Below are 55611 nucleotides of genomic sequence, written 5' to 3' on the forward strand. Positions count from 1 at the left end.
GGAGCAGTACCGTGCGACGGTAGGAGAGGCGCGCCGCCCTCGAACGACGAGGTCGGTGAATCGGAGACTCACAGCACCAGGATCGAGACTCCCGCGAACGATGTGGGAACGGCGGAACCCTCGCGGACCCCAGAGAAGGTGAGGATGGCGAGGGTTCCGCCCGCTCCCGACCCTGGGAGGGGAACGGGAGCGAAGGACAGCGTCCTGTTGGGGAGGCAGGCGCGCTGTCCTCATCGCCGGGCCGGACGGCCCCCCTCCGGTTGCCGGCGACGAGCAGACCAACACTAGTTCGGACTGTGCGTCCGAGTACGGCACGGAGACTTCGACCCCGCATCGGAGACTTTGCCGTGGCGCCCCCTGTCACACTTCGCCCGCGCCATCCGACACCTTCAGTGAGAGCCGCAACGAACGGCTCCGGAAGGAACGACGATGACCAGGATCGACATGTCCAGGACCAACAAGCTCGGCTACGCGGCCGTGATCGGGATGGAGGCGTACTCGCGCAAGGCGGTCGAACCGCGGCTGTACGAGCTGATCAAGCTGCGCGCCTCGCTGCTGAACGGATGCGGGTTCTGCGTCGACATGCACGCGACCGACGGCGCCAAGCGCGGCATCCCGCAGCGCACGCTGCACGCGGTCGGCGCCTGGCAGCACGCCAAAGGCTTCTTCTCGGAGGCCGAGCTGGCCGCGCTCGCGCTGACCGACGCGATCACGAAGCTCGGGCCCGACACGGTCACCGATGAGATCTGGGGTGCCGCTGCGGAGCACTTCGACGAGGGCGAACTGGGCGGCATCGTCATGGCCATCAGCACCATCAACGTCTGGAACCGCATCGCGATCGCGACCGAGATGGCGCCGCCGATCGACGACAAGCACCCGGTCGTCTAGGGCTACGTTGGAGGTCATGACCCTCACCGCAACCCCCGCGACCCGCGCCTGGGAAGCGGAGCGGGGGCGGCTGATCGGCATCGCCTATCGGATGCTGGGCGACTTCGGCCTCGCCGAGGATGTCGTCTCCGATGTGGCCATCGAGGCGCTGAACGAGGAGCGCACCGGCTCCGGCCGGGTGCGCTCCTGGCCGGCCTGGCTGACCACGGTGTGCGTCCGCCGCACGATCGATCGCGTGCGTTCGCTCGCCGCATCCCGCGAGGAGTACACCGGGCACTGGCTTCCGGAGCCCGTCGCGACCGCGCGTCTGCCCGAGGACGCGGTCGCCGACCGCGAGCTGCTGTCGCTCGCGCTGCTGCACCTGGCCGAACAGCTGTCGCCCGACGCCCGCGCGGCCGTCGTGCTGCACAGGGCGTTCGGGATGTCCGCGGTCGAGATCGGCGAGATCCTCGAGACCTCGCCCGCCGCCGTGCGGCAGCTGATCTCCCGCGGGGAGCGCCGGCTGCGGATCTCGGCGGATGCCGCGAAGGCGCCGCCGGCCGATCCCGCCGCGCTCGCATCGCTGGTGAGCGCGATCGAAGGAGGGGACATCACCGCAGTGCTCGACCTGCTCGCGGATGATGCGATCCTGTGGAGCGACGGCGGCGGCCGCGTGCGCGCCGCCCTGAACCCGATCTTCGGAGCGGAGAAGGTGCGGCGCTTCTTCGTCGGCGTCGCCGAGAAGGCAGCGGCGCACGATCCCGCGCATCCGTTCACGGTGGGGCTGCTCGACGCCAACGGCGAGCCGGCGATCGCACTCACCCACTCGGGCCGCACCGACCTGCTGACGCTCGAATTCGATGCCGGCGGCCGCATCTGCGGCATCCGCCAGGTGTCCAACCCCGACAAGCTGCGCTTCGTGCTCTGAAGCGCAGCGCCGCTCACTGCAGGAACGCCACCGCGGCGTGGTGCGGCAGCCCATCACCCAGGTCGAGGGTGAGCAGCCCGCACGCGCCCGCCCAGGCCCGCGGGCTCGACCACACCACCAGGTACCGGCCGCCGCCGAGGTCGCGGAGCCCGCTCGACACGAGCGCTCCCGTGGGCACCGCACCGGAATCGGCCGCGAAGGCACACGGCATCGGGGCGACGCGGACCGTGACGCGCGCCGCATCGAGGTGCTCGGCCGGCGTGCCCGCGCTGTCTGTCGTCGCGCGGAATGTGAACGCCGTGGAGGAACCGGCCCGCACGGGATGCCGCACCCCGCGCCGGGATGGGTCGTCGGCCTGGCGGAACCAGGCCCCTGCGAAGCCGTATCCCACCGAGTAGGTCGTCGCGGCCGAGGCCGAGTTGCCTGCGACATCCACCGCCGAGCAGACGACCGTGTGCTGCCCGGTCGAAGAGGTGTCGAGCGGCGCTCCCCCGTTGCAGACCGCCGCCGCGACGCCCGATGTCTCGTCGGAGGCACCGGGGTGCGCGCCCGCCGGGGCGCCGAGCTCGGCGGTGCCGGAGACGGTCGGCTGCAGAGTCGGCGGCGTCGTGTCGAGTCTGTACGTGTAGGTGAAGGTCTCGGAGGCGTTGCCCGAACGGTCGCGGCAGAGTCCCACCACGGTCGATCTCACTGTGTCGGCGCCCGCCATCGGCGCCGTCGTGCACGACTCGATCCCCGAGTCCCTGTCGCGCCCCGACCACACGACGGTGCCCGCGGCGCGGAACCATCCCTCCGCATTGGACGGCGAGCCGACCACGTGCGCACCGGTCACCCGCGGTGTCGTCGAATCGACGTGCAGCGGTTCCCCCTCGGCCCGCAGCTCGACCGCGCGCACGCCGTCGCAGGTGCGTCGCCAGAGCTCCCAGGAGCAGTACCGCACCGTCGCACGCACCGTGCAGGACAGCATGTCGGTGTCGGCTGCGTCGACGGTCACCGTCACGCCTTCGCCGTCCCAGGCACCAGACACCGGGTCGGGTGTGAAGCACACCGCTCGGGTGTAGTCCACGCCGTCGACGTCGCCCTCGGCGATTCCCTCCGTCGCGGGTGCCGTGTCGAAGAGCACGCGCGCTGTGACAGGACCCGGCCGCCAGTCGATCTGCTCCGCCGAGGCCGGCGCGCACAGCAGTCCCGCGGTGACGGCAACCGCGACCAGCGCCGCGCCGATCCCTCCCCAGCCCCGTGCCATGCTCCGCCCCCGAGAAGTCCCTCCGACAGCCCCTACTGCCGCCCCTCTGCGAACGCTAATCTCGTAGCCAGATGTGGCGCATCGGGCAGATGACCCATCTCCGGTGGGGAGCCGGATTCGTCGGCAGCGCGTTGCGCTGCCGCCACACCTTCGAGGGCGAGGACGCCATGGGGCTCGTGGGACGGGAACGCAAGGTCGCGCTGCTGCGCGCACTCCTGGTGTCGTCGCGGCGCCTCGTCGCCGTGACCGGGCCCGCCGGCGTGGGCAAGAGCGCACTGCTGCGCGCGATCGTCACGGCACCCCCGGACGACTCCGAGATCTGGACCGTCGACCTCGGCGGGGTGCCCGCCTCTGCCGAGGTGTGGGTGGAGGTCGCCGCACGACTCGGGCTGGGCGCCCGCGCCGGTGAGTCCCGAGCGCGGATCGCGGAGCGGATCGGCGCATCCGCCGTGACGCTCCTCCTGGACCACCTCGACTCGCTGACCGTGGCACCCGCCGAGTTGCGGGCGCTGCTGGACGCCTGCCCGCGGCTGCGCATCGTGATCACCGTTCGTGGGACCTTCGAGAGCGCGGATGCGGAAGTGCCGGTGCGCCCGCTCGGGATCCCCGAGGAGCGGATGCCGATCGACCGGGCCCTCGGGTGCGCGAGCATCGCGCTCTTCGTGGACGCTGCGGCACGCAGCGACGCGGGCTTCGCCCTCGATGGGGAGAACCTCGACAGCGTCATCCGGATCTGCCGGCTGGTGGGCGGTCTTCCGCTGGCGCTGCAGCTGGCCGCGGCCCGCATCCGCGTGTTCTCCTCGGAGCGGGTGGCGAACGACCTCGCCGACGGCGGCCCGGCTCTCGAACTGCTCCGCACCACGAGGGACGGGCGGGAAGTCGGGGTCGGACATGCCCTCGCCGCGACGGTCGGCGCGCTCTCCGAAGACGACCGGAGGATGCTGCGCAGCCTCGCGCACTTCGAGCGCGCGTTCTCGTTCGCCGGCGTCGTGGACGTGAGCGGGCAGGCTCCCGGGGACGCGGCCGACGCGCTGGAGCGGCTGCTCGACCTGCGGCTGCTCGACAGCGCACCCCCGCTCTTCGGCGAGCCGGTGTTCATGATGCTGCCGATCCTGCGCAGTGTGCTGCGCGAACTGCCCGGTGACCCGCCTACGGAGGACGCCTACCGCCGTCGCCTGGCACGGGTCGTCCGCGAGGCGGCCGATGCCCATGCGCAGGCGGAGCCGCCGTCACACAGGGCGTTCGCGCACGTGCTGCACCAGGACCTGCTGCACGAGGGTGACCTGCTGCTCGAGCGGCACGATCCGCGCGCTCACAGCTGGGTGCTGGACTGTGCGGCCGCGCTGGAGGGCACCGCTGAGGTGACGCGGATCTCCGGCCAGCTCGAGCATCTGATCGCCACCGCCGACCTCGACTCGCTCCCCCTCACCCAGCAGGCGCAGACGTGGATCTGGTCGGCGTACGGCCTCGCGATGTCCGCGGACGGTGCGGCGCTGGCCGACCTCGTGGACGAGCGATGGCGGCGCGGGTTCCGGCTGATCGATGCCGAGCGGACCCCGCTGCTGGCGCTGCAAGCGCTGATGGTCGCCGTGATCATGGGCATCACCACCGGCGACATGCCCGCCACCGTGCGGGCCGCCCGAACCGGCAGCCGCCTCGCCAGAGAGCACGCCTGCGCCACCTGGGGGGCACGGTTCGACGTGTGGGTGGCCGCGGGCATCCACGCCGACGGGGATGCGCCGGGCGCGGTGCGCCTGGCCATGGACGCGCTCCGGCACGCGCAGCGAGTCGGCGATCCGTATTCGATCCTCACCGCGACCATCCTGCTGCGCACCGTCCCGCCGGACACCGTTCCGGCGGATGCCGCTGTGCCGACGCTCGCCGACGCGCTGCGCCTGGCCCGCGACGAACGCGACGCGGTCATGGAGTGGTTCATCCTCGCGGTCATGACCAGAGCGGAGCTCGCGGCGGAGCTTCCGGCGCGGGCCGCCCGCCGATGCGCCGAACGGTTGTCCATCGGAAGGGCCTGGTGGGGGTCCTACCTGTCTGCGATCTCGCTCGTGCACACGGTGTTCATCGCGGTCGCGATGGAGGACTGGGCGTTCGCGGCGCGGATGCTCGGCGCGATCGAGGCCGACCGCGAGCGAGTGCTGCGGTCGATGGCCCCGGCATCCGCACTCGAACTCGCACAGGTGCGAGCGCTTCTCACCGCGCGGCTGGGCGAGTCCGGGTTCGCGGCCGTCGCCGCGGAGGGCGGCATCCTCTCAGCCGTGGACGCCACAGCCCAGGCGCTGCGGTGGCTCCGGGAGCACTCCGAGGAGTCGCCGACGGCTCCCGGGTCGGGCGACGGGCTCACGGCGAGGGAGCGCGAGGTGCTCGTCCTGCTCGCCGAGGGGCTGAGCAACAAGCAGATCGCGGAGCGGCTGTTCATCACGCCGAAGACGACGATGCACCACTCCAGCGCGATCTACCGGAAGCTCGATGTGCGCAGCCGTGCGGAAGCGACCGCCTTCGCGCACCGGCACGGGCTGGTCGAGACGCGGGCGGAGTGACCCTTGATCAGGATTCGAGAAGCCGCCGCCGCACTGTTCCCGAAACGTGCTTCCCAGAGAACGGAGGACTCCATGGCCGGGAAGACGACGAGTGACGGGCTGTCCGCGCAGGAGCGTGCGGCGGTCAAGCAGCGCGCGCAGGAGCTGAAGCTGCAGGCGAAGCGCGAGAAGGAGGCCGGCAAGGCCGCGGCCGAGAAGGCCGATCTGGAGGCGAAGATCGCCGAGATGCCGGACGGCGACCGCGAGATGGCGCAGCGACTGTACGAGATCGTCACCGACACCGCCCCGGAGCTCGCACCGCGGCTCTACTACGGCCAGCCCGGCTGGGCGAAGGACGGCAAGGTCGTGGTGTTCTTCCGCAGCGGCCAGATGGACAAGGACCGCTACTCGACGCTGGGCTTCAGCTCGCTGGCTGAGCTCGACGACGAGGACGGGCTGTGGCCTTCTGCGTTCGCCCTGCAGGATCCGACCGAGAAGGCGTGGGCCGAGGTGACGGTGCTGGTGCGGAAGGCCGCCGGCGCCTGACCGCGGCGCTCAGAACAGAGAGCGCGGCAGCACGCCCTCGTGCTCGAGCAGCCAGCGCTTGGTGGCGAGACCTTCGCCGGGCGCTCCGCCGGAGTAGCCGCCCAGTCCGTCGCCGGCGACGACGCGGTGGCACGGGACGATCAGCGGGATCGGGTTCGCGCCCATGATGGAGCCGATCGCGCGTGCCGGCACCTCGGTGCCGCTGCGTGCGGCGAGCTCCCCGTAGGTGATGGACTCGCCGTGCCCGACGGTCTCGTACAGCGTCTCGAGCACCGCCCTGGTCACCGGCGTCTGCCGACCGAGGTCGATCGGCACGTCGAACGTGGTCAGGTCGCCGGAGAAGTAGGCGCCGAGCTGCTCGAGGGCGGCGCTGAGCACCGTGTCGGCACCGGATGCCGGGATGCTCGTCGTCCAGGTGACGCGCGTGATCGCGGTGCCGTCGCTCTCTATGCCGATCACGCCGACGGGGCTCTCGAGCAGGCCGAACGAGGTCATGTGCCGAGAGTAGCCGGGGTGTCCGACATCCGCTCAGCCCAACAGGTGCCGCAGATAGCGCCCCGGTTCGTCGAGGTACGAGCGCCAGTGACGCACCAGTTCGAGGTCGCCCCACTCGGCATCTCGCAGGCCCCACTCCCCGACCTCGAGTATGCGCGCGCCGGGGAGCGCGGCGAGCACCGGCGAGTGCGTGGCGCAGAGAACCTGCCCGTCGTCGTCGACGATGCGCTGCAGCACGGAGATGAGGCTCAGCGTCGACCCGAACGACAGCGCCGCCTCGGGCTCGTCGAGGCAGTAGAAACCCGGCCGCGTGAATCGGTCGTCCAGCAGAGCCAGGAACGACTCGCCGTGACTCATCTCGTGGAACGGGACGTCGGGTCCGCTCATCGACGGATTCGCCTCGAGGTACGTGTAGAACGAGTGCATCGTCTCGGCCCTCAAGAAAAAGCCCCAGCGGTCGGCGCCGACGCCGCGCTGGATGCGCAACCAGTCCGACAGCGGCGACTCGGTGGGCCGGGTGCTGTGCTGGGCCTGCCGGGATCCGCCCTCCGGCGACAGCCCGTAGGCGATCGCGATGCCCTCGACGATGGTCGACTTGCCGCTGCCGTTCTCGCCGACGAGGAACGTCACGCCCGGGTCGAGTTCGATCCCCTCGCGCAGCACCTGAGCGACTGCCGGGATGCTGGTGGGCCACTGCCCGTCGGGCTGCGGGGCGTCGTCGGTCGGGTGAACCGCGACCACCGGCTGCTGCCGTCGTCGCCCGCCGGGCTCCCAGAATGTGCTCACGCGCCCTCCCTCCCTGTCAGCGCGCCGGCAGGTCCATCGTCGCCAGTCGCACCGGGTCGATGATCGAGACGATGTCGACCAGCCTGCCGTCGGCGACCGTGCAGGACATCAGAGACATCGGCTTGCCGTTCGGACCCCAGACCAGGATGCCAGGCTCGCCGTTCACGCTCACGCGTCGCGCCTCGAGCCGCTCGGGGTCGCCGCGGCGCACGGCCGCGAGCACCTCGTTGGCGCCGATCCGCACGGTGTGCCCCTTCGGTGTGTGCCGATGCCAGGTGACATCCGGATCAAGGAGCGCGAGCAGAGCGTCGAAGTCCCCGCTGCGCGCCGCGGCCAGGAACGCGTCCACGACCTCACGGCGCTCACGGAGCGAGCCGGTCGGATGCGGCGTGCCCTGCACCTTGCGCCGCGCGCGGCTGGCGAGCATCTTCGAGGCATCCGTCGTCGTCCCGACGATCGTCGCGACCTCGGCGAACGGCACCGCGAACAGGTCGTGCAGCACGAACGCGAGCCGCTCCTCGGGACGCAGCGACTGCAGCACCACGAGCAGCGCCAGCCCGACCGAGTCGGCCAGCTCGGCGGCATCCTCCGGCCGTTCCTCGTCTTCGGTGACGACCGGTTCGACCCGCGACCAGTCGTCGAGCGTCTCCTCGCCGCGTGAGGTGCGCCGGCGCAGCATGTCGATGCAGATCCTGCCAGTCACCCGGGTCAGCCAGCCGCCGAGGTTCTCGATCTCGTCGCCGCTGTGGCCGGCCAGGCGCAGCCAGGTCTCCTGCACGGCGTCCTCGGCGTCGGCCCGAGAGCCGAGAACTCTCGTCGCCACCGCCACCAGCCGTGCACGGTGCTCCTCGAAGTCCGCGGCGAGTTCGTTCTCATCCATCTCGGTTACCTCCGGTCGGTGTCATCCGTCATCACTGTGACGCGCCCCGAGGGGCCGACGTAACGAGAAAGGCAAGCAGATGAACATCGCACTGTGGATTCTCACCGGAGCACTCGCCCTCGCCTATGGCGTCGGCGGCGCCAGCCAGATCCTGCTCACCAAGGCACGCTACCGCGCCTTCGGCGCCAGCCAGCACTGGGTCGACGACTTCAGCGCCGGGAAGATCAAGGCCATCGGCACGATCAAACTGATCGGCGTGGCCGGTCTCGTCCTGCCGCCGCTGGTCGGCATCATGCCCGAGCTCTCGCCCGTCGCCGCCTGCGGTCTCGCGCTGCTGATGTCGGGCGCGGCGACCACCCGATTCCGCCGCAGCGAATGGGCCTACATGGCAGGCGACACCGCCTACATGCTCGCCTTCATCTTCGTGGCCTGGGGCCGCTTCGTGCTCGCTCCCTACGGAAGCTGAGTCAGGGCCGCGGCGTGCGCACCCCGACCACGAAGTCGTCGAGGTGCGGCAGGTGCGCGCGCACGCTGCGCTCGGCATCCGCTGCGACGTCCGGATGCCCGGCAGCGGCGACCACGATCGCGTCGCCCTGCAGACGATGACCGACCCAGCGCAACCGGATCCTTTCAATGCTCAGCACGCCGTCGACATTCCCGATGGCGTGCTCGGCCCGGTCGACCAGCTCTGGCTCCACCCCGTCGAGCAGCCGCCGGCCGACGCTGCGCACCGTGCCGATGAGCAGCACGAAGATCGCAGCCGAGATGATCAGGCCGACGATCGGGTCGGCGAGCGGAAAGCCGAGCAGCACCCCGATCCCGCCGATCACCACCGCCAGCGAGGTGAAGCCGTCGGTACGGGCGTGCACGCCGTCGGCGACGAGCGCGGCCGAGCCGATGCGACGGCCGACGCGGATGCGGTAGATCGCGACAGCCTCGTTGCCGAGGAAGCCGATGACACCGGCGGCGATCACCCAGCCGAGGCCTGCCAGCGGCTGCGGGTGCAGGATGCGGTCGATCGACTGCCAGGCCGCGACGACGGCCGAGAGAGCGACGACGAAGACGATGAACAGCCCGGCGAGGTCTTCGGCCCGCCCGAATCCGTAGGTGTAGCGGCGGGATGCCGCCCGGCGGCCGAGCACGAACGCGATCCAGAGCGGCACTGCCGTGAGGGCGTCCGAGAAGTTGTGGATGGTGTCGGCGAGCAGCGCCACCGAGCCGCTGAATGCGACGACACAGCCCTGCAGCAGCGTGGTGATCAGCAGCAGGACGAGGCTGACCTTGAGCGCCCGGATCCCGGCGCTGCTGGCCTCCATCGCGTCGTCGATCGAGTCGGCCGCGTCGTGTGTGTGCGGCACGAACAGGCCGTAGAGGAAGCCTTTGAACCCGGTCGGATGTTCGTGTCCGTGCTCGCCGTGGGAATGACCGTGGGAATGATCGTGGGGATGATCGTGATCCGCGTGCGAGTGGGTGTGCGTGCCGGTCATGCCCCTGCCCGATCCTGGTGGTGGTGCCGCGGCACGCCGCCGAGGGAGTGCTCGGCCTGGAAGATCGCCGACGCCACGAGTTCGGAGGCGTGCTCGTTCTCGAGCCGGTAGTACACGCGCTGTCCGTCCTGACGGGTGGCGACGATCCGCGCCAGGCGCAGCTTGGCGAGGTGCTGCGAGACGGCGGCCGGCGACTTGTCGACGATCTCGGCCAGATTGTTCACCGACAGCTCACCGGCGTCCTGCAGGGCGAGGATGATGCGCACACGCGTCGCATCAGCCAGCATCCCGAACACCTCGACGGCCAGCTCGACGAAGGAGCTGTCCGGGCTGTATCCGCATCCCTGCTTATCTGCACTCATACGCAGATACTAAGGCGCGCCGGGGTCCGAGCGCGAGCCGATCCGCGACAACCTCAGCGCGCGTGGCTGAGTTCCGCGCGAGACCCCGAGACCGGCGCGAAACCCATGCTCGGCACGCGGGTCTCGTGCAGAACCCGGGAGGTCACCGGGATCTCAGTGGCCCCCACGACCTCGAGCACCGCGTCGAGCGCGGCATCCGACTCCAGCACTCTGCTGTGCCCTGACCCCTCCGTCTCGATCAGCGTGACCTGGTCGGGACGGCGCTGCGCGAGCCTGCGGCTCTCGTCGATGTCGGACATCCGATCGCCACGGTCGTGCACGATCGTGATCGAGAGATCGGCAGGCAGTTCACGTGCGAGCAGCTCATAGCTCTCGTCGAGGACGTAGCCGCGGCGGCGCAGCCCGGCGGCGAACCACGCCTCCTGCAGCCCTGTCGCCCGACCGCTGAGGCCCGTCATCCTCGCGAACTGCTCGGTGAGGTATCCGACCCGCACGATCGGCGCGATCGAGACGATGCGGTCGGTGATCCCGTCGTCCGCCGCAGCGGCCGCCGCGGCGAGGGTACCCGCCGAGTGCGTGACGATCGCGTGGAAGCCGCCCTCGCGGCGGGCGAGCGCGTCCACGATCGCGCGGAACTCGCCGAGGTGCGTACGGCGGCCCGGCGAGTCGCCGCTGGCCGGCGCGTCGAAGCCGATCACCCGATAGCCCTCGGCACGCAGCTCCCGCACGATCGCCGCGAACTGCGCTGCCCGCCCTCGCCAGCCGTGCACCACGAGCACCGTGCGCTCGCCTGCGCCCCACTCGTAGACGACGACGCGCCGCCCGGCGACGACGATGCTCTCGCGGCGAGCGGCCTCGTGGGTCGCCCGCTCGCGTTCGTGCACCGGGCGTCGGCGTCCGAGCCCGAGGTAGGCGGGATAGGTGAGACCTGCCGCGAGCGCAGGGGCGAGCTTGTCGATCGAGCGGATCATGGCGTTCATTTCCCAACCCTTCAAACAATACGGACGATCGTGCACTTACTTATGCGGACGATCGTACTGATACATTGAGGGCATGACAACCCCCGTCGACGGTCGCCGGGCCAGAGGCGATCGCTCCCGCCAGGCCGTACTCGCGGTCGCGACCAGGAGCGCTTCGACCGACGGCCTCAACGGCGTCTCGATCGCCCGGCTCGCCGCCGAGGCCGGGGCCAGTAAGAGCGGCGTCGCCGCACTGTTCGGTTCGAAGGAACAGCTGCAGCTCGCGATCGTCGCCGACGCCAAGCGGGTCTTCACCGAGGTCGTCGTCGATCCCGCCCGCATCCATCCCCGCGGCCTGGTGCGGCTGCGAGCGCTGGTGCGGGCCTGGATCGACTACTCCTCCGACCGCACGTTCCCCGGCGGCTGCTTCTTCCTCGCGGTCTCGGCCGAGTTCGCCTCGCACCCCGGCCCCGTGCACGACGCGATCTCGGATGCGATGGATCTGTGGCGTTCGTACCTCGAGATCTCGATCGCGCAGGCGATGGACGACGGCGACCTGCCGATGCTGGAGGACGCCGCCCAGTTGAGCTTCGAACTCGAGGCGCTGCTCTCACAGGCCAACCGCACCTCGCTCATGCACGGCGGCGACCTGCCCTATCGCCGTGCCGAGCGCGCGATCGTCGAACGCCTGCGAGACCTCGGCGCGGTGCAGGCGTCGCTGGAGATCGAGCTGGGCCCGCGCCCGGCGGTAGTCTGAAAGACGCTGTCTGCGCGACCCGAGAAGGACGGATGCCGGGATGCCTGCCGATGTGAACCCCCGAGTCGAATCGACGCGCCGCGCGAGCCGTGCGCGCGTGGTCACGCTCGCACGGATCCTGCTGCCCACCTGGGACGGGTCATTGGCCGCGCTGACCACTGAGCTGCGCACGGAGGCGGGGCTCTCGGACGGCGCCTTCCGGACCCTCTTCCCCACCGACAGCGCCCTGCTGCATGCGGTGGATCTCGAGCTGATCGAGGAATGCGCGCAGCGTGTGCGCTCTGCCGCGGAGACGTTCGACCCCCGCGAGCACGACGGTGAGGACCTCGTGCTCGCCCTGTCGATCGCGCTCGCGGAGGCGCGGCCGCTGGACTGGAGCTCGCTCACGATCCGCCTGCGGGAGCGCCAGCTTGCGGCATCCACCGGCGCGCGCAGCGAGGACGTCATCGAGTCGGAGCGCGCGTTCCTGCCGGCCCTGCTGGATGCCTTCGAGCTGCTGCTCTCGCAGATCGGGCGCGAGTTCGAGTGGCAGCCCGCCCTCGGCGTGCGCGTGGTCATCCTGACCTACGAGCGCTCCTTCGAGTCGTGGATCATGTCGGGCGGCGACGAGAAGTCGTTCGCCGGGTCGCCGTTCGTGCGGCAGACCCTTCCGGCGCTGCTGATCGGGGTGAGCAGGCCCGTCGCGGAGGCGTGAGGCTCAGGCCTCCGCCGAGGCCCTGATCGCCAGCGCGACCGCCTCGATGCGGGAGTGCACGCCGAGCTTCACCAGCAGGCTCTGCATGTGCGCGCCGACGGTCTTGATGCTGATGCCGAGCGCGGCGGCGACCTGCTTCTGCGACAGACCCTCGGTCGTGAGCGTGAGCACCTCGCGCTCGCGCTGCGTCAGGAGCGAGAGCGGACGCAGATCCGTGGTGGCGCTGGGCGTGCGTCTGGTGCGCTCGATCAGCCTGCGTACGCGGGCGAGGAACTCCTCCGCATCCATCGCTTCGGCGGCGTAGTCGTCGGCGCCGATCAGCAGGCCCGCGACGACATCTGCGGGGGTGGTGCGCTCGGCGGAGACGAGCACGGCCGGCATGGCCGGACCGTAACGGTCGCGCAGCTCGCGCAGCAGTCCGAAGCCGCCGTCCTCGACCTCGAGGATCGAGACGACAGGCGGGTGCGACGGCAGATCCGCCGTGGCGCCCTCGGCATCGGGATACGCGCGTACGGGCAGCCCGAGCCTGCCCAGCAGGCGCGCATAGCCGGGGCTCACGTGTTCGCCCGCGACCAGCAGCGCGTACGCATCGTCCATCCCCAGGGTCCCATCGCGTCGGGCTGTGGAGAGACGATCACCTTAAGGGGTTTTCCCCAGCCCCTGATGCGCACATGCCCGATGGTCGCGCCCCCACGACGTTTCTAGTGTAGGCCGCATCACCTTACTGGGGAAAGGGGATGGACCCATGTCCATACGCATGCGACGGCGCATTCTCGCCGCCGGTTTCACAGGCTGTCTGGTGGCAGCCCTCACCCTGGGCGGAGCGGTCGCGGCGAACGCCGCGGACGGACCGTTCCTGATCGACGGGAACGTGCCCGACGCCGGCGCGACCGAGCTGCTGGACCCGACCGGAAACGTCAAGGAGCTGGGCCCGCTCAACTCCAGCACCACGAAGATCGGCGTCATCCACGACGACGCGGTGCCGACTCTCGGCATGACGAACCCGAACGCGCAGGTCGACCTGCGGCGCGCGTGGATCGACACCGACAAGGATGAGGAGACGCAGCACGACTGGCTGTACTTCGCGTGGGAGCGCGATTCGAACAACGGCAGCGGCTTCATCTCCTTCGAGTTCATGCACAAGAAGGCTCCGGATGCCTGCGCCTACGGCGAGGTGTCCGACGATTCCCTGATCGCGAGCTGCAACCCGTGGGCGAACCGCACCGCCGGTGACTTCATGATCCTGTGGGATCAGCAGGGCAACAGCACGGACCTGTACCTGCGCACGTGGACCGGGCCCGACGACGACCACCTGACGCTGGGCGCACCCGAGCTGCTGAACGAGGAGGAGTCGGACGCGAAGTACGGCGCCCTCAACTTCCGCGGAGAGGCCGCTGTCGATCTGACCGCGATCCTGTCGGACGGCGTGCCGCAGTGCCTCGTGCTCGCGAACGTGATCCCGAGCACCGTGACCGGCAACTCCGACACCGCCGACTACAAGGACACCGTGCTCGCGCCGGCACCCGAGCTGAGCAACTGCGAGTCGACGACGGTCACCACGCCGAAGACGGCAGAAGGTGCCGACATCCCCTCGACGTTCACGATCGACAAGGGCGTCGTGGGCGTGCGCGACTCGGCGAAGGTCGATGTCAGCGGCGGCGAGCCGACACCGACCGGGACCGTGTCGTTCTGGCTCTGCAAGGTCGCCGCCGGGGCGCTGTGCACCGCCGGCGGAACAGCCGTCGGCACGACGAACGTGACCGGCGCGTCGTATCCGGTGACGGTGCAGTCGCCCGTGGCGTACGTGACATCCGCCGGCGACTACTGCTGGCGGGCGGAGTACAGCGGAGCGCCGACGCTCGGCATCCCGTCCTCGTCGGATTCGACGTCGGGCGAGTGCTTCACCGTGAAGCCCGTGACTCCGACACTGTCGACGGATGCCAGTGACGACGTGTTCCTGGGTGGCGAGGTCTTCGACTCTGCGACCTTGACCGGTACGGCCACGATGCCCGCCGACCCGGTGATCAACCTCACCGGCGCAGCAGGTCCGAAGGACAACGGCGGCATCGTGTTCACGCTGTACGGCCCGAGCGACTCCGCGTGCGGGGCGAGTGTCTTCACGTCGCCCAGCGTGACGGTGAACGGCGACGGAACCTACGACAGCGCGAAGTTCGCCCCGAAGCCCGCGGGCACGTATCACTGGGCCGCGGCGTACACGCCGGGATCGGTGAACACGAAGCCGGCGACGCACAACACCGACTGCACGGATGTCAAGGAGAACGTGGTCGTCAAGTCCGTCGCATCCTCGATCAGCACCGGGCAGACCTGGATCCCGAAGGATTCTGCGACGGTGAGCGCTCCGGCCGGCGGCACTCTCGCGGGAAGCGTGCTGTTCGAGTTCTTCACGAACGCCACCTGCACCGGGACGGCCGCGTGGAGCCAGGCGGTCGCGGTCGCGGGAGCCTCGCCGCAGACGGTGTCGACGGGGAATGCCCCGGCGCAGACCGCGAGCGGTGACTTCGCCTGGCGGGTGACCTACGACAGCACGAACGCGGCTCAGCGGGACATCCCCGCCAGCTGCCACGAGGTGTCGAAGGTGACCATCACGAACGGAGGAACGGTCAGCAGCCCGTGACGGTGGCTCGGATGGTCGGATGCCGAAGGGTCCCGCGGCGGAGGTCGCGGGACCCTTCGTCTGCGAGTAGGGTGCTCGCATGCCCGCGGATGATCGCAGTGAATGGACCGCGACGACGACTCGGGACCGTCATAGTCCACATCACGAGCGACGAGCTCGTATCGATCACGGATGACGGACGCGGAGCCGACACCCGAACCGATGCCAGCGGGAGCGCGGCGCGAAAGAGCGCGCGCCAACGACGCCGCTCAGGCCGCGAGCGTGTAGCGGGCGAGCCCGCCGAGACGTGGGGTGCGCGCCGGATCCACGTAGGGCGGCGGAATGAACCAGACGCGCGCTCTGATGCCGGTGCCGTCGATGCGGATGTCCCAGCCGTTGTCGTGGATGCGGTGATGACAGGTCTCGCAGAGCAGGATCCCGTTGTCGAGGTCTGTCGGACCGGCATCACGCTGCCACCATGCGATGTGATGGACCTTGGTTATCGCGGGCGGCAGCCCGCACATCGCGCAGCCGCCATCCCGTTCGACGAGCGCGAGCTTCTGCGGACGTGTGAAGAGGCGCCGCTCCCTGCCCCAATCGAGGATCTCCCCGTCGGAGTCGAGCACGCACGGGATGACTCCGCCCGATGCCGCCATCCGCCGCACTGCGGCGATGCTGACCGGCTGATCCGAGCCGTCCACCGTTCCGAAGCCGGTGCCCTCGGTGAGATCTCCGAGATCCACACGCACGACCACGGTCGCACCGGCGAGGGCCGGCCTTTCGCTCTCGCAGCCGAGCAGGTGCGCACAGAACTCGCTGAGCGCGTCGGCCTGCAACTGCGCGACGGTGCGATGGTCGGCATCGGGGGCGTCGGGATCGACGGCCTCCTTCCGCGCACCGAAGGCCGCGTTGACGTATCCGCCGATCGCGGCGCGGATCGGGGCACCGGCCTCGATGTCGAAGACGCCGTTCACGTGCAATGCTCCGTCGCGCTCGAACATGGTCAGCGAGCGCCGAGCCCGCACTTCGTCCTGCTTCGGCTCGACGCCGTCGGGATCGAGGTGCGCTTCGACGCGGGTCATCAGGCGACGCACGTCATCGAGCGACATTCCGATCGACTGGTCCGCGAGGAGAGCCTCGGCCTCGTCGATGCGGGCACGGTCCACCTTCAGCCGCAGTCGGTCGAGCAGCCCGATCAGCAGGGCCGCGGCCTGCACACCCAGCTGTCCGCAGGCCAGCCGCTCCTGCAGCGCCGGGTACTTCGCCGGAAGGCGATCGCCGATCAAGTCGGTGCGTGCGGCCGTCGCCTCACCGACCTTCACCAGCCGAGAGGCATCCCCTGCGGAAGTTCCGGTCGTCGTCGCGATCAGTTGCGCCGCGTTACGGTAGCCCTGCTGTCTGGCCAGCGATTCGGGGCCGAGTTCGACCCGCGACTCATGCGCGATCTCCGCCGAGACCTCTGACTGCAGCGCCTCGACGAGGCGGCGCAGGACCCCGAGGGCGTCGTTCGCCGCCAGCAGCCGACCCCGATCGAGATGTGTCGCGTCACCGGCGCCCGCCCAGGCCGCGTCGACGCGGTCGATCGCGTCGTGCAGCGGGACCAGGTGCTCTGTCATGATCACAGTTTAGCGCGATCCGATTCGAATGTCGAACTTTTCTTCGAATCAATCTCATCGGCGACCTTTCGAGTTACCAAATCAGAACAGCGATCAGCGCAGATACTCTGCTACGCGATCCGTAACAAAACCTTCGCCCACATTCGCAGATTTCTTCGATAGTCGTCCAGGGCAGTCCCCACTCGTCCCGAAGCAGCCCGTGGTGTTGTACGGCGTCGGCGCCACCCGCTCGGGCACGAATCGTCCTGCGGGGATCTGGAAGACGAAGGCCGCGGCGAGTGCGAACAGCAGGGCGATGCCAGTGAGCCAGGCGAGGCCGCGCCTCCGAGCCACGAGAGCGACCGCCAAGGATGCGGCGACCACCAGGAGAGCGCCGGTCGCGGCGAACTCGTAACGCCCGATCTGCTCGGACGCCGGCAGGGGCGCCGGCTCCCAGATCGAGAAGTACGTCTGAAACCAGATCATCGGCAGCGCGAAGGCGAACGTTCCGCCTACGGGGCAGGACGCCCCGCCGCGTGGAGCGCGGATCACGCACATTCGCTGAAGCGCTCCGCCTGCGCCGCCATGTCCTGATCGCGTGCGCCGATCACCCCGGCCCGTCCGGATGCGCCAGGTCGTACGCGCGCGCCAGCTTCTGCGGCACGACCATGCGCCACGCATCCACGACGAACTCCCGCGCCTCGGCGGGGTCGAGTGCCGCGAGGTCGGAGCGCACCCAGTGGAACCGCATATCCGAAGGCGACGGCATCGAGAACTTGTCGGGCTGACCTCCGACGAGCCCTTCCCTCATCTCCTTCGGGAAGCCGAACTCCATGGTCCGCTCGTCGGCCGAGAACGCGACGTACACCAGCTGACCGACCCGGAACTTGATCCGCCCGCGCACGAGCACCTCATACGACCGCTCCAGGGTCGAGCCCAGAGCGCGCACATCAGCGATGGTCGCCATCGCCTCAGGATAGGCGCGGGAATCGACACGCGCATCGCGACGTTGCATCCCCTGTCGACCGGAGCGCCCGGCGACGAGAAGGGTCACGATGAGCAGCATCCGCACGGTCGGCATCCTCGGCGTCGGCAAGGTCGGCACCGTGCTCGCGCGGCTGGCCGTCGCCGCCGGCTACCGCGTGCTGATCGCGGGGTCCCGCGCCCCGGAGCGGATCGCGCTCACCGTCGAGGTGCTCGCGCCCGGGGCGACGGCCGTGCACGCCGACGACGCCATCCGCGAGGCCGACGTCGTGCTGCTCGCGCTGCCGCTCGGCAAGCATCAGAACCTGCCCGCGGACCTGCTCGAGGGCAAGCTGGTCATCGACACCATGAACTACTGGTGGGAGACCGACGGCATCCGCGACGACCTCAGCGACCCGCGCACGTCGACGAGCGAGATCGTGCAGGAGTTCCTCGCCGGGGCTCGCGTCGTGAAGGCCCTGAACCACATGGGTTATCACGACCTCGACGCCGAGGCCCGGTCTGCGGATGCGCCGGGGCGCAAGGCGATCGCGATCGCGGGCGATGACGCGACGGATGTCGCCGACGTGGCCGCCTTCGTCGACGACCTCGGGTTCGATCCGGTGCTCGCCGGCCCGCTCGCCTCAGGCGCGGTACTGCAGCCCGGCAATCCGGCGTTCGGCGCGAATGTCGGCGCCGACGAGCTACGCGGGATGATGGATGCTGCCCCGCAGCAGCATCCGGTTCCGATCGGCTGAGGGGCGGCCTCACCCCGCCGCGTCGAGCGCTCGGCGCACCTCGCGTTCCTCCTCGTCGGCGAGGCCCGCCTGTCGCGGCACCTCGCGCGTGAGCTCGTAGCCGAGCGTGTCGGCGAGGGTGTCGGCGAGCGGGCGCGTCACCAGCCCGGCGGCTCGCGCACGGTCGGTGCCCAAGGTCGCGAACCAGCGCCACTCCGGGTCCGCGATCCACAGCGGCATCGACCTCGGCCCCATCCATTCCGCGACGCCGAGCTCGGTCATCCGATCGAGGGGGATCAGGCGCAACGCCGCCGAGCTGTGCGCGACCTGCCTCGAGGCATCGAGCACCTCGCCGAGCGTCGTCTTCGGACCGGTCGCGTTGAACACTCCGTCGATCCGCTGCTCTGCGGCCGTGACAAGCCAGCTCGCCAGATCGCGGACGTCGATCAGCGCGACCGGGAAGCCGAGATCGTCCGGCGCGATGACGTCATCACCGGTCGGAGACGCGAAGCGCCATGGCCAATAGCCGGTGCGGCCCGACGCATCGCCCGGCCCGCCGATGAGGCCGGAGCGGACGATCGTCGCGGAAGCCGTGGCTCCCGAGACCGCACGCTCGCAGGCGACTTTCGCGGGTCCGTAATCCTCCATCGACTCCATCACGTCACACTCGAGCGGCTCCAGGAGCGGTGAGTCCTCGGACTGCTCCGGCCGGTCGAATGCGGCGTAGACGTTGCCAGTCGACACGAAGACCCAGTGCCGGGTGTCGAGGTCGCGAACAGCGCGGCGCACCTGGCCGGGTTGACGCGACACATCGATGACGGCGTCCCAGCGTCGGCCGGCGACGCCGACGAGTCCGTCTTCTTCATCGCGGTCGGCAGCGATGAAGGTCACGCCGGCGGGCGCGGGTTCGGTGCCGCGCGCGAGGCAGGTGACGCCATGCCCGCGCGCGACAGCCTCGTTCGCGATCGCACGGCCGAGGAAGGCGGTGCCGCCGAGGATCAGGATGTCCATGCCACGATGCGACCACGACGCATCCTGCGCTGTCCAGCGATTCCGCTGTGAGCGGTATCGGCGACGGCCCGGGTCAGGCGGCGGCCGGCGCTGCGTGCGTCGCCGAGGGGTCCGCGCCGCGACGCACGAGTTCCGCACGGGCTCGCTCCAGTCCGCCGTGCTCCAGACCGGCCAGCGAGGAGGTGCCCGACCATACGACCGCTCCCCTGCGCCGCACGGTCACCTCCAGCGTGCCCGCCAGGTGCTCCAGCGCACCGGCGGTGTTGCGCTCCTGCGAGGGCAGCGGAACCGGCAGCACGCACGACGCCCCGCGCGGCGCGAGCCCTGTGACCTCGATCGTCCACCCGAAGCCCCTGCCATGCAGCATCCACCGCTCGTCCTCGACGATCGCGCGCACAGGACTGATGCCGGGGTTGCCGAGCCGGACGACCTTTCCGCCCGGCAGTCGCACGACCAGGCCGGTGACCTCGGTGCGGATCGGCCCGGAATGCACCTGCCCGCCGGCGAACGCCACGCACGCATCCCGCTCGGCGAAGCCCTGGGCCTGCCCCCACCACCAGGAATCGGGGAACCCCTCGCGACCCCAGTTCTTCTCGGCATAGATCTGCGCGTCCCTCAGCTGCCAGGTCTCGTCGCCGACGATCACGGTGCCGTCGACGCGTCCGCCGAGCAGCCACGGATGCCAGTACTGGTTCAGCGCGGGCACGGACTGGAAGATGCTCGATCCGCCGAAGGCGCGATGCGGCCACCGCAACGGGTCGTCGATCGTCACGTCGAGACGTGCATCCGGCCCGAGGTCGACGCGCAGGCGCCGATCATCGCCGCTGAAGGCATCACCCGCGAACGCGCCGACACCGCCCCGGTCGGCGGATGCCGTCGGATGCTCGGCCACGCGCAGGAATCCGCCGGGGTGCGCGGCGAACCCGAGGGTCGCCCAGGGTCCGTGCGGGCCACGGTTGACGCCGTTCAGGGCGATGATCACACGGCCGCGCGCGGAGTCGGTGATGCGCCAGAAGTAGCCCTCCATCGCGACGCCGGGGTGCGCGGGCAGCGGGCTCTGGAACGGGAGGTCCGCTCCGGTCGATCGGTACCACGCGCGCAGGCCCATGTAGTGAGATTCCGCCCGGTCAGATCGCTTGTCAATGAGATCGCGCTCCGAGCTCGGATGGACGGACAGCTTCGGCTTCGCGCTTGTATGTACCCTTGTTGTTACGTACCCTATCAGTTACACTAGCCGCATGAACGAGATCCTGCTGGCGCTCGCCGACGAGAATCGCCGCACCGTGCTCGAGATCCTGCGAGACCATCCGGCGACGTCCGGCGAACTGGCGCAGGCCCTCCCGATCGCCCGGCCCGGAGTCTCCCGGCACCTGCGCGTGCTGCGCGAGGCGGGGCTGGTCGAGGTGCGCCCCGAGGCCCAGCGCAGGATCTACAGCCTGCGTCCGCAGGCGCTCGCCGAGATCGACGAGTGGCTGGATCGATACCGGGGGCTGTGGCAGAACCGCCTGGACGCCCTGCACACGGAGATCAGTAGAGGAAAGAAGGCACGGAGATGAACATCATCGGGACGATGAGGACGCTCGACGAGACCCGAGGCGCGATCCGCGTCGAGGATCTCTACGACACGGACGTCGACGACCTCTGGGATGCCTGCACAGCACCGGACCGCCTCGCGCGCTGGATCGCCCAGGTCTCCGGCGACCCGCAGCCCGGCGCGACGGTGCAGGCGACATTCACCAGCACCTGGGCGGGTGCACTGAGAATCGACGCCTGCGAGAAGCCGCATCACCTGCTGCTCACCGCGCAGCCCGGCACGGACGAGGAGGGGCAGATCGAGGTATGGCTCACGGCGGAGGGCGCGCGGACCAGACTCATCGTCGAGGAGCGCGGCCTGCCGATCGGTGAACTCCCCTTCCACGGCGGCGGCTGGCAGGCGCACCTCGAGGACTTGAAGCGCTCCCTTGAGCTGGACGGGCCGGCACACGAGGACGGCTGGTCCGAGCGCGAGCCCGCGGCGATCTGGCACTCGCGCTGGACGGAGCTGACCCCGGCGTACCGCAACATCAGCACATTTCCGTGATCAAACCGTTGCTTTTCGTTACCTCGCCGTTATAGAGTGATCGCACGGTGAATGTTTGCTGTGGCATCCACCGCATGTGATTGCAGGACCTCTTGGTGCAAGGGACAAGGGCCGGTCGGGAGCCTCTCCGACCGGCCCTCAATCATGTCCGCGCTAATCTGTGATGATGACCGATCGCCAGCTCGCCCTGCAGGCGTGGGAGAGCCTCTTCCGCGCCCAGCACGAGCTGTTCGCCGAGATGATCACCGACTTCGACGGCGCCGACATCACCCAGGCCGAGTACGACGTGCTGCTCACCGTCGTACGCTCCTGCGAGATGACCGCGCGCCTGCGCGACGTCACCGCGAACATGCTCATCAGCCAGCCCAGCGTCTCGCGCCTGGTCGACCGGATGGTCAGCCGCGGCCTCATCACCAAGGCGGCCGACCCCGAGGACGGCCGCGGCTCGCTGCTCACCGCCACCGAAGACGGCGCGCGCACGTTCCGCGTGCTCGCCGCCTCGCACGGCCGCTCGATCGCCGAGAAGATGTCGAGACTGGATGCCGAGGAGCAGCGAACCCTGCTCGCGCTGACGGAGAAGCTGCGCGGGCTGTAATCCACAGGGGACTTCTCCCCACTGCAGCATCCCGTCGTATCTGGCAGGGTGGGTCCCGAGGGAACTCCACTGGGGAGTTCAGGCTGGAGGGCCCCTTGGAGATCGCCGCGCTCGTCGGAATCCTGATCACTGTCGGAATCGCACTCGCATTCGTCGTCGTCCTTGTCGGCATCGTCGCCCTGTTCGCGCGCAGCTGGATCAAGGTCGCGCGCGCCGATGAGGCGCTCGTCATCTCAGGTCGCAAGCAGAAGGTGCAGCGCGCCGTCGTCAACAGCGACGGCAGCACCAGCTCGGAGATGGCCGAATCGCCGGTCACGGTCATCGTCAACGGCAAGGCCGTGGTCAACCCGATCACCCAGCGCCACGAGATCATCTCGCTGCGCTCCCGCCAGGTGTCGCTCAACGCCGAGGCGCAGTCGCTCGACAGCGTCACGCTGAACGTCGACGGCGTCGCGATCGTGAAGATCGGCTCCGACCCGCTGTACGTGCGTCGTGCCGCCGAGCGCTTCGCCTCGCAGGACAAGGCCATCGAGCAGTTCACCACCGAACAGCTTGAAGGCGCGCTGCGCGGCATCGTCGCCACGCTCTCGGTCGTCGAGCTCATGCGCGAGCGCAAGAAGTTCTCCGACCAGATCGCGTCCGACGTCTCCCAGGAGCTCGCCGAGCAGGGCCTGATCCTCGACTCGTTCCAGATCAAGGGCATCACCGACAAGGTCGGCTACATCCAGTCGCTCGGCGCCCCCGAGATCCAGGCCAAGCGGCAGTCCGCCGAGATCTCGCAGACCAACGCCGACCGTGCGATCAACCAGAAGAACATCGCCAACCAGGAAGCCAACCTGATCGAGCAGACCGCGCTCGACACGAACACGGCCAACGCGAACGCCGGCATCGGCCGCGCCCGCGCCGAGGCCGAGCAGGCCGAGCAGCTCGCTCGCGCGCAGGCCGAGCAGGCCGTTCTTCAGCAGCAGGCCGAGAACAAGCAGGCCCAGCTGGATGCCGACGTCAAGCGCGTCGCCGACGCGCAGCGCTACGAGGCCGAGACCCGGGCTCAGGCCGACCTGTTCACGCGCGAGAAGGCCGCCGAGGCCGCTGCGATCGAGCAGGTCAAGCAGGCCGAGGCCCGCACCCGGATCGCCGAGCAGCAGGCGCAGGCCGACAAGGCCCGTGCCGCCGGTGAGGCAGCCGCCGCAGAGGCCAAGGCCGCCGGTGAGGCCAACGCGCTGCGCGCACAGGCCGATGCAGAGGCCGCCGCCCGCCGCGTCCGCGCCGAGGCCGAGGCCGCCGCCATCCGCGCCGAGGGTGAGGCCCGTGCGGCCGCCGTCGAGGCCGAGGCGAAGGCCATCGCGTCGAACCAGGAGGCGTTCCTGTCGCAGCGCGTGCTCGAGGTGCTGCCCGCGATCATGGGCGAGTTCGCCAAGGGCTACGCGACGATCGGCAACGTGTCGATCATCGGCGGCTCCGGCGAGGACGGCGCGTCCAGCGTCGTCGGCGGCGACAACGCGAAGGCCATGCGCGCCGTTTTCGACAGCGTCAACGCCGCGACCGGTCTCGACCTGGCCGCCATCATCCAGGGTCAGGCCGTCGGCCGCGGCTTCGGCGCCGGCGTCGCCCAGGCGTCTGAGGATGTTGCGCCCGCGGCGCCCGCGCGCCGCACGGCGGCGGTCGAGGTCGAGCCCGTCGTCGAGGACTGAGCTTCACACGCACGGAGGGCGCGGATGCTGCGGCATCCGCGCCCTCCGTGCGTCTGCGAGCCGTGCATCGTCCAGAAGAGGACAACAACGGAGAACAGGACACACGCGCGGCATCCGTCCTGTCCTCACGCGATCTCCTGTCTTCGGCAAACGGGTCCGCCGCGCGAGAGACTGGACGGGTGACTTTCGACCTGGCGAGGATCGGCGACGGACTCACGTTCGCCGGCGCACTCGACGACCTGAGCTCTGCGCTCGACGCGAACTCGGCCGTGGTCGTCAGCGCGCCGCCGGGCACCGGCAAGACCACGCTCGTCCCTCCCCTGCTCGCCTCCCGCACGACGGGGCGGATCATCGTCACGCAGCCCCGCCGGGTCGCCGCCCGCGCCGCCGCGCGGCGGCTCGCGCAGCTCGACGGCTCGCCGCTCGGCACCCGGGTCGGGTTCACCGTCCGCGGGGAGCGCTCCGTCAGCAGGGACACGCGGGTCGAGTTCGTCACGGCCGGCGTGTTGCTGCGCCGCACGCTGGATGACCCGGGCCTCGACGGCGTGAACGCCGTCGTCATCGACGAGGTGCACGAGCGCGCCCTGGAGACCGACCTGCTGATCGGTCTGCTCGGCGAGGTGCGCGAGCTCCGAGAAGATCTGGTGCTGATCGCGATGTCGGCCACACTCGACGCGGCGCGCATCGCCGAGGTGATCGGCGACCCGGCCCCTGTCGTGGAGCACACCGTCTCCGCGCATCCGCTCACCGAGCGCTGGGCGCCGAGCCCGGTGCCCCGGCTGGACGAGCGCGGCGTCACCCGTGGCTTCCTCGACCATGTCGCCCGCACCGCGGCATCCGGCGCGCGCGAACTCGCCACCGGCGACACGCTGGTCTTCGCACCCGGCGCGTGGGAGGTCGCCGAGATCGCCCGGCGCCTGCGCGACGAGGCCCGCGGGTTCGACGTGCGCGAGCTGCACGGGCAGATCCCCACCGCCGAGCAGGACGCCGTGATCCGCGGCCGGGCGCGGAGCGACGAGCCCCGCATCATCGTGACGACCTCTCTGGCCGAGTCCTCGCTCACCGTGCCCGGTGTGCGCCTGGTCGTCGACAGCTGCCTGTCGCGTTTCCCGCAGCGCGATGCGGGCCGCGGGATGAGCGGGCTCGTCACCGCCGGCGCCGCACGGTCGTCCTGCGTGCAGCGCGCCGGACGCGCCACCCGACAGGGGCCAGGCACCGTCATCCGGTGCGTGGACGAGCGCACCTACGCGGCGGCTCCGGCACGCCCCGCGCCCGAGATCGCCACGGCGGACCTCACGGATGCTGCGCTGCTGCTGGCCTGCTGGGGTGCGCCGGGCGGGGCGGGGCTGCGACTGATCGATCCGCCGCCCGAAGACGCGCTGGCCGAGGCGCAGACCGTGCTGCACGATCTCGGCGCGATCGACGACGACGGTCGCGTGACGTCGGAGGGGCGCGCGCTGGCCCGCATCCCCGTCGATCCGCGACTCGCGCGCGCACTCGTCGAGGGCAGCGAGCTCGTCGGCGCGCGTCTGGCATCGGAGGTCGTGGCGCTGCTCGGCGGCGACTTCCGCGTGCCCGAGGCCGACGTGGCCGCGGCGATCGTCACCCTGCGAGGCGGCCGTGGTCCGGATGCCCGCCGCTGGGCGAAGGAGGCCGAGCGCCTGCGCCGCTTCGCGCCGTCGTCTCCACACGGTTCCGGTCCCAACGGTTGCGGGTCCGCCGCCGAAACACCCGCAACAGGTGAGACCGGAGCATCAGGGGGACCATCCGCCAGAAGCTCCGGTCCCAACGGATGCGGGTCCGCCGCAGAAACACCCGCAACGGGTGAGACCGGAACATCAGGGGGATGGGTGCGGGGAAGCGTCGACGACGCGGGCCTCGTGATCGGGCTCGCGTTCCCGGGGCGCATCGCCCGACGGGTCGAGCACACCGCCGACGGCGCCGTGTTCCTGCTGGCGTCCGGCACCCGCGCCGGAGTGCGCGGCGCGCTCGCCGGCGCCGAGTGGCTGGCGGTCGCCGACGTCGCCCGCGCATCCGGCCGGGCCGCTGCCGGCTCCGGCGCGCTCATCCGCGCGGCCGCCGTCGTCACCGAGCAGCAGGTCGAGCGCGCCGCCAGCCACCTGATCACCGACCGCGTCGAGGCGGAGTTCGTGAACGGCCGCGTCGCCGCACGCCGCGAGCGCAGGGTCGGCGCGATCGTGCGCGCCTCGGTTCCGGTGCGCGCCACTGCCGACGAGGGGCGCGCAGCCGTGCAGCGCGCCCTGCACCGAGACGGCCTGGGCGTGTTCACCTGGTCGGATGCCGCAGACGAGCTGCGCCGCCGTCTCGCCCTGCTGCATCGCGCGATCGGATCGCCGTGGCCGGACATGTCGGATGCCGCGCTCGCCGAGGCCCTCGACACCTGGCTCGGCCCGGAGGTCGACGCCCTCGCCGGCGGAACTCCCGTGGGACGCATCGATCTGGCATCCGCTCTGCGCCGGCTGCTGCCCTGGCCCGCCGCCGCTGAGTTCGACGCGCTCGTGCCGGAACGGATCGAGGTGCCCAGCGGGTCCCGCATCCGCATCGCCTACCCGCCGCACGACGACCCCACCGCCAGGCCGGTGGTCGCGGTGAAGCTGCAGGAGTGCTTCGGCTGGGCCGAGACCCCGCGCCTGGCCGGCGGACGGGAGCCCGTGCTGTTCCACCTGCTCTCCCCCGCCGGGCGACCGCTGGCCGTCACCGATGACCTCGCCTCGTTCTGGTCGGGCCCCTACGCACAGGTACGCGCCGAGATGCGCGGCCGGTACCCGAAGCATCCGTGGCCCGAGGATCCGTGGGCCGCGGCGCCGACCCGCCACACGAAGAACCGCGCGGCCCGCGAGGGCTGACTCGAAGGCGGCTCCGAGAATGTCGCGAGAGGATGCACTGTGACCTCCTCGTCCCCGAACCGCTCGCGCCGCCGCGGCATCCTGATCGGCGCGTTCGCGATCTATCTCGTGCTGCTCGCGTGGGTCGTGCTGTGGAAGCTCGAGGTGCCGTGGATCGGCGACGCCGCGGGCCTCGACAGACGGCTCAAGCTCGTCCCGTTCCTGGCCAGCGGAGACGCCGACGCGAACTCGCCCATCGAGATGACGATCAATCTCGTGCTCTTCGTGCCCTTCGGGCTGTTCCTCGGCGCCCTCGCGCCGAACTGGTCCTGGTGGCGGACCGGCCTTGCCGCGCTCGGCGCGAGCCTCGGGCTCGAGATCGTCCAGCACGCGATCTCGACGGGCAGCTTCGACACCGCCGACCTGATCGTCAACACCGCCGGGGCCCTCCTCGGCTGGGGCGTGTACGTCGTGGTGCGCAGAGCCGCGGGCCCGCGCGCGCCTGTCATCATGTCGCGCCTCTGCATCACGGTGACGGCGTTCACCCTCGTGGCCGTGGCGGCGTTCGTCGTCTCGCCGTTGCACTACGGTCCGCAGCGAGACGTCGTGGTCGAGCGCACGGGCCCGACCCCCTGAGCCGTCACCGCGCGGGCGAGGCCTCGGCAGCGCTCGCCGGCCGGGGATCCTGCTCCGGCAGGCGCCTGACCCGCGGCAGTCGTGAGGCGAGCGCGACGACGAGCTGGGCGGCGAAGACCACGGCCGCTGCCACCAGGCACCAGTCGAGTCCGGCGAGCGCCGAGATCACCGCGGCCAGTCCGGCCCCGAGCGGACGGGCGCCATACGTCGAGACGATCATCAGCGAGGACACCCGCCCGAGCAGCGGCAACGGTGTGACGGCCTGACGCAGCGACGTCGTCGAGATCGCCCACAGCACCGGCCCGAATCCGAACAGGAAGAACGACGCGAAGACGATCACGGATGAAGGAATCCAGAGCGTCGCCACCAGGACAACCGCCGCGAGAAGACCGCAGATCGGCCCGACGATCATCAGGACTCCGAGCGGGAGGCGATCCGAAAGCCAGCGCGCGGCGAAGGCGCTGAGCAGGCCTCCGGCGCCGGAGACGCCGAGAGCGATGCCCACGGTCGCCGGAGTCATTCCGACCCTGTCGATCGCATGCACGACGAAGACCGCCTGCACCAGGAACCAGCCGACGTTGAAGATCATCGAGGTGAGGATCATCGGCCGGAGCAGATCGTGCTGGAGTGCGAACCGGAGTCCTTCGCCCAGGCTGCGGAGCGCAGGTTCAGGATGCGTCGCCGCAGGACGATCCGGAAGGGCGACACCTGTGAGCAGAACGACCGCGGCAGCGCACACGACCGTCGCCACGATGAATGCGGTGCTCGCACCGGCGAGCGACACCAGCGCCCCGCCCAGCGCGGGCCCCGCGATGTACGCGGTGCTCCGCCCCAGTTCGATCCAGCGGTTCGCGTCGACCAGGCGCTCTCTTTCCACCACTGCCGGCACCGTCGCGGGGACTGCCACGCTGAACGCGACCGTGCCGATCGCCCCGATCAGGCCGAGGGCGAGGAGCGCGGGGAACGTGAGTGCGTCGAGCAGCAGCAGCGCGACGACGCTCAGCAGGGTGGCCGTGCGCAGCGCCTCGGCGCCCAGGAGGAAGGGGCGCGGCGAGTGCCGGTCGACCAGCAGCCCGAAGGGCATCGCCAGCAGCAGGAACGGCAGCGTCTGCGCCACCTGCAGCAGTGCCGTCTCCGTCGCTCCCGCGCCGAGGACGACCACCGCCGCGAGGGGAGCCGCCGCGAGCGCGAGCTGCTCGGCGGTGAGGGTGAGCGCGCTCGCCGACGACAGGCGGGTGAACGCGGCCGGGAGTGCCGTTCTGCGGGACATGGATCGATTCCAGCAGCGGAGCGCACCGGATGCTGGCGGAAATCGGACCACGCACCGTCGGTGTGCGCGTCGCCTCGCTACGGTGTGCGGCGGCGCAGCGTCAGGGGCGCGAGGACCAGGAACGCCACGGCGAACGCGACGACGATGAGCACGGGCTGCCAGACGTCCCAGCCCTCGTCACCGGCCGTCACCGCATTGATGGCGTCGATCGCATGGCTGAGCGGCAGCCAGTCCGAGATCGCGTAGAGCACGTCGGGCATCTCGTCGCGGGGCATGAACAGCCCGCCCAGGATGATCTGCGGGAACACCAGCACGGGCATGAACTGCACCGCCTGGAACTCGGTCTGCGCGAACGCGCTCGCCAGCAGCCCCAGCGCGGTGCCGAGCACGGCGTCGACCACCGCGACCAGGCCCAGCTGCCAGAGCGGCCCGTCCACGGTCAGCCCGCACACGTACACGGCGAACGTCACGGTTATCACGGCCTGCAGCACCGCCATCAGCCCGAACGCCAGCGCGTACCCGAGGATGAAGTCGGCCTTGCCGAGCGGCGTCGTCATCAGCCGCTCGAGGGTGCCCGACCGCCGCTCGCGCAGCGTCGTGATCGAGGTGATCAGGAACATCACGATGAACGGGAACAGCGCCAGGATCGCGCCGCCGAACTGGTCGAAGACTCCGTCCTGGTCGGTGAACAACCAGGCGAACAGGCCGACCAGCAGGCTCGGTGCGACCAGCATCAGCGCGATCGAGCGCGGATCGTGACGCAGTTGCCCCAGCACGCGCCCGGCGGTCGCGAACATCCGCCGCGGGTTCACGACGCTGCTCCCCGCTGCGAGCGCCTCGTCGGCGGATGCTCCTTCTCGTCCCGCGCGATCAGCGCGAGGAACGCGTCCTCGGCATCCGGTTCGCCGGTGTCCTCCAGCAGCGCTGCCGGCGTGGTGTCGGCGATCAGCCGGCCGTCGCGCATCAGCAGCAGGCGATCGCAGCGTCGCGCCTCGTCCATCACGTGGCTCGAGACGATCCCGGTGGTTCCGGCATCCGCGATCCGCCGGAACATGCCCCACAGCTCGCTGCGCAGCACCGGGTCGAGGCCGACCGTCGGCTCGTCGAGCACCACCAGCTCGGGGCCGCCGAGCAGGGCCGCCCCCAGTGACACCCGGCCCGCCTGACCCCCGCTGAGGTCAGCCACCTGCCGCTTCTCGTGGTCGCGCAGACCGACCTCGTCGAGCACGCGGTCGACGTCGCCGTGCGGTGCGCCCAGGACGGAGGCGAAGTACTGCAGGTTCTGCCGCACGGTCAGGTCACTGTACACCGCGGCGCCCTGCGTGCCGTATGCCACCCTGTCCCGCAGCGCGCGCGAGCCGGCAGACTCGCCGAGCACGGTGACCGTGCCGCCCTTCACCTTCTGCACGCCCACGATCGCGCGCAGCAGCGTGGTCTTGCCGCATCCGCTCGGCCCGAGCAGTCCCGTGATCTCACCGCGCGGGATGGTGAGGTCCAGGCCGTCGAACACGGTGCGGCGCCCGCGCCGCACCGTCAGTGCGTCGACCGTCACCGCCGCAGCATCCGTCATGGGTGAATAGTGCGCCCTGCGGACGCGTCGGTCAATGGAGCGCGCCGCATCCGCCGCACGTCGCCCCGCCGGGGGCTGCCCCGACACGTCGGGGCGACCGCCGCGAACACAATAGGATGGCGCTCATGCTCATCATCGGCCTCATCCTCTTCGGCATGATCATCGGCGCCGCCGCCCAGTGGCTGCTCGGCACCAGCAAGGGCAAGAAGGTCGACTGGGCGCTGGCCTGCGCCGCAGGGCTCATCGGCTCGTTCGTCGGCGGCCTGCTGATCAGCCTGCTCAGCGGCGATGGCCTCGAACTCCGCCCGAGCGGCATCATCGGCTCGCTGGCCGGCGCGGTGATCGTCACCGCGATCTGGGTCGCCTGGAACCGCAGCCGCGCGAAGAAGTGACGCGCCGGAGCATTCCGCTCAGCACTCGATGACGTTCACAGCGAGGCCGCCCTCGCTGGTCTCCTTGTACTTCGTCGACATGTCCAGACCCGTCTGGCGCATGGTCTCGACCACCGCGTCGAGCGACACGTAGTGGTGGCCGTCGCCGCGCAGCGCGAGCCGCGCGGCGGTCACCGCGGTGGATGCCGCGATCGCGTTGCGCTCGATGCAGGGGATCTGCACCAGCCCGCCGATCGGGTCGCAGGTGAGCCCCAGGTGGTGTTCCATCGCGATCTCGGCGGCGTTCTCGATCTGGCGGACCGTGCCGCCCATCACGGCGGTCAGGCCGCCGGCGGCCATGGCGCACGCCGAGCCGACCTCGGCCTGGCAGCCGCCCTCGGCGCCCGAGATCGACGCGTTCGCCTTGAACAGCGATCCGAGCGCGGTCGCCGTGAGCAGGAAACGGCGGATGCCGCGGCGGCGGTTGGCCTCGGCGACCTCGTCGGGGTCCTCGATCGCGCCGACGGCGACCAGCGAAGCCTCGGCACCGAACCCGAGCAGCGCACTGCCGACCAGCTCTCCGTAGGGAGTGACGGCATTGCCCGCGCCCAGGCCGGAGTCCGCCAGGAACCGCCACCAGTACATGGCGACGGCCGGCAGGATGCCCGCGGCGCCGTTGGTCGGCGCGGTGACGACGCGGCCGCCCGCAGCGTTCTCCTCGTTCACGGCCAGCGCGAACGCGCCCAGCCACTCGCCCGGCACCTGCGGATGCCCGTCCGACTCGACGGCCTCGAGCTGCTCGCGGATGTCGGATGCCCGCCGCTTGACCTTGAGGATGCCGGGCAGGGTGCCTCCGCTGTGCAGGCCCGCGTCGACGCACGAGTACATGGCGTCCCAGATCGCGTCCAGGCCGGCCGCGACCTCCGCCTCGCTACGCGTCGCCATCTCGTTGGCACGGGCGATCTCGGCGATCGTCAGACGGTTCTCATCGCACAGGGCGAGCAGCTCCTCGGCGGTGTCGTACGGGTACGGCTGCACGGCGGCCGAGACCCTCGCCTCCTCGCCGTCGCGACGGATGAAGCCGCCACCGATCGAGTAGTAGGTCTGCTCGAGCAGGGGCGCACCCTCGGCGTCGAACGCGTGCAGGGTCATCGCGTTGGGGTGGCCGGGCAGGCGGGTGCGCGGCACGAACGACACATCGTCCTTGGTGAACGGGATGCGGCGCTCGCCCGCGAGCAGCAGGTCGCGCCCCTCGGGCCAGTCGCTCCAGAGCGCGCGCACGTCATCGGGATCGCAGGTCTCGGGGTGCAGGTCCTGCAGCCCGGCCAGCACGGCGTCCGGCGTTCCGTGGCCCAGGCCGGTCGCTCCCAGCGAGCCGAACAGCTCGCAGGTGACGCGCTCGACCTTCTCGAGCAGCCCGGCGGCGCGCAGCCGTGCCGCGAAGTCGACTCCGGCCCTCATCGGCCCCACGGTATGGGAGCTCGAGGGTCCTACACCGATGGAGAACAGGTCGAAAGCCGAGACGTACGCAGTCACCCCTCAAGGGTACGCCGTCGCGCTGTGCCGTGTGACGCATCACCCCCAGGGAATGTGGGGGTTTCGTCCCGATCCCTTGACCCGCGGATGCCGCGGGCGTTGACTTTCCGCATCCGCCGGTGAGCCCACCGGCGGTGATTCCACCGCGTGACTCTCCCCAGCGCGAAGTGCGTCCGTCGCACGCTGAATGACAGGAGTGTCGCCATGAGAACCACCTACAAAGTCCTCGCCTACACGATCCTCGTGCTGGTCGCCGTGCAGGCGGCGATGCATGCCTGGGCCTCGGCGGGGCTGGTCGCCTTCCTCGCCGGAGGCGGGACCATCGACTTCACCTCGGACGCCCCGCCCGCGGTGCCGGAGTTCCTCGGCATCATCGTGCACGGCATGAACGGCATGTACGTGATCCCGATCGTCGCGATCGTGCTGCTGATCATCTCGTTCTTCGCGAAGATCCCGGGCGGCACCCGCCGTGCCGCGATCGTGCTGGGGCTGGTGGCGCTGCAGGTCACGCTGGGGATCCTCGCGCACTCGTTGAGCTCCCTCGCCCTGCTGCACGGAGCGAACGCCATCCTGCTCGCCTCGTTCGCGTTCTTCGCGGGCTGGCGGGTGTCGCACCCGGCGAAGGCCCCGGCAGCGCAGCAGCCGGCCATGGTCTGACCCACGATGGCGCGACGCGCGCGCGTCGCTGCGGTGATCGGCTCCGTCCTCGCGGCGGGGCTGATCACCGCGGCGGTGTGGGGATGGGCCGCGAGCCGGCTCCCCGATTCGTACTCGGCCATGCAGATGGGGGCGGCCGACTACGGCGGAGGGCCGGCTCCGGCGCATGCCGGACACGACATGGACATGCCCGGCATGGACATGGCGGGCACCGACATCCGTGATCTCATCGCCGATCCGGATGCCCCGGCCGACGTGCACGTCGAGCTCGCCGCGCGCGCAGAGAAGGTGCGGATTCCCGGCGCCGAGCCGTTCGACGGATTCACCCTGAACGGATCGACGCCGGGTCCCGTCATCCGGGCGGTGCAGGGCCAGTTGGTCGAGGTGGTGCTGCGGAACGACGACGTGCCGGACGGCGTGACACTGCACTGGCACGGCGTCGACGTGCCGAGCGCGATGGACGGCGTCGCCGGCGTCACTCAGGACGCAGTGATGCCCGGCGAGACCTTCACCTACCGCTTCGTCGCCGATCAGGTCGGCACGTACTGGTACCACTCGCATCAGATCTCGCACGCGCAGGTGGTGGGCGGCCTGTTCGGCGCGCTCGTGGTCACGCCGAAGGCGGATGCCCCGGCCCCGGATGCCGTCGCGATCGTGCACACCTACAACGGCAGCATCCGCACCGTGAACGGCGCCGTCAGCGACGTGCGCGCCGAAGCCGCTGGCGAGGGCGAGGTGCGGGTGCGGATCGTGAACACCGACAACAGTCCGACCTCGGTGTGGGTGCCCGGCCTTCCGTTCCGGGTGCTCGCTGTCGACGGCACTGACGTCAACGAACCGGATGAGGTCACCGGCCGCAAGGTCACGATCACCGCGGGCGGGCGCGCCGACCTCGGCATCCGAGTGCCGCCCGAGGGCGCGACCGTCGCGCTGCCCGGAGCGACGTTCACGATCGGCGACGGCGAGCCGCGCACCGGCGCGCAGCCGGCGAAGGCCGTGGACATGCTCGCCTACGGATCGCCGGCGCCGCTCGGCTTCGACCCCGAAGCGGCGGATCGTGAGTTCCGCTACGACATCGGACGGATGCCGGGCTTCCTCGACGGCCGTCCCGGATTCTGGTGGACGATCAACGGCGGCATCGTCCCGAACGTGCCGATGTTCATGGTGGCCGAGGGCGATGTCGTGGTGATGCGCATCTCGAACGGCAGCGGCGAGCTGCATCCGATGCACCTGCACGGCCACCACATCGTGGTGCTGTCGCGCGACGGCGTCGCCGCGACCGGCAGCCCGTGGTGGGTCGACTCGCTGACCGTCGAGCACGGCTCGACCTACGAGATCGCGTTCGTCGCGGACAACCCCGGGATCTGGATGGACCACTGCCACAACCTGCCGCACGCGGCGGAGGGGCTGATGACGCACCTCGCCTACGAGGGTGTCACGACGCCGTACCGGATGGGTCGGGCGACGGAGAACATCCCGGAGTGAGGCGTCACGAAGAGTTCACCCCTCGCGACGCGGAACGGTGAGCGGGAGACACGACACGGCACCTGCTCTTCACCCTCCGGTCACGGGAAAGCGCTTCAGTGGGTTCACCCGCGCGCCTCGGCGCGGCCGAAAGGATCCCCAGAGATGAAACGCTTCGCCTCCTTCCTCGCCTGCGGCGTCGCCGCCGGCATCGCCGTCCTCGGTGCCGCCCCGGCGACCGCCACGACGACGTCGCTCCCCGACGCCGCCCAGCGCGCCGTCACCGTCGTGTCGTACAACATCCACCATGCGCAGGGCGCCGACGGCGTGCTCGACCTCGAGCGCATCGCGCAGGTGCTCGAGGACTCCGGCGCCGACGTCATCGGCCTGCAGGAAGTCGACCGCCATTTCGGCGCGCGCTCCGAGTACGTCGACCAGGCCGCCTGGCTGGCGCAGAGGCTGGGCATGTCCTACTGCTACTCGGCCAACCTCGACCTCGACCCCGAGGCGGGCCGGACCGACCGTCGCCAGTACGGCACCGCGATCCTCTCGGCGTACCCCATGGACGACTGCGAGAACACGCTGCTGCCGCTGCGGGCCGGCGAGGAACAGCGCGGTCTGGCCCAGGCCGACGTGCACGTACGCGGCGTCGAACTGCGGGTGTACAACACCCACCTGACCCACCAGAGCGCGCAGGGCCGCCTCGACCAGGCGGCGGTGTTCAACGAGAAGGCGCAGTCCGCGGCCATGCCCGTGGTGCTCGTGGGCGATCTCAACGCGAAGCCCGACTCGGCGGAGTACGGCGTCTTCACCCGGGTGCTGGCGGATGTCTGGCCCGTCGTCGGCGACGGCCCCGGCTACACCTTCGACAGCGACAACCCGATCGGACGCATCGACTACGCCCTCACTTCATCCGAGGTGACGCCGGTCGCAGCCGAGGTCATCCCGACGATCGCCTCCGACCACATGCCGCTGAAGACCGAGGTCGTGCTGCCGCATCCGTCGTCGCACGGCGGGGTGCGCCCCTGATCTCACGCCTCTGCCGCCGGACGCGTGTCCGGCGGCAGAGGCCGGATCACGCCGACGGCAGGGTGACGACGAACGTCGCGCCCACTCCGGGGACCGTCTCGATCGTGCCGCCGTGCGCCTCGATCACGGCGCGCGAGATCGCAAGGCCCAGACCCGTGCCGCCGCCGTCCTCGCGTGAGCGTGAGGCGTCGCCGCGGGCGAACCGGTCGAACACCGCCAGGTCGTCCGGCAGTCCGGGACCGTCGTCTGCGACCGTGAGCCTGACCGTTCCGGCATCCGTCTCGATGCGCACCGACACGGTCGTGCCGGGCGGTGTGTGCTGGCGGGCGTTGCCGAGCAGGTTGTCGACGACACGGCGCAGGTCTGCGGCATCGCCGCTGACGATCGCCGGCTCCTCACCGAGCTCCATCGTCCAGACATGATCGGGCGCGGCGACCCGGGCGCCGACGACGCACTCGGCGACCAGCATCCGCAGGTCGACCTCGGTCCGCGCCATCGCGGGCAGTGCGTCGAGCCGCGCGAGTGTGAGCATCTGGTCGATCAGCGTGCTCATCCGGGTGCCCTCGGCGTCGATCACGGCGGTGTTGCCGCGCATCTCCTCGACGTCCGCTCCGTCCCGTTCGGACAGCTGCGCGTAGGCGCGGATGCTGGTGAGCGGCGTGCGCAGCTCATGGCTGGCGTCCGCGACGAAGCGGCGCACCGCCTGCTCGCTGGCCTCGCGCTCGGCGAGTGCCTTCTCGACATGGTCGAGCAGATCGTTCAGGGCCGCACCGACCTGACCGACCTCGGCGGTGGAGACGATGTCGTCCTCGCTCACGCGCTGCGCAAGGGTCACCTCGCCGCGTCCGAGCGGCACCGAGGTGACCTCGGATGCCGTGCTCGCCACCCGGCGCAGCGGCCGCAGGGCACGGCCCATCGCGAGGGCCGCGGCGAGGATCGCGAGCACGATGCTGGCGAGCCCGACCAGCACGACGACGAGGGTCAGCCTGCCGGTCGCCGCGGTGACGGGCTCCATCGGCAGGCCCGTCACGACGACCGTCTCATCCGACGCCACGCGCGCGGCGACCCGGTACGAGCCGAGATCACCGCTGAGGTCGACCGTCTGCGGAGCCGCACCGACGGGCACGGATGCCAGGGTCTGCTGCTGCGCGGCGCTGAGATCGTGCCGGGTGCCGTCGGCGTCGATCCAGCCGCCCACCGCGAATTCGTCGTCGCGGAACACCGCGGTGACCGTGCCCGGCGACTGGCCGGGCGCTCCGACCAGATCGTCGCGGGCCGGCGGCTGCGGAGCGCCGGGCGGACGCGGGCCGCCGACCATGTCTGCGCCGCGCTGTGCGGCTCCGCTGAGACGCTCGTCGAGCTGACCGAGCAGATAGTCGTTCAGCGAGACCACCGACACCAGGCCCACGATCAAGCTCGCCCCCGCCACCAGGGCCGAGGCGATCAGCACCACCTGCAGGCGCAGACTGCGCGTGCGGCTCATGCCGCCGCCGCCTTGAGCACGTAGCCGACCGTGCGCACCGTCTCCAGCCGCACCGAGGCGCTCGCGGCGAGCTTGCGACGCAGGCTCGAGACGTACACCTCGACGAGATTGGAGTCGGTGCCGAAGTCGTACCCCCAGACCGCCTCGAGGATCTGGGGCCGGCGCAGCACACGGCCCACATTGTTCGCCAGCAGGAGCAGCAGCTCGTACTCGGTCGCGGTGAGATCGAGCGTCGCATCGGCGAGCGTCGCCGTGGACGCGGATCTGTCGATCTCGAGATCGCCGACGTGCAGCACGGATGCCGCGGGACGGGCGATCGCCGCGGCGGTGCGGGCCAGCACCCGCACCCTGGCCTGCAGCTCGGGCACAGCGAACGGCTTCGTGAGGTAGTCGTCGCCGCCGGCGCGGAGCCCGGCGATCCGGTCGTCGTGCCCGTCCAGCGCGGTGAGGAACAGCACCCTGACCTCCGGCCGGACGGCGCGGATGCGATCCAGCGTCTCGAGGCCGTCGATGCCCGGCATCATGATGTCGAGCACGACCACGTCGGGCTGGAACTCGCGCACCGCGAGCAGCGCGTCGCGGCCACGGTTCTCGATGCGCACCTCCCAACCGTCGACGCGGAGGGAGTTCGCCACCGCTCCGGCCAGAGGGACCTCGTCGTCGACCACGAGCACCCGAGCCGGCGTCCCGTCGGCGCGGAGCACCGGCGGTAGGCCGAGCGAGTCGCCTGCCATGGTCATGAACCGATCCTTGCGCACGATCATCTCCCTTCGCGCGCGCTCCCCGCGTCCATCCGTGTGCGCATCGCGTGTCGCACCGAGCCGCGCGCCACGCTCCCGTCGCAATCCAGCACAGTTCCGAACCCGAACACTGTGCTGGATTGCGACCGGAACACCCAAGCCGGAACGCCCCGTGCCCGATCGCGACCGGAACGCCCAGACACCGGCTGCTCAACGATCGGTGGAACCGGCCGTCAGGTCGTAGACCGTCACGCCGCCCACCGTCTGCGCGGCGAAGTTCGCCTCGACCCAGGACTGGATGTCGGAGTTCCCGCCGCCCATCCCCATACCTCCACTGGCGATGAAGTAGTGGATGCGGCCCTCGTCGACGTACTGCTGGAACTGCTCCAGGGTCGGCGACGGATCGCTGCCGTTGAAGCCGCCGATCGGCATCACCGCGTCACCGGTCGCGAGCTGGTAGCCGGCTGCGGACTGCGATCCGATGGTCGCGGCGACCCAGGTGTACTGCGAGGCGTCCTTCTCGAGCAGGGCCTGGAGCTCGGAGTCGACTGTGGATGCCTCGAGCAGACCACCGGCGCCACCGCGCATGCCGCCCTCGGAGCCGCCCGGCATGGTCGGGGGCGTTCCGTTGTTCTGACCGGAGCCGTTCGTTCCCGTGCCGTTCCCGCCCGGGAATCCGCCTCCGCCGGGCATGCCACCCTGCGTGCCGCCGGAACCGCCCTGGCCTGCCCCGGCGCCGTCGCCCGCTGCTCCGCCCTGGCCCGCAGGACCGCCTTGGCCACCGCCGAAGCCGCCACCGCCGCCACCAGGCCCGCCGCCGAACCCGCCACCGGGTCCGCCCATGCCGCCCTGAACAGACGGTCCGGCGGTCACGATCGACCCGGAGTGCCCGGTGCCGACGGTCTGCAGCGTGTACGCCGCCGGTGCGAGCAGGCCGCCGACGACCAGCGCGGCCGCAGCCGACACGGTGAGCACCCGCGAGCGCGGCGGCAGCAGCACGAGCACCGCGCCGACCACGGACACCACGGCCACCACGACCTTCAGCCAGGGCAGCCAGCTGCTGGAGCGCTCCAGCAGCACCCAGGCCCACCCGGCCGTGATCAACAACGCGGTCGCGGCGAGGAGGATGCGGATCCACAGCCGGTCCCTGTGCGCGAACACGACCACGGCGCTCGCACCGAGCAGCCCAGCCAGCGGAGCCGCCAGCGCGACCGTGTAGTACGCGTGGAAGATCCCGGCCATGAAGCTGAAGGCGACCATCGTCACGGTCAGCCAGCTCGCGAAGGCGACCAGCAGGATGCGTCGCGGGTCGCGCCGCGGGGCGCGCCCGATCAGCACCATCGCACCGGTGAACAGGATCAATGCGGCCGGGATCAGCCACGAGATCTGCCCGCCGATCTCGTTCAGGAACAGCCGCAGCGGGCCGGTCTCGCCCCAGCCGTTGCCGCCGCCGACGCTGCCGGTCTCGTCGCCGGTGAGCCGTCCGAGCCCGTTGTAGCCGAAGGTCAGCTCGAGGAAGCTGTTGCTCTGCGAGCCGCCGATGTAAGGCCGAGCGGATGCGGGCACGAGCTCGACGATCGCGACCCACCAGCCCGCCGACACGATCACCGCGCCGAGCGCCGCCAGCAGTTGCCAGAGCCGCTTCAGCAGCGGCGCTCCGGCGAACGCGAAGTACACGCCGGCGAGCACCGGCAGCACGAGGAACGCCTGCAGCTGCTTGGTGAGGAACCCGAAGCCGACCGCGACACCGGCCAGCAGCAGCCAGCGCAGCCTGCCGCCGTCGATCGCGCGCAACGTCAATCCGACCGATGCGGTGAGCAGCAGGAGCAGCAGCGCGTCGGGGTTGTTGAACCGGAACATCAGGGCGGCCACCGGGGTGAGCGCGAAGATCCCCGTCGCCAGCAGCGCGGCGGCCGCGCCGAAACGCTTCCTGACCGTGAACAGGATGATCGCCGCCGTCCCGACGCCCATCAGCGCCTGCGGCAGCAGGATGCTCCACGAACTGAGACCGAAAACACGAGCCGACAGCTCCATGACCCACAGCGAGGCCGGCGGCTTGTCGACGGTGATCGAGTTCCCGGCATCCGACGAGCCGTAGAAGAACGCGACCCAGTTCTGGGTGCCGGCCTGCACGGCCGCCGAGTAGAACGCGTTCGCCCAGCCGCTCGCGGCGAGGTTCCAGACGTACAGGATGCCGGTGAGCAGCAGCGCGCCGGCGTACGCCGGGGTCTCCCAGCGGGCGCGGGCGTGCGTCGTCGGCACCGCCTCGGCGGCGGGAGGGGCCGGAGCGAACCCCGGGGGCACGGGCAGTGATGCGGTGGTCATGATCGGTTCGCCTCCTGAGCGAGCATCTGATGTCTGGTGGACAGGGTCTCGGGCCGAAGGTCGGGTGGTGGCACCGAGCGGTCGCGGAACACCCACAGCCGCAGCAGTGCGAAGCGCAGCACGGTCGCGACGAGGTTGGCGACGGTGAGCACGCCCACCTCGAGCAGCGGTCCCGGGTCCGGGTCGGCTGCGTGCAGCAGCATCAGCGAACCGGAGGTCAGCGCCCACGCCATGCCGAACACGACGAGGCCCTGCAGGTGATGCGTCGCGACCCGCGTGCGGCCCCGGATGCCGAAAGTGAACCGCCGGTTCGCCGCGGTGTTCGCGATCGCGGTGGTCAGCAGGGCGAGGAAGTTGGCTGCCTGCGCGGACAGGAACGCCTGGAACAGCAGATACACGAGCGCATACGCCAGCGTCGAGAGCACACCGATCACGCCGAAGCGCAGTACCTGCGCGAGCAGCGGCACCGCGGGTTGCTGGAACGGATGCCGCCCGATATCGCGGTAGATCTCGTCGACGGGGATGCGACCACGGGCGATGTTCATCCCCACGCGTGCCATGCCCTTCAGATCGGCGGTCGCGGTCGCCACCACGTCGACTGAGCTGTGCGGGTCGTCGATCCAGTCCACCGGGACCTCGTGGATGCGCAGGCCGGCGCGCTCGGCGAGGATGAGCAGCTCGGTGTCGAAGAACCAGCCGTCGTCCTCGACGTGGGGCAGCAGCCGGCGCGCGGCATCCGCCCGGATCGCCTTGAACCCGCACTGCGCGTCGCTGAACCGCACCCCGAACGTGCCGCGCAGCAGCGCGTTGTACGACCGCGAGACGAACTCGCGCTTCCCGCCGCGCACGATCCGCGAGGTGCGGGCCAGGCGCGACCCGATCGCGAGGTCGGAGTGGCCGGACAGCAGCGGGGCGACCAGCGGCCGCAGCGCACGCAGGTCCGTGGACAGGTCCTCGTCGAGGTAGACGAGCACGCGGGCCGGCGATGCCGACCAGACCGCCTTCAGCGCCCGGCCACGTCCCTTCTGCGGCAGATGGACGGCGACGACTCCGTCGAGGGTCGCGGCCAGGTCATCGGCGATCCGCGCCGTGGCATCCGTGCTCGCGTTGTCGGCGATCGTGATGCGCCACGACGCGGAGTCGTCAGCACTGAGATGTGCATGCAGTAGCGCGATGCACTGCGCGAGCGTGTCCTGCTCGTTGTACACGGGCACGACGACGTCGAGATCGAGGGGCGTCTGCGAGGAGGTCATGCGACCATGCTCGGCAGCCCGGCGTCAGGGACCCTTTGGCGTTCCTATGCCTCGGATAAAGCCGCTACAGACCCCGCACGCGCGCAAGGAACTCCGCGGTCGCGGGATGCTGCGGAGCGTCGAAGATCTGCTCCGGCGGCCCCTGCTCGACCAGCACGCCCTCCTTGAGGAACACCACCCGGTCTGCGACCTCGCGCGCGAAGGACATCTCGTGGGTGGCCATCACGATCGTCGAGCCGCGGCGCTTCAGCTCGCGCACGAGATCGAGCACCTCGCCGACGAGCTGCGGGTCGAGGGCGCTGGTGATCTCGTCGAGCAGCAGCACCTCGGGCTCGGTGAGGATGGCCCGTACGATCGCGACGCGCTGCTGCTGACCGCCCGAGAGCCGGTCGGGGTACTCGTCGGCCTTGTCGCCGAGGCCGAGCGACTCGAGCAGCTCGCGACCACGGGTGCGCGCCTCGCCCTTCGGCATCCCGTGCACCTTGCGGGCGGCCAGGGTGACGTTGTCGAGCACGGTCATGTGCGGGAAGAGGTTGAAGTGCTGGAACACCACGCCGATCCGTGCGCGCACGGAGTCGGCGTCCACCCGCGGGTCGGTGATGTCGTCGCCCTGCAGGAAGATCTGACCGTCGTCGACGCGCTCGATGAGGTTCATCGTCTTCAACAGCGTCGACTTGCCGGATCCGGACGCTCCGATCAGCACGACGACCTCGTGCGGGGCGACCGCGAGGTCGAGTCCGCGCAGCACGTCGTGGTCGTCGAAGCGCTTGCGCACTCCGCGGGCCTCGATGACGGGCACGGCACTCATACGACTCCTCCGGCCTGCTCGCGCTTGTTGAGGCGCGCGGTGACCCCGTCGGTCAACCGGATCATCGGCCAGCTGAGCGCGATGAAGAACAGCGCGGCGACGACGTACGGGGTGTAGTTGTAGGTGTCGGCGACCTGCAGCTGCGCGGCGCGCACGGCGTCGATCACGCCGAGGATCGAGATCAGGCCGACGTCCTTCTGCATCGAGACGAAGTCGTTCATCAGTGCGGGGATGACCTTGCGCACGCCCTGCGGGATGACGACCATCCGCAGCGTCTGCGCGTGGCTGAGTCCCAGCGACCGCGCGGCGACGCGCTGCGACGGATGCACCGCCTCCATGCCCGCCCGCAGCACCTCGGCGACGTAGGCCGAGTAGCTGATGACGATCGCGATGGTTCCCCAGAAAACAGCGGGCATGCGCGGGAAGATCATCAGCGCCGGGATGCCGAAGCCGACCAGGTAGAGAACGATCAGCACCGGGACGCCACGGAAGAAGTCGGTGTAGGCCGCAGCGAGGGCGCGCAGCGGGAAGAACACGGGTCCGCGCAGCGTGCGCAGCACGGCGAGCAAGGTACCGAGGATCGCGACGCCGACGGCGGCGATCAGCAGCACCATGATGTTCACGAGCAGGCCCTGGAACACGGGGCCGATGCTCTGCAGTGCGATCTGCGGGTCGAAGAACATCTCGCGCACCGCGGTCCAGCCCGGGGTGTTCACGAGGACGACGACGATCACGCCGATCAGCACGACGCTGCTGACGAGGGCGATCAGGACCGATCGCGTGGTGGCACGGCGCCGCAGAGCGCGGCGTGACAGCTCGAGATCACTCGGCTGCCACGTCGCGTCGGCGGTGGGGGTGCTCACTTCAGGACGGGGACGTCGACCGCGTCGCTGAGCCACTTCTGCTGCAGCTCGTCGAGGGTGCCGTTCTCGCGCAGCGTGTCGACAGCCTTGGAGACGTCATCGGTCAGCTCGGAGCCCTTCGGCAGCACGAACGCGAAGTCGTCGCCGCCGTCGGAGGTGGCGAACTGGCCCGAGACGGTGGCGTTCTCGATCTGCGCACCGGTCACGTAGAACGCGCCGGGCAGGTCGGTGACCATGGCGTCGATCTGGCCGCTCTTGAGCGCCAGCACGACGTCGTCGACGGTGTTGAAGACGCCCAGGTTCGCCTCACCGAGCTGCTCCTTGGCGACGGTGTAGCTGGTGGTTCCGGCTGCGACGCCGACCTTGACCTTCTTCAGCTCGTCGATCGAGGTGGCGGATGCCGCGGGCGAGTCGTTCAGCACGACGACGGCCTGCGTGGTGGTGTAGTACGGCGACGAGAAGTCGACCGCCTTCTTGCGCTGATCGGTCACCGAGAACTGCTGGATGTTGACGTCCCAGTCCTTCGGGCCGGGGGCGATCGCGGCGTCGAAGCCGGTGCGCACCCACTCGATGTCCTTCGCATCGAAGCCGAGCTCCTTCGCGACGGCGTTGGCGACGGCGCCCTCGAAGCCCTCGCCGTTGGCGGGGTCGTCATCGACGAACCACGGCTCGTAGTTCGGCTCGCCGGTGGCGATGGTGAGCTTGCCCGCGGTGACGGTCGGCAGCGCGCCGTCGCCCGCGTCAGCGGACGGTGCGGCGGACGAGGTGCCGGAACAGGCGGCGAGGGACACGGCGGCCGCGGCCGCGATGGCGGCGAGGACGGCACGACGGAGGGTGCGGGAGATGGGCACGGTTCACTCCTGAAGAGAGGTCGGGTTCGGGTTCAAGGGTACGTCGGCAGCGAGTCGCCAGTCTGCGAAGTCGAAACCTGGCGACACGAAGCACGAGACGAGCACCTCTGCGTCGTCCAGCGGGCGGGCCGCCTGCCAGACGCCGGCGGGCACGAGCACCTGCGCCGCCTCGCCGGGGCCGAGTACGACCGGGGTCGCCTCCCCCGGCTCCGCGCCGTCGCCGCCGAGACTCAGCTCGAGCCGGCCGGGGCCGTGCCAGAGCCACAGTTCGTCGCTGGTGACGACGTGCCAGGCGCTGCGCTCGTCGGGCTGCAGCAGGTAGTGGATGCAGGTGCCGGCTGGCCGGGCGCCGTTCGGCGTGTCGACGGCGAGCGGGCTGGTCCAGGTGCGCCGGAACCAGCCTCCCTCGGGATGCGGGGCGAGGTCGAGCCGTTCGGCGGTCGCGGGCCTCATGGTCATTCCTCCCCTCCGGCTCCTGAGCGAGGAGCGAAGCGACGAGACGAAGGGCGCCCTTCGTCTCGCTCCGCTCGCTCAGGGTCCGGGGCAGTCGGGAATCCGGATGCCGCCCACCGCACCTCGCCCGCGACGATCGTGGCGGCGGCGCGGCCGGTGCCGGACTCCACGAGCTCGGCGATCGCCTCGGGCCCCGCGGGCACGTCGAAGAACGTCAGGTCGGCGAGCGCGCCGACCGCGAGGTATCCGGTGCGGTCCGGACCGACATCGATGCCCATGGCGTGCGCGCCGCCGATGGTCGCGGCTCCCAGCAGCCGCGCATGCAGGTCGCGATCGGTGTAGCCCTGCGAGCGGGCGACGCGCGCCAGCTCCGCGACATCCGCCATCAGATCGAGCGACGGGCTGGACGAGAGCGAGTCCGTGCCGACCGCGATCGGGCTGCCCTCGCGCAGGTAGGCGGCGATCGGCGGCTCCTCGAGGCCGATCACGGCGTTCGACCGTGGGCACAGCGCCACGGTCGTGCGCCGCTCGCGCAGGATGGCGCGGTCGCGAGCGCTCATGTACACGCCGTGGGCGATGTGGCAGTCCGGCCCGAGCACGCCGAGCTGGTCGACGAACTCGGTGGCGCTGGTGCCGAAGCCCGCCTGCCGCAGCTCCTGGAAACTGGCCAGGCCCGCGGTGTGCCAGGCCTGCGGATGCTCGTGCGCGAACTCGTTCTCGAAGGCGGCCTCGCCGAGGTGGATGTGGATGCGCCCGCCGCGCTCGCGCACGATGTCGGGGATCTCCAGCAACGGCTCGATGTCGAGCGAGTAGGGCGCATGCGGCGACAGACCCGAGCCCGGCGGGGTGGGCAGCGCGTCCAGCGCCCGCTCGACCTGCGCGCGGCCGGTGCGCGCCCAATCGGCGTTGGTCCAGCTCATCACCTCCCAGTAGGTGATGCCGTGCAGCCTGGCGTCGTGCAGAGCGGATGCCGCGGAGGGGTCGGTCACCACGTCGGCCACCGCCGTCGTTCCGCTGCGCAGGGCCAGCTCGGCACCGGCCGCGGCATCCGCCGCCCAGTCCCTGCCGCCCTCGTACACGGGATCGAACGCGGCGACCCAGTCGTCGAAGCCGGCGTACTGTCCCTGACCGACGACGGCCATACCGGTGTACTGCAGATGCGTGTGCGCGTTCACCAGACCTGGCGTCAGGATGCCCGGCCAGTGCACCTCGTCGTACGCGGCGCCGCGCTCGGCGAGCGAGCGAAGCACCCAGGCGCGCTCCCCGACGTGCACGATGCGGCCGTCGCGCACGGCGACGGCGCCGTCCGGGATCGGGGGCGCGGTGACGGGCACGACGAGCCCGGCCGAGTAGACGGTGATCACGCGTGCGCCTTCCTGCTGCCGGACGTGGTGTACCGCGGCGAGCGCCAGTCGGCCTGCGCCTGCACCTGCGCGGTGCTGCGCCGGTCGATGCCGTCTCCGCGGGCCGCGAGCGCCGAGCGGGCGATCGCGGCATCCGCCTCGACGGGGAAGGCGTGCAGGCCGGGGGCGAGGCCGCCGGTGAGCAGCTGTTCGACCGCGCCGAGCTGCACGGCGAAGGAGAGATCCATGATCTCGATCGGGTTGCCCTCGGCGGCGGCCAGGTTCACGCAGCCACCGCGCGCGATGAGCAGAGCGCCGTCGCCTGCGCGGTCGAGGTGCTCCCCTGCCGGGACGAGCGTCGCGGGATCCACATCCACCTCGCCGGGGACTCCCCCGGCGACCGCGACGATCCTCGCGGCGCGCAGCGTTCCGGCATCCACGGTGTGCGGAGCGCCGGTCGCGGAGATCACCAGCGCGCCCGGCGCGAGCTCGGCCAGCGGCCCGATGCGGAACCCGTCATGCGCGGCCTTCAGCGCGCGCACCGGGTCGGTCTCGGCGACGGCGATCTCGGCGCCGAGTGCGCGCAGGTGCGCGGCGACGCCCTCGCCGACCGGCCCGTAGCCGATGACGACAGCGGGCTGGTCGCGCACGCCGATGCCTGCGGCGTCGAGCACGTCGCCGATCGCGAACACGCAGGACTGCCCGGTGCCGTAACGGTTGTCGAAGGAGGTCTTCATCGCCGCGTCGTTCACCGCGATCACCGGGACGCGCAGCAGGCCCTCCCGCTGCATGACGCGCAGCGGGGTCAGACCGCTCGTGGTCTCCTCCGCCGCACCGCGCAGCCCGGCCGCCAGCCCCTCCTCGTGTGCGAGGCGGATCAGGTGCGACCCGTCGTCGAGCAGCAGGTCGAAGCCTCGGCGCAGGAACGCGATCGCCGCGGAGCGCTCCTCGGCGCCGGACAGCGCCGGATCGCCGTCGACCGGGATGCCCCGGTCTCGAAGCACCTCGGCCACCTCGACGTCGATCTCATCGGGGTGTGCGTACACGGCCACCTCGGCCCCGGCGTCGCGCAGCAGCAGAGCGAGCTGTGCGGTCTTGGGCTCGAGCACCATGGCGATGCCGATCCGGATGCCGTGCACCAGTCCCTCGTCGCGCAGTCGGTGCGCGATGAGCGTGGAGACGGGCATGTGCGCGCCGGCATTGTCCACGCGATCCTCCGCGGTCGCGCGGAGCGGCAGCGGGGCGTCGTCGATCAGGATGTCGGGCGTCCCGTCCGGGACGAACGTCACGCCGCCGTCGGTGAGATGCCCGCCCAGCGCCGGGATCAGCCGCCGCAGCTCCTCCGCGACCGGGGCGTCCCCGCGCACAGAGAACGCACGGCCCGCGATCAGCAGATTCGTCTCACGGGCGAACCGGCGCACGAGGCGCTCGGCGGCGGTACGCACTTCGGTCATCGGGAAGCTTCTCCAGGAAAGACGAAAGCCCCGGACACCGTCCGGGGCTTCCTATACTGTCTCAACACAGTGCGCGCCTGGAGGGACTCGAACCCCCAACCTTCTGATCCGTAGTCAGATGCTCTATCCATTGAGCTACAGGCGCACGGCCCTCAGCGGGCCGAGGAAAAGCCTACAACAGGTTCGCGCGGAACACGAATCGAGGCCGATTCAGCTCTTCGCGGCCGTCTTCCGACCCCAGCGCGAGGGCTTCTCGGCCTTGGCCTCGGCCTTCGCCGCCTCCTTCGCGAGCTTGTCCGCCTGCTTGCGTCTGCTGCGCTGCTGCGACGACAGCGCCTGCAGGTCGACGAGCTTCAGCGCCTGCATCCGCGCTTCGCGCATCGAGGCGTAATCGGGATCCTGATCGGGCCGCATGCCCTCGACCCGAAGCCGGCGATCGAGGTTGCCGCGCACATCGGCCCAAGCTGCCGCCCGCGCGGACTCGACCAGTTCGCGCACCTCGTCCGGGTCGTCGGCCAGCTCGCGCAGCCGCTGTGCGACAGCGGTCGACTGCCGTGCGCGCCGCTTGAGGTTGCGCACGTCGCGATCACGGTAGTCGTGCGTGCCGGCCGGGTCGGAGTGCCGGCCCTTCGCGCGTCTGCGCAGTGCGGTGAGATGCTCGGCGGCCTCGTCGGACTCGGCCGCCATCGCCCGCAGCACGTTCTGAGCGTCACCCGCATAGCGATCGAGATCGAAGGCACCGCCCTGGGCGATCGTGCCGACGAGGATGTGGTTCTTCACAGCAAGGCGCGCCGCCGCTGTGGCGATCGCGACGCCTTCCGCAATGGCATCCGCTGTACGTCCCACGACACCTCCTGCCATGAGCGTACCCGCCGGGTCCGACGTCGGGACAGCCCGGAAGTCAGTCCACGGGCTCTGCCAGCCCGCCCCAGAGCGCGACGGCCTCCTCGCACGCCGCTTCGAGGTGCGCGCGGTTCAGCTCGCACACGAGCTCAGCGTCCCGCGCGACGAACGCGTCGACGATCGCCCGATGGGCATCCACGTGCGCGTACAGATCCGAGTTGCGGCCGAACGCGCGGCGGAACCGGGTCTCGAACACGCCCATGGTCTCGTCGATCGTCTGGTTGCCCGCCAGCGCGATCAGCGTGCGGTGGAACCGCCCGGCCGCGAGGTTCGTCTGCACGATGTCACCTGACGCTGCGGCGTCGTGCTCGTCGGCGAGCGCGGCGATGACCTTGGCGACCCCGTCTTCATCGTGCCGTTCGGCGGCGATGCCCAGGGCGGCGTTCTCGATGGCGATGCGCAGCACACTCAGGTCGACCACGTCCTGCGCGGTGAAGTCCCGCACGACCGCCCAGGTGCGCGGGCGCGAGATGACGACCCCCTCCTGACTCAGCCGCCGGATCGCCTCGCGCACCGGCAGTCTCGAGACGTTCAGCTCCCGCGCGAGATCCCGCTCCACCAGGCGCGATCCCGGCAAGCGCCTTCCCAATACGATGTCCTCTCGCAGCACGCGAGTCACGCGCACTGATTCGAGCTCCCCTGGCCCCAGCCCCATGCTATGGATTGAAGCACGCGCCCGGCGGTCCGCAAAAGATGATGTCATCCCGGCCCTTCAGTGCGGTGCGTAGTGGTCGAAGTACACCCGCGCGACGAGTTGACGCCTGCTCGTCACGCCCGCCTTGTCGAAGATCGCCTTCAGATGATCCTGCACGGTGTACGGCGACAGGAACAGCGTCGAAGCGATCTCGCGGGTGTCCCGTCCGCGCAGGACGAGCGCGACCACGTCGCGCTCGCGGGCGGTGAGCCCGAAGGCGGCGGCGACCAGGTCGACGATGTCGTGCGGGCGGGCGTCGTCGATCGTGACGATGATGTCGCGCCCGCGCCCGCCCTCCAGCCTCTCCGCCGACAGCACCAGCCAGCATCCGTCCGGGGTGCGCAGCCGGATGCGGACCGGCGAGGCGTCCGGCTCCGCGCGCCGCGCACGCTGCACGAGCGAGTGCAGGACGGTGAGTGGATCGGCGGTCGCCGCGCCCCGCGCCAGCGCATCGATCTTCGTCCTGGCCCCCGGCGTCATCCGCGCCACGCGATCCTCCTCGTCGACGATCACGACGGCGGATGCCCCTTCAGCCGCGTCCCGCGGCATCCGTGTCTGCGTGAGCAGGCCGCCGCGGATGCCGCGGGTGACCGCCGGGACCACCGCTTCCAGGCAGGCGAGATCCTCCTCGTCGAACGCGCGATCGTCGGAGCCGCGGAACATGGAGATCGCGCCCCACGCGCCCGTCCGGTCGGCGAACACGACGCGCGCCTCGTCGGTGAAGCCGAAGACCGGGGTCAGCAGTTCCGCCATCCGCAGCGAACGCTCTGCGGCCCCGCCGAACTCGTGGCTCACACCGATCGCCGTGCGCCCGCCGGCGACCATCGTGCGCACCGCAGTCGGGTCGTCCTCGCCGTACTCGATCCGCGCCCAGTGCAGGTCGGATTCATTGCGGCCGGCCAGCGCCCCCTGTTTCGTCACCCCGGTGACGATCGCAGTGGCCGGGTCGAGCATCGCGACGCAGGCGGCGACGGAGGGCACCGCGCGCGACAGGAGCTCGGCGGATTCGATGAGGAAGTCGCCGGCGGGCAGGCTCGAGCGCGACATCCGCTCGATGCCGTCCCTCACCCCCGCGACCGCGGCCGACCCCACGACCATGTGCACAAGTGTCCTCCCCCGAAGGCCTGTGCGTCATCCGTGAGGTCACGGATCTTCCGGAGTGAGGCCGGAAGCATCAGGCCCGGCGGAACTCCGAGACCATCGGGCAGTCGAAGGGGTCGCGGGCGGCGAGCCCGACGCGGTTGAGGTAGTCGACGACGATGGCGTAGGAGCGCCAGAGCGACGTCTCCGTGTACGGCACGTCGTTCACCTGGCAGTACTCCCGGACGATCTCCCTCGCCTGCGCGAGGTGCGGCCTGGCCATGCTCGGGAACAGGTGGTGCTCCACCTGGTGGTTCAGGCCGCCCATCAGCCAGGTCGCCCACCAGCCGCCCCGGATGTTGCGCGACGTGCGCACCTGCTTCGAGAAGAAGTCCAGCTTCGCGTCGCGGTCGATGACCGGCATCCCCTTGTGGTTGGGGGCGAAGGACGCCCCCATGTACACGCCGAAGACGGCGAGCATCACTCCGACGAAGGCGAACGCCATGCCCAGCGGAAGCAGCAGGAAGATCGGCGTCAGGACCAGCGCGAACCGCGCCGCGATCATGCCGATCTCGGGCCAGCGACCCTTGACCTCGCCCCGAGCGGCGAGGTGCCGGAAGCTCAGCACGTGCAGGTTGACCCCCTCGAGCGTGAGCAGCGGGAAGAACAGCCAGCCCTGCTTGCGGGTGATCAGGCGCCGAAGGCCCCTCGCCTGCGCGGCATCCTCGTCGAGGAACGAGATCGTGTCGACCTCGATGTCGGGGTCCTTGCCGACGCGGTTCGGGTTGGCGTGGTGTCTGCTGTGCTTGGAGTCCCACCACGAGTAGCTGATGCCGACGAACGAGGCGAGCACGCGCGCCAGCCGGTCGTTCGCGGGACCTGTTGCCAGGATCTGCCGGTGCGCGGCCTCGTGCGCGAGGAACGCGACCTGGGTGAACAGCACGCCCAGCGCTCCGGCGATAAGCAACTGGAACCAGCTGTCGCCGAACAGGATGAAGCCGGTGATCGCACCGCCGAAGGCGAGGGCGATGGCCGCACCGACGGCGGCGTAGAACCAGGGGGCTCGACGCAGCAGACCGGTCTCGCGGACGACCTGCGAGACGTGCGAATAGGCACGGGTGATCGGCGGGAAGTCCTCCACACGCGCGTAGGTCTGACGGATGGGTCCGAGTGTCGCGGGTGCGACGGTGGGTGCAATGGAGATGATCGGCGCCTTAGGTGTGGCCGACCGTCGGGAACGATCGGGACGAAGCCAAAGGCGGCTGCCGATCGCTTCCCCTCACAGTACGCGGGTGCACATGCCGCAACCTGCATGGATCCCGACATGCGGAACGGGCGGCCGGACCGAGGTCCGACCGCCCGTTCGCGTCAGTGATCGGAGATCAGAGGGGACGGATGTTCGCCGCCTGCATGCCCTTGGGGCCCTGCTCTGCGTCGAACTCCACCTTCTGGTTCTCGTCCAGGCTGCGGTATCCGTTGCCCTGGATCGCGCTGAAGTGCGCGAAAAGGTCGGCGGAGCCGTCGTCCGGAGCGATGAAGCCGAAGCCCTTGTCTGCGTTGAACCATTTGACGGTGCCAGTGGCCATGACGTCATTCCTTCGTTGTCTGGGACCACGGGAGTGATCCGTGAAACCGCGTCGGCGACGCCGGCGCGGGGTATGGAGCTGCGCGGACAGGTGGTCCGCCGCAGGGGTCGTGTGGGCCTCGAGCGCACTGCGCGCAGCATCCAGAGAAGCGGATGCCGCGAGGCGCTGGCCGATGGGCCCGTAGACGAGAACGTGGTCGTCGGAGTCGATGACGACATGGCCGGCGTACTCACCGTCGCGTGTGGCGACGTGAACGTCATGATCGGCCTGGCGCCACGAGAGCGCCGGAGCGGGTGCTGCAGAGGTGAAGATGTGTAACAGTCTTTCAGTGATTCGCGATCCGCGCCATCTTTGGGGCAGTCGCGGGAGGAAGTCGGTGGGGCGCGTTATGTGCGCGGAGGGCCCGTGAAAGGGGCGACGCTGGGGCGAGGAGGATGTGACACTCCCGTTCCCGGTGAACATCTCACACTAGCAGGTGCCGGCTGGGAATCAGTCCCGCGACGTCGCATTCACGCTTCCGGAGCGCTCCTGCCCGCTCAGGAGCGCGATGGCGGCCATCATGCGCTCGGTGATCTCGCGGCGGGCCCTGCCGTCCGGCACGTTCTCGAGATCGGTCAGATCGAGGGGCTCGCCGAAACGGACCTCGACGCGCGGCCTTCCCGGCAGCAGATGGCTCAGGGGCTTCACGGAGCCGGTGCCGATCAGCCCGACGGGCACCACCGCCGAGCGCGTGTCGCGCGCCATCCAGGCGGCACCGCCGTGTCCGTCGTGCAGCTTCCCGTCGCGGGAGCGGGTGCCCTCCGGGAACACCGCGAACACGCTCCCGGCGCGCAGGATGCTGCTGCCCGCATCGAGTGCGGCACGAGCATCCCGGCCGGTCGCCCGGCGCACCGGGACACCGCCGATCGAGCTGAAGAACCAGCGCTTGAAGCGGCCGAGCAGTCTGGAACCGGCGAAGTACGACGCCTTGATGAGGAACTGCACGGGACGGATCGCGGATGTCGGGATGATGAGAGTGTCGAGCGACGAGAGGTGGTTGCTCACCAGCAGCACCGCGCCGCGCTCGGGAACGTTCCCCCGGCCGACGATGCGCGGGCGGTACATGATCCAGAACACCGGGCGCAGGATCGCCCGGCCGATGAAGTAGACGGCGCCCGGACGGGGGACTGTGGCAGAGGTCTGCGGGGCGGGGGCGGGGGCGGTCACCTCGCCACCTTATCCGGATCGCGGATCCGCTAACGCTGTGCCGGCCTCGTCGGCTCGTCCGTACGAAATCGGTGCCTGCCAGGGCCGACGGTGCGGAGGCGGCCATCGGGAAGGTGAACTTCGGCGGTCGTGTTCGCGGGAATCTCGATGTCGAAGGTCGTCACGCCGTTGTCCGTCCGCCATGCGCTCGTCACCAGCCCGTACGGGCTGTCGTACCCGGCCGACGCGTGGGTGAGAGTTCCGCCCGGCAGCGGCGAGATCACGAAGCGGTTGTCGCCCGCGATCCGGATGCCGGCGACGGTGTCGAACAGCCATTCGCAAACGGCGCCCGGTGCGTAGTGGTTCTGGCTGGCTTCGCCTTCCCAGTCCTCCCACACCGTGGTCGCGCCGGCCCTCACCTGAGCGAGCCAGCTGGGGGCACTCTCGTTCTCCAGCATCCGGTACGCGACATCGGATCGCCCGGCCTCGGTGAGCATGGGAAGCACGAACGGGGTCGAGAGGAACCCGGTGCCGATCGTGTCGTCGCGGTTCTCGACGGCGCGCACGAGCCGACCGCCCACGCGCTCGGCCGCGCCCGGGTCGAGAAGACCGAGCGCCAGTGGTCGCACGAGCTTGGCCTGCCGATCGGTGTCGATGGTGCCGTGGTGGACGAAGAGGTGGTTGTAGGCCTTCTTCGCGCCGTCGGCATACTCGGCGAATCGAGCGGCGTCATCGGGCTCGTCCAGTTGCGTGGCGATCTCCGCGAGGTGGGACATCGTGTAGTGCAGATACGCAGTGGCTTCCTCCGTGCACAGCGGCCGTGAACGTGCCGAGACCTCGTCGCGGAACTCCTTCGGCTCCAGCCACTCGCCGTAGTGGAAGCCCTTCTCGTACGTGTACTCGTTGAAGGGATTCGTTCTGGCATCCTTGCGGCGCTTGTGCCCCGTGTGAGAGATCATGTAGCGCGCGTACCGGGTCATGGCGGGATAGAACTCGCGGAGGATCGCCTCGTCGCCGTAGCGCTTCCATAGGCGGTACGGCACGAGCACGAGCGCGTCAGCCCACCCCACCGACCCTCCGGAGGTGTCGTACATCATCGGCACGCCACTGTACGGGGCGACAGCCCTGGGCTTGCCCGAGCGCAGCTGCGAATCCTCGAGATCGCGCATCCACTTCCGGAAGAACGCGGCGACGTCCATGAAGTACGCAGCGGTGTTGAAGAAGACCTGCGCATCGCCGGTCCAGCCGAGCCGCTCCCGGGTCGGACAGTCCGTGGGTACGTCGAGGAAGTTGCCCTTCATGCTCCAGCGGGTGTTCTCGACGAAGCGATCCAGCATCGCGTTCGAGGACGTGAACGTGCCGGTCTGCTCGAGGTCGGAGTACACCGCGACGGCGCGGATGGATGCCGGGTCGATGTCCACATCGCCCTGGACGAGCGCGTACCGGAATCCCGCGACGGTGAACGAGCACTGGTAATCGGTGACCCCGTCAGCGCAGGTGATCAAGATCTCCTGTTTCGGCGTCGACTCCAGCTCGCCGCGGAGGAGGCGCTGCTGACCGGTCATGAGCAGGAACTCCGTGATCCGGCCGAAGTGCCGGGCAGGCTTGTCCAACTGGATGTTCTTCTGGGTGAACTCGCCGTGCTCGTCGAGAACCTCGCCCAGCCGCAGCCGGATCCGCTGCCCGGCCCTTCCTGCGACGCTGAGCCGGATGAAGCCGGCGATGTTCTGGCCGAAGTCCAGCACCGTGGCGCCGCTCGGCGTCGTGAGCACGGTCGGGGCGAACTCCTCCTGGGTGCGCGGTGCGACGTTGTCGGATGCCGTCGGAACCGGCCCCGGTCTCGCGATGCGTGCGCGCCCGCGGTAGGTGGGCGTGAGCCGCGCGTCGTAGTGCTCACCGTCCTTGAGATCCGCGAACTGCAACGGACCGTCGTTGCTCCACGCGAAGCCGTCTCCGGTGCCGATGATCTCCGACGTGCCATCGGCGTAGGTGAGTTCGAGCTGCGCCAGCAGCGCGGTGGTGTCGCCGAAGAGCCGGGTGACGCCGTAGGCGCCGACCGCACCGCGATACCAGCCGTCCGCGAGACGCAGTTCGAGGGTGTTCTCCTCGCCCAACATGCCGGAGACGTCGTATGCCTGGTACTGCACTCGCGTGCGATAGTCGGTGCTGCCGGGGGCGAGCTCGAAGTCGCCGACGCGGGTCCCGTTGAGATGCGCGTCGTACAAGCCCAGTGCCGTCGCGTAGAGGCGCGCGCGAGCGACCGGGCCACGAGCGCGGAAACGCGTGCGGAAGCAGTCGACCGGATACCGGGTGTTCCTCCTGGGACGGTAGTCGCCGGTGATCCAGCGGGCCGTCCAGTCGTCGGCGTCCAGCAGTCCGAGTTCGAACCACGACGGCGCGGGTTCGCCCTCGACGTCGTCCTCGTCCCAGAGCGTGACCGCCCAGTCGATGCGGTCCCGGCTGCGCAGCGGCGAACCCTCATACGGGATGAGGATCATCCGTGAGGAGCGGACCTTTCCGCTGTCCCACAGCGTCTCGCCGTCGCGGCGAGCGACGATCCGGTACGCGGTCTGAACAGCGCTGCCCGCGCAGTTCCACGAGAAGCGCGGCGTGCGGATGCCGAGTCCGAGCGGTTCGTGGAGGTGTTCGGTCTTCAGGCGGATGGCCCTCATGGAGCAGGGTTCCCTTCGATCGGTGCAGCTCCCGCGAGCACGGCGACGATGGCGTTCTGTGCCCGTCGACCCTCGGGAGTCGCGGAGCCCAGATGTCCAACGGCGTGATTGGCATCGGGGGCGTAGGTCAGGGTGCCTCTGTTGCCTGCGGCTCTGAGGAGCCGGTGAGCATCGAGAGCGTCCGGCATCAGCAGGTCACGCGCGCCCGTGATCAGGTGGACTGGAGGCAGATCGTCGAAGCGCCCGTGGATCGGGCTGACGGCCGGATCCGACGTGGACAGCGAACCCGCCCATGCCTTGCCCCACTTGCGCAGTCCATCGGATCGGAGGATGACGTCCCAGTCCTCGAGCACTGCTGCTGCGGGGTGGCTGATCTCGACGTCGAGCCAGGGGTTGAGAAGCACTGCGGCCGCCGCCTCATCGGGGTGGCGCTGCAGCACAGCGAGGGCGAGCCCGGCGCCGGCGGAATCGCCGGCAAGCACCACGTCGCCGCGCCCGTACTCGGAGACTGCCTGGCCGAGAACCTCCGAGACGAAGCGGTGCGCGCGTTCCGCGTCGCCCGCGGGCGCGACCTCGTAGAGGGGGACGATCGCGTCGATTCCGGCGGCCCGCGCGAGTCGGGCGACGGTTCTCCAGTGCGAGGCCGAGATCGGCTGCGCGTAGCCACCGCCCGGGAGGAACACCATCGCCCGAGGCCTCCGGCGCGAGGAGTTGC

Annotated in this window: 54 protein-coding genes and 1 tRNA gene; 19 read left to right on the forward strand and 36 right to left on the reverse strand. The window is 70.4% G+C overall.

Annotation, left to right across the window (positions count from 1 at the left end; all coding sequences use genetic code 11):
• The first annotated feature begins 429 nt into the window (after positions 1 to 429).
• Both DY023_RS12110 and DY023_RS12115 read left to right on the forward strand, forming a co-directional pair.
• On the forward strand, positions 430 to 888 hold the full coding sequence (locus DY023_RS12110; protein ID WP_116242589.1) for a carboxymuconolactone decarboxylase family protein: 459 nt from the start codon (positions 430 to 432) through the stop codon (positions 886 to 888).
• A gap of 16 nt (positions 889 to 904) precedes the next feature.
• Positions 905 to 1795: a sigma-70 family RNA polymerase sigma factor gene (locus tag DY023_RS12115; RefSeq protein ID WP_116242590.1), complete on the forward strand. Its 891-nt coding sequence runs from the start codon at positions 905 to 907 to the stop codon at positions 1793 to 1795.
• Between the two features lie 13 nt (positions 1796 to 1808).
• On the opposite strand, the gene DY023_RS12120 is transcribed toward DY023_RS12115, so the two are convergent.
• Positions 1809 to 3041: a PxKF domain-containing protein gene (locus tag DY023_RS12120; protein WP_116242591.1), complete on the reverse strand. Its 1233-nt coding sequence runs from the start codon at positions 3039 to 3041 to the stop codon at positions 1809 to 1811.
• A gap of 89 nt (positions 3042 to 3130) precedes the next feature.
• Here DY023_RS12120 and DY023_RS12125 point away from each other — a divergent pair, with 89 nt between their 5' ends.
• Together DY023_RS12125 and DY023_RS12130 are read left to right on the forward strand one after the other, a co-directional pair.
• Positions 3131 to 5593: a LuxR C-terminal-related transcriptional regulator gene (locus DY023_RS12125; protein WP_181905835.1), complete on the forward strand. Its 2463-nt coding sequence runs from the start codon at positions 3131 to 3133 to the stop codon at positions 5591 to 5593.
• A gap of 72 nt (positions 5594 to 5665) precedes the next feature.
• Positions 5666 to 6118: a DUF1801 domain-containing protein gene (locus DY023_RS12130; RefSeq protein WP_116242593.1), complete on the forward strand. Its 453-nt coding sequence runs from the start codon at positions 5666 to 5668 to the stop codon at positions 6116 to 6118.
• Positions 6119 to 6127: 9 nt separating this feature from the next.
• Here DY023_RS12130 and DY023_RS12135 read toward each other — a convergent pair whose 3' ends face one another.
• The 3 genes from DY023_RS12135 to DY023_RS12145 are packed head-to-tail and all read right to left on the reverse strand — an operon-like array spanning position 6128 to position 8279.
• A complete protein-coding gene (locus DY023_RS12135; protein WP_116242594.1) occupies positions 6128 to 6613 on the reverse strand; it encodes a methylated-DNA--[protein]-cysteine S-methyltransferase in 486 nt (161 codons plus the stop codon).
• Between the two features lie 33 nt (positions 6614 to 6646).
• Positions 6647 to 7399, reverse strand: coding sequence for an AAA family ATPase (locus tag DY023_RS12140; RefSeq protein ID WP_116242595.1), 753 nt, complete (start codon positions 7397 to 7399; stop codon positions 6647 to 6649).
• A gap of 16 nt (positions 7400 to 7415) precedes the next feature.
• The gene (locus tag DY023_RS12145; RefSeq protein WP_116242596.1) at positions 7416 to 8279 is read right to left on the reverse strand and encodes a sigma-70 family RNA polymerase sigma factor; all 864 of its coding nucleotides are present in this window, start codon (positions 8277 to 8279) and stop codon (positions 7416 to 7418) included.
• Between the two features lie 79 nt (positions 8280 to 8358).
• Between DY023_RS12145 and DY023_RS12150 the strand changes: the two genes are divergently transcribed.
• The gene (locus DY023_RS12150; protein WP_116242597.1) at positions 8359 to 8745 is read left to right on the forward strand and encodes a DoxX family protein; all 387 of its coding nucleotides are present in this window, start codon (positions 8359 to 8361) and stop codon (positions 8743 to 8745) included.
• A gap of 1 nt (position 8746) precedes the next feature.
• Here DY023_RS12150 and DY023_RS12155 read toward each other — a convergent pair whose 3' ends face one another.
• From DY023_RS12155 to DY023_RS12165, 3 genes are read right to left on the reverse strand one after another with little or no spacing between them, the layout of a single operon-like run.
• The gene (locus DY023_RS12155) at positions 8747 to 9766 is read right to left on the reverse strand and encodes a cation diffusion facilitator family transporter (RefSeq protein WP_116242598.1); all 1020 of its coding nucleotides are present in this window, start codon (positions 9764 to 9766) and stop codon (positions 8747 to 8749) included.
• Positions 9763 to 10128: an ArsR/SmtB family transcription factor gene (locus DY023_RS12160; protein WP_116242599.1), complete on the reverse strand. Its 366-nt coding sequence runs from the start codon at positions 10126 to 10128 to the stop codon at positions 9763 to 9765. Before DY023_RS12160 ends, DY023_RS12155 begins: the two co-directional genes overlap by 4 nt.
• Positions 10129 to 10181: 53 nt before the next feature.
• Entirely contained in the window at positions 10182 to 11108 is a 927-nt protein-coding gene (locus DY023_RS12165) for an alpha/beta hydrolase (protein ID WP_116242600.1), read from the reverse strand.
• Between the two features lie 73 nt (positions 11109 to 11181).
• On the opposite strand from DY023_RS12165, the gene DY023_RS12170 reads away from it, so the two are divergent.
• Positions 11182 to 11844 (forward strand): TetR/AcrR family transcriptional regulator, encoded by a 663-nt coding sequence (locus DY023_RS12170; RefSeq protein WP_116242601.1) that lies wholly within the window; start codon positions 11182 to 11184, stop codon positions 11842 to 11844.
• Between the two features lie 40 nt (positions 11845 to 11884).
• A complete protein-coding gene (locus tag DY023_RS12175; RefSeq protein ID WP_116242602.1) occupies positions 11885 to 12538 on the forward strand; it encodes a hypothetical protein in 654 nt (217 codons plus the stop codon).
• A gap of 3 nt (positions 12539 to 12541) precedes the next feature.
• Here DY023_RS12175 and DY023_RS12180 read toward each other — a convergent pair whose 3' ends face one another.
• Positions 12542 to 13135 (reverse strand): response regulator transcription factor, encoded by a 594-nt coding sequence (locus tag DY023_RS12180; RefSeq protein ID WP_116242603.1) that lies wholly within the window; start codon positions 13133 to 13135, stop codon positions 12542 to 12544.
• A 148-nt stretch (positions 13136 to 13283) separates the two neighbouring features.
• On the opposite strand from DY023_RS12180, the gene DY023_RS12185 reads away from it, so the two are divergent.
• Positions 13284 to 15173, forward strand: a complete 1890-nt coding sequence (locus DY023_RS12185; protein WP_181905836.1) for a hemagglutinin — start codon at positions 13284 to 13286, stop codon at positions 15171 to 15173.
• A 248-nt stretch (positions 15174 to 15421) separates the two neighbouring features.
• Here the strand turns inward: DY023_RS12185 and DY023_RS12190 are convergent, their stop codons facing one another.
• From DY023_RS12190 to DY023_RS12200, 3 genes are all read right to left on the reverse strand, one after another.
• Positions 15422 to 16768, reverse strand: a complete 1347-nt coding sequence (locus tag DY023_RS12190) for an HNH endonuclease (protein ID WP_116242652.1) — start codon at positions 16766 to 16768, stop codon at positions 15422 to 15424.
• A 93-nt stretch (positions 16769 to 16861) separates the two neighbouring features.
• Positions 16862 to 17233 (reverse strand): hypothetical protein, encoded by a 372-nt coding sequence (locus tag DY023_RS12195; protein WP_147303303.1) that lies wholly within the window; start codon positions 17231 to 17233, stop codon positions 16862 to 16864.
• 121 nt (positions 17234 to 17354) lie between these two features.
• Positions 17355 to 17714: an MmcQ/YjbR family DNA-binding protein gene (locus DY023_RS12200; RefSeq protein ID WP_116242653.1), complete on the reverse strand. Its 360-nt coding sequence runs from the start codon at positions 17712 to 17714 to the stop codon at positions 17355 to 17357.
• Between the two features lie 88 nt (positions 17715 to 17802).
• Between DY023_RS12200 and DY023_RS12205 the strand changes: the two genes are divergently transcribed.
• Positions 17803 to 18468 carry an NADPH-dependent F420 reductase gene (locus DY023_RS12205; RefSeq protein WP_116242606.1) on the forward strand — a complete coding sequence of 222 codons (666 nt, stop codon included), beginning with the start codon at positions 17803 to 17805 and terminating at the stop codon, positions 18466 to 18468.
• A 9-nt stretch (positions 18469 to 18477) separates the two neighbouring features.
• On the opposite strand, the gene DY023_RS12210 is transcribed toward DY023_RS12205, so the two are convergent.
• Both DY023_RS12210 and DY023_RS12215 read right to left on the reverse strand, forming a co-directional pair.
• Complete coding sequence (locus DY023_RS12210) at positions 18478 to 19458, reverse strand: NAD-dependent epimerase/dehydratase family protein (protein ID WP_116242607.1); 981 nt, start codon at positions 19456 to 19458, stop codon at positions 18478 to 18480.
• Positions 19459 to 19531: 73 nt separating this feature from the next.
• Positions 19532 to 20566, reverse strand: coding sequence for a tocopherol cyclase family protein (locus tag DY023_RS12215; RefSeq protein WP_116242608.1), 1035 nt, complete (start codon positions 20564 to 20566; stop codon positions 19532 to 19534).
• A 130-nt stretch (positions 20567 to 20696) separates the two neighbouring features.
• Between DY023_RS12215 and DY023_RS12220 the strand changes: the two genes are divergently transcribed.
• The 6 genes from DY023_RS12220 (at position 20697) to DY023_RS12245 (ending at position 27306) form a co-directional block, all read left to right on the forward strand.
• Positions 20697 to 21014 (forward strand): ArsR/SmtB family transcription factor, encoded by a 318-nt coding sequence (locus DY023_RS12220; RefSeq protein WP_116242609.1) that lies wholly within the window; start codon positions 20697 to 20699, stop codon positions 21012 to 21014.
• Positions 21011 to 21538, forward strand: a complete 528-nt coding sequence (locus DY023_RS12225; RefSeq protein ID WP_116242610.1) for an SRPBCC domain-containing protein — start codon at positions 21011 to 21013, stop codon at positions 21536 to 21538. The genes DY023_RS12220 and DY023_RS12225 overlap by 4 nt, the downstream gene beginning before the upstream one ends.
• A gap of 166 nt (positions 21539 to 21704) precedes the next feature.
• The gene (locus DY023_RS12230; RefSeq protein ID WP_116242654.1) at positions 21705 to 22133 is read left to right on the forward strand and encodes a MarR family winged helix-turn-helix transcriptional regulator; all 429 of its coding nucleotides are present in this window, start codon (positions 21705 to 21707) and stop codon (positions 22131 to 22133) included.
• A gap of 95 nt (positions 22134 to 22228) precedes the next feature.
• Positions 22229 to 23824: a flotillin domain-containing protein gene (locus DY023_RS12235; RefSeq protein ID WP_116242611.1), complete on the forward strand. Its 1596-nt coding sequence runs from the start codon at positions 22229 to 22231 to the stop codon at positions 23822 to 23824.
• A 179-nt stretch (positions 23825 to 24003) separates the two neighbouring features.
• Complete coding sequence (locus tag DY023_RS12240) at positions 24004 to 26691, forward strand: ATP-dependent RNA helicase (RefSeq protein ID WP_245958680.1); 2688 nt, start codon at positions 24004 to 24006, stop codon at positions 26689 to 26691.
• Between the two features lie 39 nt (positions 26692 to 26730).
• Positions 26731 to 27306 (forward strand): VanZ family protein, encoded by a 576-nt coding sequence (locus DY023_RS12245; protein WP_116242612.1) that lies wholly within the window; start codon positions 26731 to 26733, stop codon positions 27304 to 27306.
• A gap of 4 nt (positions 27307 to 27310) precedes the next feature.
• Here DY023_RS12245 and DY023_RS12250 read toward each other — a convergent pair whose 3' ends face one another.
• The 3 genes from DY023_RS12250 to DY023_RS12260 form a co-directional block, all read right to left on the reverse strand.
• A complete protein-coding gene (locus tag DY023_RS12250; RefSeq protein WP_116242613.1) occupies positions 27311 to 28576 on the reverse strand; it encodes an MFS transporter in 1266 nt (421 codons plus the stop codon).
• A 77-nt stretch (positions 28577 to 28653) separates the two neighbouring features.
• Entirely contained in the window at positions 28654 to 29388 is a 735-nt protein-coding gene (locus DY023_RS12255; RefSeq protein WP_116242614.1) for an ABC transporter permease, read from the reverse strand.
• The gene (locus DY023_RS12260) at positions 29385 to 30146 is read right to left on the reverse strand and encodes an ABC transporter ATP-binding protein (protein ID WP_116242615.1); all 762 of its coding nucleotides are present in this window, start codon (positions 30144 to 30146) and stop codon (positions 29385 to 29387) included. The genes DY023_RS12255 and DY023_RS12260 overlap by 4 nt, the downstream gene beginning before the upstream one ends.
• A 125-nt stretch (positions 30147 to 30271) precedes the next feature.
• Here DY023_RS12260 and DY023_RS12265 point away from each other — a divergent pair, with 125 nt between their 5' ends.
• Positions 30272 to 30538, forward strand: coding sequence for a GlsB/YeaQ/YmgE family stress response membrane protein (locus DY023_RS12265; RefSeq protein WP_116242616.1), 267 nt, complete (start codon positions 30272 to 30274; stop codon positions 30536 to 30538).
• 18 nt (positions 30539 to 30556) lie between these two features.
• On the opposite strand, the gene DY023_RS12270 is transcribed toward DY023_RS12265, so the two are convergent.
• Positions 30557 to 32053, reverse strand: coding sequence for an L-serine ammonia-lyase, iron-sulfur-dependent, subunit alpha (locus DY023_RS12270; protein WP_116242617.1), 1497 nt, complete (start codon positions 32051 to 32053; stop codon positions 30557 to 30559).
• Between the two features lie 204 nt (positions 32054 to 32257).
• On the opposite strand from DY023_RS12270, the gene DY023_RS12275 reads away from it, so the two are divergent.
• The 3 genes from DY023_RS12275 to DY023_RS12285 all read left to right on the forward strand — a co-directional run bounded on the left by DY023_RS12275 (position 32258) and on the right by DY023_RS12285 (position 35203).
• Positions 32258 to 32710: a COX15/CtaA family protein gene (locus DY023_RS12275; protein WP_116242618.1), complete on the forward strand. Its 453-nt coding sequence runs from the start codon at positions 32258 to 32260 to the stop codon at positions 32708 to 32710.
• 6 nt (positions 32711 to 32716) lie between these two features.
• Positions 32717 to 34195, forward strand: a complete 1479-nt coding sequence (locus DY023_RS12280) for a multicopper oxidase family protein (protein WP_116242619.1) — start codon at positions 32717 to 32719, stop codon at positions 34193 to 34195.
• Between the two features lie 144 nt (positions 34196 to 34339).
• A complete protein-coding gene (locus DY023_RS12285; protein ID WP_116242620.1) occupies positions 34340 to 35203 on the forward strand; it encodes an endonuclease/exonuclease/phosphatase family protein in 864 nt (287 codons plus the stop codon).
• A 46-nt stretch (positions 35204 to 35249) separates the two neighbouring features.
• Here the strand turns inward: DY023_RS12285 and DY023_RS12290 are convergent, their stop codons facing one another.
• From DY023_RS12290 to DY023_RS12385, 19 genes are all read right to left on the reverse strand, one after another.
• Positions 35250 to 36686 carry a sensor histidine kinase gene (locus DY023_RS12290; protein ID WP_116242621.1) on the reverse strand — a complete coding sequence of 479 codons (1437 nt, stop codon included), beginning with the start codon at positions 36684 to 36686 and terminating at the stop codon, positions 35250 to 35252.
• A complete protein-coding gene (locus tag DY023_RS12295) occupies positions 36683 to 37426 on the reverse strand; it encodes a response regulator transcription factor (RefSeq protein ID WP_342771001.1) in 744 nt (247 codons plus the stop codon). The genes DY023_RS12290 and DY023_RS12295 overlap by 4 nt, the downstream gene beginning before the upstream one ends.
• A gap of 210 nt (positions 37427 to 37636) precedes the next feature.
• On the reverse strand, positions 37637 to 39751 hold the full coding sequence (locus DY023_RS12300; RefSeq protein WP_116242622.1) for an ArnT family glycosyltransferase: 2115 nt from the start codon (positions 39749 to 39751) through the stop codon (positions 37637 to 37639).
• Positions 39748 to 41004: a bifunctional glycosyltransferase family 2/GtrA family protein gene (locus DY023_RS12305; protein ID WP_116242623.1), complete on the reverse strand. Its 1257-nt coding sequence runs from the start codon at positions 41002 to 41004 to the stop codon at positions 39748 to 39750. The genes DY023_RS12300 and DY023_RS12305 overlap by 4 nt, the downstream gene beginning before the upstream one ends.
• A 64-nt stretch (positions 41005 to 41068) precedes the next feature.
• Positions 41069 to 41812, reverse strand: coding sequence for an amino acid ABC transporter ATP-binding protein (locus tag DY023_RS12310; RefSeq protein ID WP_116242624.1), 744 nt, complete (start codon positions 41810 to 41812; stop codon positions 41069 to 41071).
• Complete coding sequence (locus DY023_RS12315; protein WP_116242625.1) at positions 41809 to 42675, reverse strand: amino acid ABC transporter permease; 867 nt, start codon at positions 42673 to 42675, stop codon at positions 41809 to 41811. Before DY023_RS12315 ends, DY023_RS12310 begins: the two co-directional genes overlap by 4 nt.
• The gene (locus DY023_RS12320) at positions 42672 to 43526 is read right to left on the reverse strand and encodes an ABC transporter substrate-binding protein (RefSeq protein WP_116242626.1); all 855 of its coding nucleotides are present in this window, start codon (positions 43524 to 43526) and stop codon (positions 42672 to 42674) included. The genes DY023_RS12315 and DY023_RS12320 overlap by 4 nt, the downstream gene beginning before the upstream one ends.
• Positions 43527 to 43529: 3 nt before the next feature.
• A complete protein-coding gene (locus tag DY023_RS12325) occupies positions 43530 to 43979 on the reverse strand; it encodes a cupin domain-containing protein (protein WP_245958681.1) in 450 nt (149 codons plus the stop codon).
• Positions 43980 to 43981: 2 nt separating this feature from the next.
• Complete coding sequence (locus DY023_RS12330) at positions 43982 to 45343, reverse strand: amidohydrolase family protein (protein ID WP_245958682.1); 1362 nt, start codon at positions 45341 to 45343, stop codon at positions 43982 to 43984.
• Complete coding sequence (locus tag DY023_RS12335) at positions 45340 to 46776, reverse strand: adenosylhomocysteinase (protein WP_116242628.1); 1437 nt, start codon at positions 46774 to 46776, stop codon at positions 45340 to 45342. The genes DY023_RS12330 and DY023_RS12335 overlap by 4 nt, the downstream gene beginning before the upstream one ends.
• 72 nt (positions 46777 to 46848) lie before the next feature.
• Positions 46849 to 46921: transfer RNA gene (locus DY023_RS12340), tRNA-Arg, on the reverse strand.
• Between the two features lie 65 nt (positions 46922 to 46986).
• Positions 46987 to 47622: an asparagine synthase gene (locus DY023_RS12345; protein ID WP_245958683.1), complete on the reverse strand. Its 636-nt coding sequence runs from the start codon at positions 47620 to 47622 to the stop codon at positions 46987 to 46989.
• Positions 47623 to 47677: 55 nt separating this feature from the next.
• Complete coding sequence (locus DY023_RS12350) at positions 47678 to 48382, reverse strand: GntR family transcriptional regulator (protein ID WP_425453461.1); 705 nt, start codon at positions 48380 to 48382, stop codon at positions 47678 to 47680.
• Between the two features lie 9 nt (positions 48383 to 48391).
• Positions 48392 to 49471, reverse strand: a complete 1080-nt coding sequence (locus DY023_RS12355) for a helix-turn-helix transcriptional regulator (RefSeq protein ID WP_116242630.1) — start codon at positions 49469 to 49471, stop codon at positions 48392 to 48394.
• 76 nt (positions 49472 to 49547) lie between these two features.
• Positions 49548 to 50657, reverse strand: a complete 1110-nt coding sequence (locus DY023_RS12360; RefSeq protein WP_245958687.1) for a fatty acid desaturase family protein — start codon at positions 50655 to 50657, stop codon at positions 49548 to 49550.
• 178 nt (positions 50658 to 50835) lie between these two features.
• Positions 50836 to 51039: a cold-shock protein gene (locus DY023_RS12365; RefSeq protein WP_116242632.1), complete on the reverse strand. Its 204-nt coding sequence runs from the start codon at positions 51037 to 51039 to the stop codon at positions 50836 to 50838.
• A gap of 489 nt (positions 51040 to 51528) precedes the next feature.
• The gene (locus DY023_RS12375; RefSeq protein WP_245958685.1) at positions 51529 to 52245 is read right to left on the reverse strand and encodes a lysophospholipid acyltransferase family protein; all 717 of its coding nucleotides are present in this window, start codon (positions 52243 to 52245) and stop codon (positions 51529 to 51531) included.
• Between the two features lie 29 nt (positions 52246 to 52274).
• The gene (locus DY023_RS12380) at positions 52275 to 54896 is read right to left on the reverse strand and encodes a family 78 glycoside hydrolase catalytic domain (protein WP_116242634.1); all 2622 of its coding nucleotides are present in this window, start codon (positions 54894 to 54896) and stop codon (positions 52275 to 52277) included.
• Positions 54893 to 55582 (reverse strand): alpha/beta hydrolase, encoded by a 690-nt coding sequence (locus tag DY023_RS12385; RefSeq protein WP_181905837.1) that lies wholly within the window; start codon positions 55580 to 55582, stop codon positions 54893 to 54895. The genes DY023_RS12380 and DY023_RS12385 overlap by 4 nt, the downstream gene beginning before the upstream one ends.
• Between the last annotated feature and the right edge of the window lie 29 nt (positions 55583 to 55611).

This window comes from Microbacterium bovistercoris (assembly GCF_003387575.1).
Taxonomy (GTDB): Bacteria; Actinomycetota; Actinomycetes; order Actinomycetales; family Microbacteriaceae; genus Microbacterium; species Microbacterium bovistercoris.

Excerpts from the sequence above, each read along its gene's own strand:
- DY023_RS12110 (WP_116242589.1), top strand. The coding sequence starts at position 430 with ATGACCAGGATCGACATGTCCAGGACCAACAAGCTCGGCTACGCGGCC.
- DY023_RS12115 (WP_116242590.1), top strand. The coding sequence starts at position 905 with ATGACCCTCACCGCAACCCCCGCGACCCGCGCCTGGGAAGCGGAGCGG.
- DY023_RS12120 (WP_116242591.1), bottom strand. The coding sequence starts at position 3,041 with ATGGCACGGGGCTGGGGAGGGATCGGCGCGGCGCTGGTCGCGGTTGCC.
- DY023_RS12125 (WP_181905835.1), top strand. The coding sequence starts at position 3,131 with ATGACCCATCTCCGGTGGGGAGCCGGATTCGTCGGCAGCGCGTTGCGC.
- DY023_RS12130 (WP_116242593.1), top strand. The coding sequence starts at position 5,666 with ATGGCCGGGAAGACGACGAGTGACGGGCTGTCCGCGCAGGAGCGTGCG.
- DY023_RS12135 (WP_116242594.1), bottom strand. The coding sequence starts at position 6,613 with ATGACCTCGTTCGGCCTGCTCGAGAGCCCCGTCGGCGTGATCGGCATA.
- DY023_RS12145 (WP_116242596.1), bottom strand. The coding sequence starts at position 8,279 with ATGGATGAGAACGAACTCGCCGCGGACTTCGAGGAGCACCGTGCACGG.
- DY023_RS12150 (WP_116242597.1), top strand. The coding sequence starts at position 8,359 with ATGAACATCGCACTGTGGATTCTCACCGGAGCACTCGCCCTCGCCTAT.
- DY023_RS12155 (WP_116242598.1), bottom strand. The coding sequence starts at position 9,766 with ATGACCGGCACGCACACCCACTCGCACGCGGATCACGATCATCCCCAC.
- DY023_RS12160 (WP_116242599.1), bottom strand. The coding sequence starts at position 10,128 with ATGAGTGCAGATAAGCAGGGATGCGGATACAGCCCGGACAGCTCCTTC.
- DY023_RS12165 (WP_116242600.1), bottom strand. The coding sequence starts at position 11,108 with ATGAACGCCATGATCCGCTCGATCGACAAGCTCGCCCCTGCGCTCGCG.
- DY023_RS12170 (WP_116242601.1), top strand. The coding sequence starts at position 11,182 with ATGACAACCCCCGTCGACGGTCGCCGGGCCAGAGGCGATCGCTCCCGC.
- DY023_RS12175 (WP_116242602.1), top strand. The coding sequence starts at position 11,885 with ATGCCTGCCGATGTGAACCCCCGAGTCGAATCGACGCGCCGCGCGAGC.
- DY023_RS12180 (WP_116242603.1), bottom strand. The coding sequence starts at position 13,135 with ATGGACGATGCGTACGCGCTGCTGGTCGCGGGCGAACACGTGAGCCCC.
- DY023_RS12185 (WP_181905836.1), top strand. The coding sequence starts at position 13,284 with ATGTCCATACGCATGCGACGGCGCATTCTCGCCGCCGGTTTCACAGGC.
- DY023_RS12190 (WP_116242652.1), bottom strand. The coding sequence starts at position 16,768 with ATGACAGAGCACCTGGTCCCGCTGCACGACGCGATCGACCGCGTCGAC.
- DY023_RS12195 (WP_147303303.1), bottom strand. The coding sequence starts at position 17,233 with ATGATCTGGTTTCAGACGTACTTCTCGATCTGGGAGCCGGCGCCCCTG.
- DY023_RS12200 (WP_116242653.1), bottom strand. The coding sequence starts at position 17,714 with ATGGCGACCATCGCTGATGTGCGCGCTCTGGGCTCGACCCTGGAGCGG.
- DY023_RS12205 (WP_116242606.1), top strand. The coding sequence starts at position 17,803 with ATGAGCAGCATCCGCACGGTCGGCATCCTCGGCGTCGGCAAGGTCGGC.
- DY023_RS12210 (WP_116242607.1), bottom strand. The coding sequence starts at position 19,458 with ATGGACATCCTGATCCTCGGCGGCACCGCCTTCCTCGGCCGTGCGATC.
- DY023_RS12215 (WP_116242608.1), bottom strand. The coding sequence starts at position 20,566 with ATGGGCCTGCGCGCGTGGTACCGATCGACCGGAGCGGACCTCCCGTTC.
- DY023_RS12220 (WP_116242609.1), top strand. The coding sequence starts at position 20,697 with ATGAACGAGATCCTGCTGGCGCTCGCCGACGAGAATCGCCGCACCGTG.
- DY023_RS12225 (WP_116242610.1), top strand. The coding sequence starts at position 21,011 with ATGAACATCATCGGGACGATGAGGACGCTCGACGAGACCCGAGGCGCG.
- DY023_RS12230 (WP_116242654.1), top strand. The coding sequence starts at position 21,705 with ATGACCGATCGCCAGCTCGCCCTGCAGGCGTGGGAGAGCCTCTTCCGC.
- DY023_RS12250 (WP_116242613.1), bottom strand. The coding sequence starts at position 28,576 with ATGTCCCGCAGAACGGCACTCCCGGCCGCGTTCACCCGCCTGTCGTCG.
- DY023_RS12260 (WP_116242615.1), bottom strand. The coding sequence starts at position 30,146 with ATGACGGATGCTGCGGCGGTGACGGTCGACGCACTGACGGTGCGGCGC.
- DY023_RS12265 (WP_116242616.1), top strand. The coding sequence starts at position 30,272 with ATGCTCATCATCGGCCTCATCCTCTTCGGCATGATCATCGGCGCCGCC.
- DY023_RS12275 (WP_116242618.1), top strand. The coding sequence starts at position 32,258 with ATGAGAACCACCTACAAAGTCCTCGCCTACACGATCCTCGTGCTGGTC.
- DY023_RS12280 (WP_116242619.1), top strand. The coding sequence starts at position 32,717 with ATGGCGCGACGCGCGCGCGTCGCTGCGGTGATCGGCTCCGTCCTCGCG.
- DY023_RS12285 (WP_116242620.1), top strand. The coding sequence starts at position 34,340 with ATGAAACGCTTCGCCTCCTTCCTCGCCTGCGGCGTCGCCGCCGGCATC.
- DY023_RS12290 (WP_116242621.1), bottom strand. The coding sequence starts at position 36,686 with ATGAGCCGCACGCGCAGTCTGCGCCTGCAGGTGGTGCTGATCGCCTCG.
- DY023_RS12295 (WP_342771001.1), bottom strand. The coding sequence starts at position 37,426 with ATGACCATGGCAGGCGACTCGCTCGGCCTACCGCCGGTGCTCCGCGCC.
- DY023_RS12300 (WP_116242622.1), bottom strand. The coding sequence starts at position 39,751 with ATGACCACCGCATCACTGCCCGTGCCCCCGGGGTTCGCTCCGGCCCCT.
- DY023_RS12305 (WP_116242623.1), bottom strand. The coding sequence starts at position 41,004 with ATGACCTCCTCGCAGACGCCCCTCGATCTCGACGTCGTCGTGCCCGTG.
- DY023_RS12310 (WP_116242624.1), bottom strand. The coding sequence starts at position 41,812 with ATGAGTGCCGTGCCCGTCATCGAGGCCCGCGGAGTGCGCAAGCGCTTC.
- DY023_RS12325 (WP_245958681.1), bottom strand. The coding sequence starts at position 43,979 with ATGAGGCCCGCGACCGCCGAACGGCTCGACCTCGCCCCGCATCCCGAG.
- DY023_RS12335 (WP_116242628.1), bottom strand. The coding sequence starts at position 46,776 with ATGACCGAAGTGCGTACCGCCGCCGAGCGCCTCGTGCGCCGGTTCGCC.
- DY023_RS12350 (WP_425453461.1), bottom strand. The coding sequence starts at position 48,382 with ATGACATCATCTTTTGCGGACCGCCGGGCGCGTGCTTCAATCCATAGC.
- DY023_RS12355 (WP_116242630.1), bottom strand. The coding sequence starts at position 49,471 with ATGGTCGTGGGGTCGGCCGCGGTCGCGGGGGTGAGGGACGGCATCGAG.
- DY023_RS12365 (WP_116242632.1), bottom strand. The coding sequence starts at position 51,039 with ATGGCCACTGGCACCGTCAAATGGTTCAACGCAGACAAGGGCTTCGGC.
- DY023_RS12380 (WP_116242634.1), bottom strand. The coding sequence starts at position 54,896 with ATGAGGGCCATCCGCCTGAAGACCGAACACCTCCACGAACCGCTCGGA.
- DY023_RS12385 (WP_181905837.1), bottom strand. The coding sequence starts at position 55,582 with ATGGTGTTCCTCCCGGGCGGTGGCTACGCGCAGCCGATCTCGGCCTCG.